At 69.2% G+C, this 56,607-nt stretch carries 48 protein-coding genes (2 of these 48 cut by a window edge); 15 read left to right on the forward strand and 33 right to left on the reverse strand.

The genetic code is table 11. From position 1 onward, the window contains the following. Positions 1-24, forward strand: the end of a protein-coding gene (locus tag ADE01S_RS14345; RefSeq protein WP_062682373.1) for a Bug family tripartite tricarboxylate transporter substrate binding protein. It extends 963 nt beyond the left edge of the window; only the last 24 of its 987 coding nucleotides appear in the window; its start codon lies off the left edge, out of view; it ends in the stop codon at positions 22-24. A 68-nt stretch (positions 25-92) separates the two neighbouring features. Here ADE01S_RS14345 and ADE01S_RS14350 read toward each other — a convergent pair whose 3' ends face one another. The 3 genes from ADE01S_RS14350 to araD are packed head-to-tail and all read right to left on the reverse strand — an operon-like array spanning position 93 to position 3,622. Beyond that, a complete protein-coding gene (locus ADE01S_RS14350; protein ID WP_062682374.1) occupies positions 93-1,082 on the reverse strand; it encodes a Bug family tripartite tricarboxylate transporter substrate binding protein in 990 nt (329 codons plus the stop codon). Between the two features lie 57 nt (positions 1,083-1,139). Further along, positions 1,140-1,850 (reverse strand): ribonuclease activity regulator RraA, encoded by a 711-nt coding sequence (locus ADE01S_RS14355; protein ID WP_062682375.1) that lies wholly within the window; start codon positions 1,848-1,850, stop codon positions 1,140-1,142. Between the two features lie 41 nt (positions 1,851-1,891). Continuing rightward, complete coding sequence (araD, locus tag ADE01S_RS14360; protein ID WP_062682376.1) at positions 1,892-3,622, reverse strand: L-arabinonate dehydratase; 1,731 nt, start codon at positions 3,620-3,622, stop codon at positions 1,892-1,894. 128 nt (positions 3,623-3,750) lie between these two features. Here araD and ADE01S_RS14365 point away from each other — a divergent pair, with 128 nt between their 5' ends. After that, entirely contained in the window at positions 3,751-4,440 is a 690-nt protein-coding gene (locus tag ADE01S_RS14365) for a GntR family transcriptional regulator (RefSeq protein ID WP_062682377.1), read from the forward strand. A gap of 122 nt (positions 4,441-4,562) precedes the next feature. After that, on the forward strand, positions 4,563-5,126 hold the full coding sequence (locus ADE01S_RS14370) for a surface-adhesin E family protein (RefSeq protein WP_062682378.1): 564 nt from the start codon (positions 4,563-4,565) through the stop codon (positions 5,124-5,126). A gap of 3 nt (positions 5,127-5,129) precedes the next feature. Here the strand turns inward: ADE01S_RS14370 and ADE01S_RS14375 are convergent, their stop codons facing one another. From ADE01S_RS14375 to ADE01S_RS14395, 5 genes are read right to left on the reverse strand one after another with little or no spacing between them, the layout of a single operon-like run. After that, positions 5,130-5,963, reverse strand: a complete 834-nt coding sequence (locus tag ADE01S_RS14375; protein WP_088448057.1) for an ABC transporter permease — start codon at positions 5,961-5,963, stop codon at positions 5,130-5,132. Further along, a complete protein-coding gene (locus ADE01S_RS14380; RefSeq protein ID WP_062682379.1) occupies positions 5,960-7,150 on the reverse strand; it encodes an ABC transporter substrate-binding protein in 1,191 nt (396 codons plus the stop codon). Before ADE01S_RS14380 ends, ADE01S_RS14375 begins: the two co-directional genes overlap by 4 nt. Positions 7,151-7,190: 40 nt before the next feature. Further along, positions 7,191-7,988 carry an ABC transporter ATP-binding protein gene (locus tag ADE01S_RS14385; RefSeq protein WP_062682380.1) on the reverse strand — a complete coding sequence of 266 codons (798 nt, stop codon included), beginning with the start codon at positions 7,986-7,988 and terminating at the stop codon, positions 7,191-7,193. Then, entirely contained in the window at positions 7,985-9,112 is a 1,128-nt protein-coding gene (locus tag ADE01S_RS14390; RefSeq protein WP_087881507.1) for an acyl-CoA dehydrogenase family protein, read from the reverse strand. Before ADE01S_RS14390 ends, ADE01S_RS14385 begins: the two co-directional genes overlap by 4 nt. After that, positions 9,109-9,666 (reverse strand): carboxymuconolactone decarboxylase family protein, encoded by a 558-nt coding sequence (locus ADE01S_RS14395; RefSeq protein WP_062682381.1) that lies wholly within the window; start codon positions 9,664-9,666, stop codon positions 9,109-9,111. The genes ADE01S_RS14390 and ADE01S_RS14395 overlap by 4 nt, the downstream gene beginning before the upstream one ends. A gap of 127 nt (positions 9,667-9,793) precedes the next feature. Between ADE01S_RS14395 and ADE01S_RS14400 the strand changes: the two genes are divergently transcribed. Continuing rightward, on the forward strand, positions 9,794-10,753 hold the full coding sequence (locus ADE01S_RS14400) for an AraC family transcriptional regulator (protein ID WP_062682382.1): 960 nt from the start codon (positions 9,794-9,796) through the stop codon (positions 10,751-10,753). Between the two features lie 12 nt (positions 10,754-10,765). Here the strand turns inward: ADE01S_RS14400 and ADE01S_RS14405 are convergent, their stop codons facing one another. Genes ADE01S_RS14405 through ADE01S_RS14415 form a run of 3 tightly spaced genes read right to left on the reverse strand, consistent with a single transcriptional unit; the run spans position 10,766 to position 14,057 of the window. Then, positions 10,766-11,584, reverse strand: coding sequence for an alpha/beta fold hydrolase (locus ADE01S_RS14405; RefSeq protein ID WP_242663495.1), 819 nt, complete (start codon positions 11,582-11,584; stop codon positions 10,766-10,768). 5 nt (positions 11,585-11,589) lie between these two features. Continuing rightward, the gene (locus ADE01S_RS14410) at positions 11,590-12,882 is read right to left on the reverse strand and encodes an O-acetylhomoserine aminocarboxypropyltransferase/cysteine synthase family protein (protein WP_062682383.1); all 1,293 of its coding nucleotides are present in this window, start codon (positions 12,880-12,882) and stop codon (positions 11,590-11,592) included. Positions 12,883-12,917: 35 nt separating this feature from the next. Further along, positions 12,918-14,057 carry an aminotransferase class V-fold PLP-dependent enzyme gene (locus ADE01S_RS14415; protein WP_062682384.1) on the reverse strand — a complete coding sequence of 380 codons (1,140 nt, stop codon included), beginning with the start codon at positions 14,055-14,057 and terminating at the stop codon, positions 12,918-12,920. A gap of 176 nt (positions 14,058-14,233) precedes the next feature. Between ADE01S_RS14415 and ADE01S_RS14420 the strand changes: the two genes are divergently transcribed. Continuing rightward, positions 14,234-15,256, forward strand: coding sequence for an amino acid ABC transporter substrate-binding protein (locus ADE01S_RS14420; RefSeq protein ID WP_062682385.1), 1,023 nt, complete (start codon positions 14,234-14,236; stop codon positions 15,254-15,256). 1 nt (position 15,257) lies between these two features. Further along, positions 15,258-17,417 (forward strand): ABC transporter permease subunit, encoded by a 2,160-nt coding sequence (locus ADE01S_RS14425; RefSeq protein WP_062682386.1) that lies wholly within the window; start codon positions 15,258-15,260, stop codon positions 17,415-17,417. A gap of 28 nt (positions 17,418-17,445) precedes the next feature. On the opposite strand, the gene ubiT is transcribed toward ADE01S_RS14425, so the two are convergent. The 15 genes from ubiT to ADE01S_RS14500 form a co-directional block, all read right to left on the reverse strand. Further along, positions 17,446-17,877: a ubiquinone anaerobic biosynthesis accessory factor UbiT gene (ubiT, locus tag ADE01S_RS14430; protein ID WP_062682387.1), complete on the reverse strand. Its 432-nt coding sequence runs from the start codon at positions 17,875-17,877 to the stop codon at positions 17,446-17,448. Next, positions 17,874-18,767: a U32 family peptidase gene (locus ADE01S_RS14435; RefSeq protein WP_062682454.1), complete on the reverse strand. Its 894-nt coding sequence runs from the start codon at positions 18,765-18,767 to the stop codon at positions 17,874-17,876. Before ADE01S_RS14435 ends, ubiT begins: the two co-directional genes overlap by 4 nt. Beyond that, positions 18,764-19,780 carry a ubiquinone anaerobic biosynthesis protein UbiU gene (gene ubiU, locus ADE01S_RS14440; protein ID WP_062682388.1) on the reverse strand — a complete coding sequence of 339 codons (1,017 nt, stop codon included), beginning with the start codon at positions 19,778-19,780 and terminating at the stop codon, positions 18,764-18,766. Before ubiU ends, ADE01S_RS14435 begins: the two co-directional genes overlap by 4 nt. Positions 19,781-19,889: 109 nt before the next feature. Then, a complete protein-coding gene (locus tag ADE01S_RS14445) occupies positions 19,890-20,552 on the reverse strand; it encodes a response regulator (RefSeq protein WP_062682389.1) in 663 nt (220 codons plus the stop codon). Between the two features lie 13 nt (positions 20,553-20,565). After that, complete coding sequence (locus ADE01S_RS14450) at positions 20,566-22,503, reverse strand: type IV pili methyl-accepting chemotaxis transducer N-terminal domain-containing protein (RefSeq protein WP_062682390.1); 1,938 nt, start codon at positions 22,501-22,503, stop codon at positions 20,566-20,568. Between the two features lie 98 nt (positions 22,504-22,601). Further along, positions 22,602-23,099: a molybdopterin-guanine dinucleotide biosynthesis protein B gene (gene mobB / locus ADE01S_RS14455; RefSeq protein WP_062682391.1), complete on the reverse strand. Its 498-nt coding sequence runs from the start codon at positions 23,097-23,099 to the stop codon at positions 22,602-22,604. Next, complete coding sequence (locus ADE01S_RS14460) at positions 23,096-23,764, reverse strand: carbonic anhydrase (RefSeq protein WP_062682392.1); 669 nt, start codon at positions 23,762-23,764, stop codon at positions 23,096-23,098. Before ADE01S_RS14460 ends, mobB begins: the two co-directional genes overlap by 4 nt. A gap of 1 nt (position 23,765) precedes the next feature. Beyond that, complete coding sequence (gene moaA / locus ADE01S_RS14465) at positions 23,766-24,764, reverse strand: GTP 3',8-cyclase MoaA (RefSeq protein WP_062682393.1); 999 nt, start codon at positions 24,762-24,764, stop codon at positions 23,766-23,768. Next, a complete protein-coding gene (locus tag ADE01S_RS14470; protein WP_062682394.1) occupies positions 24,761-25,522 on the reverse strand; it encodes a peptidylprolyl isomerase in 762 nt (253 codons plus the stop codon). Before ADE01S_RS14470 ends, moaA begins: the two co-directional genes overlap by 4 nt. Before the next feature lie 22 nt (positions 25,523-25,544). Beyond that, a complete protein-coding gene (gene narI, locus ADE01S_RS14475; protein WP_062682395.1) occupies positions 25,545-26,228 on the reverse strand; it encodes a respiratory nitrate reductase subunit gamma in 684 nt (227 codons plus the stop codon). An 18-nt stretch (positions 26,229-26,246) separates the two neighbouring features. Continuing rightward, positions 26,247-26,888: a nitrate reductase molybdenum cofactor assembly chaperone gene (gene narJ / locus ADE01S_RS14480; protein WP_062682396.1), complete on the reverse strand. Its 642-nt coding sequence runs from the start codon at positions 26,886-26,888 to the stop codon at positions 26,247-26,249. A gap of 14 nt (positions 26,889-26,902) precedes the next feature. Further along, positions 26,903-28,468, reverse strand: a complete 1,566-nt coding sequence (gene narH, locus ADE01S_RS14485) for a nitrate reductase subunit beta (protein ID WP_062682397.1) — start codon at positions 28,466-28,468, stop codon at positions 26,903-26,905. Next, positions 28,465-32,205 (reverse strand): nitrate reductase subunit alpha, encoded by a 3,741-nt coding sequence (locus ADE01S_RS14490; protein WP_062682398.1) that lies wholly within the window; start codon positions 32,203-32,205, stop codon positions 28,465-28,467. The genes narH and ADE01S_RS14490 overlap by 4 nt, the downstream gene beginning before the upstream one ends. A 156-nt stretch (positions 32,206-32,361) precedes the next feature. Beyond that, a complete protein-coding gene (locus ADE01S_RS14495; RefSeq protein ID WP_062682399.1) occupies positions 32,362-33,747 on the reverse strand; it encodes a NarK family nitrate/nitrite MFS transporter in 1,386 nt (461 codons plus the stop codon). Between the two features lie 27 nt (positions 33,748-33,774). Further along, complete coding sequence (locus ADE01S_RS14500; RefSeq protein ID WP_062682400.1) at positions 33,775-35,034, reverse strand: MFS transporter; 1,260 nt, start codon at positions 35,032-35,034, stop codon at positions 33,775-33,777. 283 nt (positions 35,035-35,317) lie between these two features. Between ADE01S_RS14500 and ADE01S_RS14505 the strand changes: the two genes are divergently transcribed. After that, the gene (locus ADE01S_RS14505; protein WP_062682401.1) at positions 35,318-36,568 is read left to right on the forward strand and encodes an NnrS family protein; all 1,251 of its coding nucleotides are present in this window, start codon (positions 35,318-35,320) and stop codon (positions 36,566-36,568) included. Between the two features lie 13 nt (positions 36,569-36,581). Here ADE01S_RS14505 and ADE01S_RS14510 read toward each other — a convergent pair whose 3' ends face one another. The 6 genes from ADE01S_RS14510 to ADE01S_RS14530 all read right to left on the reverse strand — a co-directional run bounded on the left by ADE01S_RS14510 (position 36,582) and on the right by ADE01S_RS14530 (position 44,026). Next, positions 36,582-37,415: a hypothetical protein gene (locus ADE01S_RS14510; RefSeq protein WP_062682402.1), complete on the reverse strand. Its 834-nt coding sequence runs from the start codon at positions 37,413-37,415 to the stop codon at positions 36,582-36,584. 73 nt (positions 37,416-37,488) lie between these two features. Beyond that, on the reverse strand, positions 37,489-37,698 hold the full coding sequence (locus tag ADE01S_RS31580; RefSeq protein WP_131828749.1) for a hypothetical protein: 210 nt from the start codon (positions 37,696-37,698) through the stop codon (positions 37,489-37,491). A gap of 77 nt (positions 37,699-37,775) precedes the next feature. Continuing rightward, positions 37,776-39,647 (reverse strand): PepSY-associated TM helix domain-containing protein, encoded by a 1,872-nt coding sequence (locus ADE01S_RS14515; RefSeq protein WP_075873420.1) that lies wholly within the window; start codon positions 39,645-39,647, stop codon positions 37,776-37,778. A 70-nt stretch (positions 39,648-39,717) separates the two neighbouring features. Next, a complete protein-coding gene (locus ADE01S_RS14520; RefSeq protein WP_062682404.1) occupies positions 39,718-42,189 on the reverse strand; it encodes a TonB-dependent siderophore receptor in 2,472 nt (823 codons plus the stop codon). Between the two features lie 119 nt (positions 42,190-42,308). Next, on the reverse strand, positions 42,309-43,361 hold the full coding sequence (locus tag ADE01S_RS14525) for a FecR family protein (RefSeq protein ID WP_062682405.1): 1,053 nt from the start codon (positions 43,359-43,361) through the stop codon (positions 42,309-42,311). Next, the gene (locus ADE01S_RS14530; RefSeq protein ID WP_062682406.1) at positions 43,358-44,026 is read right to left on the reverse strand and encodes an RNA polymerase sigma factor; all 669 of its coding nucleotides are present in this window, start codon (positions 44,024-44,026) and stop codon (positions 43,358-43,360) included. Before ADE01S_RS14530 ends, ADE01S_RS14525 begins: the two co-directional genes overlap by 4 nt. 216 nt (positions 44,027-44,242) lie before the next feature. Between ADE01S_RS14530 and ADE01S_RS14535 the strand changes: the two genes are divergently transcribed. The 6 genes from ADE01S_RS14535 (at position 44,243) to ADE01S_RS14560 (ending at position 53,417) form a co-directional block, all read left to right on the forward strand. Continuing rightward, a complete protein-coding gene (locus ADE01S_RS14535; protein WP_062682407.1) occupies positions 44,243-44,830 on the forward strand; it encodes a TetR/AcrR family transcriptional regulator in 588 nt (195 codons plus the stop codon). A gap of 102 nt (positions 44,831-44,932) precedes the next feature. Further along, the gene (locus ADE01S_RS14540) at positions 44,933-45,436 is read left to right on the forward strand and encodes a hypothetical protein (RefSeq protein ID WP_062682408.1); all 504 of its coding nucleotides are present in this window, start codon (positions 44,933-44,935) and stop codon (positions 45,434-45,436) included. Between the two features lie 12 nt (positions 45,437-45,448). Further along, entirely contained in the window at positions 45,449-46,039 is a 591-nt protein-coding gene (locus tag ADE01S_RS14545; RefSeq protein WP_172853127.1) for a hypothetical protein, read from the forward strand. 63 nt (positions 46,040-46,102) lie between these two features. After that, positions 46,103-47,275, forward strand: a complete 1,173-nt coding sequence (locus tag ADE01S_RS14550) for an efflux RND transporter periplasmic adaptor subunit (protein ID WP_062682410.1) — start codon at positions 46,103-46,105, stop codon at positions 47,273-47,275. After that, positions 47,272-50,352 carry a multidrug efflux RND transporter permease subunit gene (locus tag ADE01S_RS14555; protein WP_062682411.1) on the forward strand — a complete coding sequence of 1,027 codons (3,081 nt, stop codon included), beginning with the start codon at positions 47,272-47,274 and terminating at the stop codon, positions 50,350-50,352. The genes ADE01S_RS14550 and ADE01S_RS14555 overlap by 4 nt, the downstream gene beginning before the upstream one ends. Continuing rightward, positions 50,349-53,417 carry an efflux RND transporter permease subunit gene (locus tag ADE01S_RS14560; RefSeq protein WP_062682412.1) on the forward strand — a complete coding sequence of 1,023 codons (3,069 nt, stop codon included), beginning with the start codon at positions 50,349-50,351 and terminating at the stop codon, positions 53,415-53,417. The genes ADE01S_RS14555 and ADE01S_RS14560 overlap by 4 nt, the downstream gene beginning before the upstream one ends. A 24-nt stretch (positions 53,418-53,441) precedes the next feature. Here the strand turns inward: ADE01S_RS14560 and ADE01S_RS14565 are convergent, their stop codons facing one another. Continuing rightward, positions 53,442-54,356 (reverse strand): LysR family transcriptional regulator, encoded by a 915-nt coding sequence (locus tag ADE01S_RS14565; RefSeq protein WP_062682413.1) that lies wholly within the window; start codon positions 54,354-54,356, stop codon positions 53,442-53,444. 113 nt (positions 54,357-54,469) lie between these two features. Here ADE01S_RS14565 and ADE01S_RS14570 point away from each other — a divergent pair, with 113 nt between their 5' ends. Both ADE01S_RS14570 and ADE01S_RS14575 read left to right on the forward strand, forming a co-directional pair. After that, entirely contained in the window at positions 54,470-55,876 is a 1,407-nt protein-coding gene (locus ADE01S_RS14570; RefSeq protein ID WP_062682455.1) for a M20 family metallopeptidase, read from the forward strand. Between the two features lie 14 nt (positions 55,877-55,890). Continuing rightward, positions 55,891-56,607, forward strand: partial view of a Bug family tripartite tricarboxylate transporter substrate binding protein gene (locus ADE01S_RS14575; RefSeq protein ID WP_062682414.1) — the 5' portion only. It continues 264 nt past the right edge of the window; the window shows 717 of its 981 coding nt (coding positions 1-717); the start codon lies at positions 55,891-55,893; its stop codon lies off the right edge, out of view.

The following is a 56,607-nucleotide window of genomic DNA, read 5'->3' on the forward strand; positions in this document are numbered from 1 at the left end:
GAGCGCGGCATCAAGATCAACTGAGGCCCGGGCCCTCGAAACCGTTGGGCCGGCGGGCGCGGCGAGGCTGACTCGCCCGCCTCGCCCACGGGCTATTCCACCGTCGCGCCCGAGCGCTTCACCACTTCCGCCCAACGCGGAATCTCGGTCGCCATCAGGTCGCGCAGCTGCTCGGGCGTGCTGCCCACCAGTTCCATCCCCATCGTCTTGCCCAGCTTCTCCTGCACGTCGGGCTCCTTCAGGATCAGCGCGATTTCCCGCGCCAGCCTGTCCAGGATGGGTTTGGGCGTGCCCTTGGGCGCGTACACGGCCTGCCAGGACGCCATCTGGAAGCCCGCCACGCCGGCCTCCTGCATGGTGGGCACTTCCGGCGCCAGCGCGATGCGGTCCTTGGTGGTGACGGCCAGCAGCTTGAGCTTGCCGGTCTGCAACAACGGCAGCGCCGCCGTCATCTGGTCGAACATGAAGGTCACCGCGCCCGAGGACACGTCCACCATGGCGGGCGGCGTGCCCTTGTACGGCACGTGCGTGAGCGGCACGCCTATCATGCCGGCGAAGAGTTCGCCGGCCAGGTGCGTGGACGTGCCGGCGCCGGACGAGGCGAAGGTGCGCTTGGATGGATCGCGCTTGAGCAGCGCGATCAGGTCGGCCACGGAATTCACGCCCAGGTTCGGATCCACCAGCAGCACGTTGGGTAGGTAGGCGATCAGCGACACCGGCTCGAAATCCTTGACCGGGTCGTACTTCAGATTCTTGTACAGGCTGGCGTTGATGGCATGCGTGCTGATGGTGCCGCCGAACAAGGTGTAGCCGTCGGGCGGCGCCTTGGCCACGTAGGTGGCGCCGATGCCGCCGGCCGCGCCCGGCTTGTTCTCCACGATGACGTTCTGGTGCAGCCGGTCGCCCAGCTTCTGGGCCAGCACCCGGCCCACCACGTCGGTCGAACCGCCGACGGTGAACGGCACCACGTAGGAAATGGGCTTTTGCGCCGGCCAGTCGGCGGCGCGCGCGGGCAATGCCAGCGAGCCCAGCACGGCGGCGCCCAGCAGCGCGGCCAGCGCGCCGCGTCGTTGCGTATTCATGATTGTCTCCTGCCTCTCGTTATCGGTCTGGAATGCCGGCGGCGCCGGCCGCAAGGCTCAACGGCCCTGTTCTTTGCGCCACGCGGCGAATTTGTCCTTGGCGCCCGGATCGGTGGGCGGGTACAGGCCGAGGATGGACGCGCCCTGCCGCACCTGGTCGGTCACGAAATCCTCGAAGGCGGTCATTTCCACGGCCTCGGCCGCGATCTCGTCGGCCAGGCGCGCCGGGATCACCACGACGCCCTCGCGGTCGCCCACCACGATGTCGCCGGGGAACACGGCCACGTCGCCGCAACCGATGGGCGCATTGATGTCCAGCGCCTGGTGCAGGGTCAGGTTGGTCGGCGCCGACGGCCGCTGGTGGTAGGCGGCGAAGCCCAGCTCCGCGATCTCGGGCGAATCGCGAAAGCCGCCGTCCGTCACCACGCCGGCCGCGCCGCGCTTCATCAGGCGCGTGACCAGGATGGAGCCGGCCGAGGCCGCCCGCGCGTCCTTGCGGCTGTCCATGACCAGCACCGCGCCTTCGGGGCAGGTCTCGACCGCGACGCGCTGCGGATGCGAGCGGTCTTCGAACACCTTGATGGTGTTCAGGTCTTCACGCGCCGGGATGTAGCGCAGGGTGAAGGCAGGCCCCACCATATTGGGCAGCGAGGCATTCAACGGACGCACGTCCTGGATGAACTGGTTGCGCAGGCCGCGCTTGAACAAGGCGGTGCACAGGGTGGCGGTGCTGACGCCGGCCAGCCTGGCGCGGGTTTCGGGATTCATGGGGGACACGATGGCTCCGGGTATCGGGATGGAAGAAAGCGCTAGAAAATCTCGGGTTCGGGCACCGGGACGCCGAAGCCGGTTTCGAGGAAGTCGAAGTCGCAGCCGTCGTTGGCCTGGAGGATGTGCCGGGAGTACATCCAGCCATAGCCGCGCTCGTAGCGTTTGGGCGGCGGCGTCCAGGCGGCGCGGCGCTCGGCCAGTTCTTCGTCGCTGACGTTCAGGTGGATGCTGCGGGCCGGCACGTCCACGGTGATCAGGTCGCCCGTCTTCACCAGCGCCAGCGGGCCGCCGATATGGCTTTCCGGGGCCACGTGCAGGATGCAGGCGCCGTAGCTGGTGCCGCTCATGCGGGCGTCCGACAGGCGCAGCATGTCGCGCACGCCCTGCTTCACCAGCTTGGCGGGGATGGGCAGCATGCCCCATTCCGGCATGCCGGGGCCGCCCTGCGGGCCGGCGTTGCGCAGGATCATGATGTGGTCGGCGGTGACGTCGAGATCTTCGTCCTCGACCGCGGCCTTCATGCTGGGATAGTCGTCGAACACCAGCGCCGGGCCGGTATGCCGCAGGTACTGCGGCGCGCAGGCGCTGGGCTTGATGACGCAGCCGTCCGGCGCGATGTTGCCGCGCAGGACGGCGAGCGCGCCCTCGTCGTAGATGGCCGTGTCCAGCGTGCGGATCACGTCGTCGTCGTAGACCTCGGCGCCGGCGATGTTCTCGCCCAGCGTCCTGCCGGTGACCGTCATGGCGGACAGGTCCAGGTGGCCGTGCAGCCGCGACATCAGCGCCGGCAGGCCCCCGGCGTAGTAGAAATCTTCCATCAGGTAGGTGTCGCCGCTGGGCCGGATGTTGGCGATCACGGGCACCTTGCGGCTGGCGGCGTCGAAGTCGTCCAGGCCGACGGCGCGGCCCGCCCGGCGCGACATGGCGACGAGATGCACGATGGCATTGGTGGAGCACCCCATGGCCATGGCCACGTTGATGGCGTTCGTGAAGGACGCGAGGCTCAGGACGCGTTGCGGCGTCAGGTCTTCCCAGACCATCTCCACCACGCGCCGCCCGCATTCGGCCGACATGCGCATGTGGTTGACGTCCGCCGCCGGAATGGAGGAGGCGCCGGGCAGCGTCATGCCGATGGTTTCGGCGATGGCCGTCATGGTGCTGGCCGTGCCCATGGTCATGCAGGTGCCGTAGCTGCGGGCGATGCCGCCTTCGACTTCGGTCCATTGCTCCCGCGTGATCTTGCCGGCGCGGCGCTCGTCCCAGAGTTTCCAGGCGTCCGAGCCGGAACCCAGCACCCTGCCCTTCCAGTTGCCGCGCAGCATCGGGCCGGCGGGCACGTAGATACAGGGCAGCCCGGCGCTGATGGCGCCCATGATCAGGCCGGGCGTGGTTTTGTCGCAGCCGCCCATCAGGACCGCGCCATCCACCGGATGGCTGCGCAGCAGCTCCTCGGTTTCCATGGCGAGGAAGTTGCGGTAGAGCATGGTGGTGGGCTTGACGAAGGATTCCGACACCGAGATGGCCGGCAATTCCACCGGAAAGCCGCCGGCCTGGAACACGCCGCGCTTCACATCCTCGACCCGCTGCTTGAAATGGCTGTGGCAGGGATTCAGGTCCGACCAGGTATTGACGATGGCGATGACGGGGCGGCCGGCCCAGTCGTCGGGGCCGTAGCCCATTTGCATCATGCGGGAACGGTGGCCGAAGGAACGCAGGTCGTCCTTGGCCATCCAGGCGGCGCTGCGCAGGCTTTCGTAGTTACGTTTCATGGGGTCGCGGCAATCAAGAGGGAATCGACGGGGCCATTTAAACACTAATATATTAGTGCGTCAGCTAGGTGAAAACCCGCTACACTTGGGCTTCTCCGTTTTCATGGCCCTGCCCTTCGCGCCTCCTGATGCCTAGCACCAAGCTCCGACTGGACCGCTCGCGCCACGCCGCGCCCCAGGTGTTCGAACACCTGCGCGAACAAATCGTCTCCCTGGAACTCGCCCCCGGCGCGCCGCTGTCGCGCGTGACGCTGGCCGATACCTACGGCCTGAGCCAGACGCCCATCCGCGACGCCCTGATGCGCCTGGCCGAGGAAGCCCTGGTCGAGATCTATCCCCAGCACACCACAGTGGTCAGCCGCATCGACATCGCGGCCGCTCGCGAGGCGCATTTCCTGCGCCGCTCGCTCGAACTGGAAATCGTGCAGCTGCTGGCGCAGCGGCCCGACCCCGCCCTGTTCCAGCGGCTGCAGGCCAGCATCGACCTGCAGCGCGCCAGCCATGCCGCCGGCCAGTACCAGCAGTTCATCAACGCCGACCAGGCGTTCCACCGCGACATGCACGAAGCCGCCGGCGTGACCCGCCTGTGGGAACTGGAGCAGCGCTACAGCGGCCACCTGGACCGGCTGCGCCGCCTGCACCTGCCGGAAACCGGCAAGGCCGAGCGCATCCTGGACGATCACCAGCGCCTGCTGGACGCCATCGTCGCGCAGGATCCCGTCCGGGCACAGCAGGTGCTGCGCGAACACCTGTCGGGCACGCTCAGCCAAGTGGCCGAGATCTGCAAGCGCTATCCGGACTACGTATTGACAGCCTAGGGCCGGTTTCCACCGAATGAAGGCGCGCAAGCGCCGCTCCCCCCCGGTATGATCGGGGGCATCCCATGGCCGCCGGCGGTTCCTCCCGGCCGTGGCCTGCCGCCAATTGAACGGAACCTCCCATGACCGCAAGGCACGCCTTTCCCCGACTCGCCCTCGCCGCGCTCGCCGCCGCCTGGAGCGGCGCCGCGCCGGCGGCCCAGCCCGGCGCGTGCGAGACCGTCACGGCGCGCGAAGGCGATCCGGTGCCGGCCGATGCCTGCGCGGTCAACGTGGTGCCGCGGGACCCGGGCCCTGCCGGGACGCTGTTCGACGGTCCGGAATGGGTGCCGCTGGATCCCCAGGCCATGCCGGGCGTGTTCTACGACAGCGCCTCGATCAAGCCGCTGTCCGAACGCCCCGCCGTGATGGCCGTGACCGTTGCCTGGTTCTATGCCCAGCCGCGGATGTCCGAGGCCAACGGGCAGTCCTACCGGTCGGTGACCCAGCCGGTCACGATGAATTGCTCTTCCAACACCTATACCGTTACGCGGACGCTGCACTACGCCGGCGAAAACGCCACCGGCTCCATCGTGGAATCGCCGCCGACCGCCGGCATCAACAACGCGCCGATCGCGCACGACCCCGTGCAGCGCAAGCTGCGCGGGCTGGTCTGCCCCGCGGGCGGCAAGGGCGTCCGCAAGTAAGGCCTATCCCCGCCAATAGCGGTACAGCGCGCGCGCCCCGGCATCCAGCAGGAAGCCCAGCACGCCTATCATCAGCACCATCGCCATCAGCTCCGAATACGCGAGGCGGTCGCGCGTATCCAGGATGAAATAGCCCATGCCCGCCGACACGCCCAGCATCTCGCAGGGCACCAGCACGATCCACAGGATCCCGATCGCCAGGCGCACCCCCGTCAGGATATGGCCCAGCACCCCCGGCAGGATGACGCTGCGCAGGGTCTCCCAACGCGTGGCGGCCACGCTTTGGGCCAGCAGCAGCCAGCGCGTGTCCAGCTGCTGCACGCCCGCCGCCGTGTTCAGCACGATGGGCCAGACGGCCGCGAAGGCCAGCAGAAAGTAGACCGGGTCGTCGCCCACGCCGAAGACCATCACGGCTATCGGCATCCACGACAAGGGCGAAATCATCCGCAGGAACTGCATGGCCGGCGACACCGCGGCCTCCAGCCGCCGGTAGCTGCCGATGGCCAGCCCCAGCGGCACGCCGATGGCCAGCGCGAAGCCCAGGCCCACGGCGATGCGCCGCAGGCTGACCAGAATGTGCGCCGGCAGGTCGGAGCCGGTCAGCAATTCGCCCAGGCTGACGAAGGTGGCGCCCGGCGAAAACCGCCGCGCCATGCCGCCCGCGGGCGACAGCACGTCGGTGCCCAGCCACCACAGCGCCAGCAGCGCGGCCAGGCCGCCGGCGCCCAGCGCGCAGCGCGCCGCCAGGCCTTGGCCGCCGCGCTTGCGCCCGGCCGCCGGCTCCCGCGAGCCTGCCAGCCCGGCGGGCGTATCGGCGGTGGATTCCCGGGCCGTCACGCCTGCACCAACTCGGTCCGGCTGTACTGGTCGGGAAAGCCGAAACGGCTCAGGCCGCCCGCCGATTCGATGGCGCGCCTGACGTAGCGGTCGTCCACCAGTTCGGCCGCGGCGCGGGCCGGATCCAGGCTCGCCAGGAAGCCGCGGTCCGCCTCGATCAGCGTATCGCGCAGGCGGCGCACCAGTTCCTCGGTATAGCTGGGGAACGGATACGGCTGGAAATCGATGCGGCGCTCGTCCCAGCCCGCGTGCCGGATGGCGCCGCTGGCCAGGTATTGCTCGCGGTCCGCGGGCGGCGGCGCCAGCACCTTGGACAGCGCGGGCAAGGCGTGCGGCGTGTAGCGGTTGATGCCTTCCTTGGACAGCAGCCGCGCCGTCTCGGCCCGGTTTTCGCGTATCCACAACTGGGCCTGCACGATGGCGTCCACTACCTTCTGCGACCACTGCGGCCGCTGCTCCAGGTCGCGCTCGTGCATGAACACCACGCAGCAGGCGTGGTTGCGCCAGACGTCGCCCGTGAAGCGCAGCACCTTCCCCACGCCCAGGGTCTCGGCCACCGCATTGAACGGCTCGGCCACGATGTAGCCCGCGATGCGGTTCTGCGCCAGCGCGGGCGGCATGTCCGCCGGCGCCATCACGACCAGGTTCACCTCGGCCGCGCCCACCGTGCCGTCCTTGCGCGCCACCGGCGTCAGGCCGTTTTCGCGCAGCAGGTATTGCAGCACCACGTTGTGGATGGAATACCAGAACGGAATCGCGACCGTCTTGCCGCCCAGGTCCTTGACGCTATCGATCGCCGGCGCCACGGTCAGGCCCGAGCCGCCCACGTGGTTCCAGGCCACCACCTTGGCGGGCACCTGGCTGCCGAACCGCGCCCATACCGTCATGGGCGACAGCAGGTGCACCACATTCACCTGCCCCGAGATGAAGGCTTCGATCACCTGCGCCCAGCTGCGCAGCAGCGTGGGCTTTTCCGCCTTGACGCCGGCCTTCTCGAACAGGCCGTTGTTGTGCGCCACCAGCAGCGGCGCGGCGTCCGTGATGGGCAGGTAGCCGATGCGCACCGGCGCGTCGGGCTCGCTCTGCGCGCGGGCGTTGAACGCCGACAGCAACGAGGCGGCGCCGCCCGCCGTCAACAGGGCCGAAAGTTTCAACCAGTCGCGACGCGACATGTGTTCCAGGCACATCAAAAAGCTCCTAGCAAGGGCCCGCGGCTCGGGCGCCGGGTCAGGCTGGCGCGGCCACGCCGCGGGCGTCCCGCAGCGCGCCGCGCAGGCGGGTGAGGATTTCCAGGCGCAGCGCGCCCATTTCCGGCAACAGGTCGGCGCGGGGCTGCGGCAGGTCCACCCGCCACACGCCCAGGATGCGGCCGGGCGCGCCGCCCAGCAGCACGATGCGGTCGGCCAGCACCAGCGCTTCGTCGATATCGTGCGTGATCAATACGGCGGCGGTATCGAAATCCGCCACCACCTTGCGCAGCAGCGCCTGCATCTCGCCGCGCGTCACCTCGTCCAGCGCGCCGAACGGTTCGTCCAGCAGCAGCACGGACGGACGGCGCGCCAGGCAGCGGGCCAGGGCCGCGCGCTGCGCCATGCCCCCGGACAATTGCGCGGGGCGCAGCTGCCGCGCATGCGACAGGCCCACCTCGTCGATGGCCTGATCCACCCGCGCGCGGCGCTGCGCCGGCGTCAGCGCCGGCTGATGCTTGAAATCCAGGCCGAAAGCCACATTGCGTTCCAGCGACAGCCAGGGCAGCAGGCTCGGATCCTGGAACGCCACGGCCACGCGGGGATGCACGCCCGTCAGCGGCGCGCCTTCCATCAGCAGCGTGCCGGCGCTGGCGGGCTGCAAGCCGGCCAGCACCCGCAGCAGGCTCGATTTTCCCGCGCCGCTGGCGCCCAGCACGGCCACCACCTCGCCGCGCGCGAGATCCAGGTCCACGCCCTGGAACACCGCGCCGGCCGCGCCCGGGTAGCTGAGCGCCAGGCCCCGGGCTTGCAGCACGGCTTGCGGCGCCGTCGTCATGCGACGGCTCCGGCCGCCAGCCTGGCCTGCCGCTTGGCCAGCTCGGTCTTCAACTGCACCAGGCTGGGCGTGACGATGGGCAGGAAGGCCGCCTCGCGCCACCGCCGGGCAAAGCCCGCGCCGGCCGGCCGCAAGTAGGCCGCGCCGCCGCTGGCCTGCAGTTCCAGCTGCACGGCCTGGTTGGCGGCCTCGGCCAAGGCGATCCGGATCTCGAACAGGGCCCAGGGTTCGGACACGAAGCGCCCGTTGCGCACCCCCTCGATCAGGCTGTCGGACAGCGCGTCGACTTGCTCACGCAAGGCCTGCAGCGGCGCGCCCAGGATGCCGCGCGACGCTTGGCCCTGCCCCGCCTGCGCCGCGGCCAGCAAGGCGCGGCGCGCCAGGCCGATGGACAGGCCGCATTGCAGGCCCGCGAAGGCCGGCCTTGCTTGCGGCAGATACTCGCGGGCATCGGGATGGATCAGCCATTCCGGGCCGATGCGCACGCCGCGCACGTCCAGCGCGGCGGTGTTGCTCGATTGCAGCGCCAGCAAGGACAGGTCCGGGCTGCGCGCCAGCCCGGCGATATCGTGCGGCAGCGCGACCACGGCCGGCGTGCCGTCGGGCGCCGTGACCGCCGCGGCGACCAGGAAGCCCTGCACCCGCAGGTTCGTCACCCAGGGCATGCGGCCGTCCAGCACCCACTGGCCGTCCTCTTCCCGCGCGGCGATCTGCAGGGACTCGATGCCGCTCAGGAATTTCATGGCGTTGGACAGCGCCGTCGCACCCGCCTGCTCGCCGGCCAGCAGGGGCGCGAGCCACGCGCCGGCCAGCGCGGTGTTCGGGCTGCGCAGCAGGTATTCGATGAAGACGCGCTGGCCCCAGGCCACGAAGGCGCTGGCGACCGACAGCTCCGCCACCTGCGACACCGCCTCGATGGCGTCGCCGATGTCGGTGCCGGGCAGGCCGCCCTGCGCCTGGGGCACGCCCTGGCGGAACACGCCCGCCGCGGCCAGCCGGGGCAATACCGTGGCGGCGTCCAGGCTGCCGTCGTCCAGCGCGTCGGCGTGCTGCTCCAGCCACGCGCGCAGGTCTTGCGGCAGCAGGCCGCGCCCGGCGTCGACGATTGCGGATTGCGGCGTCATTGCGCGCCGCTCCAGGCGTAGTCGCTCAATTGCTCGTTAAGCGGCGTCTGCGCCAGGTTGTTGCCGAAATTGCAGATAGTGGCCAGCCCCACGCCCACGATGACTTCGAGCGCGTTGCCGTCCGTGTAGCCCGCGTCGCGCAGGGCCTGGAGGGCCTCGTCGCCGACGCGGCCGCGCGTCTGGATCACGGCTTCGGTGAAGGCGGCCAGGGCTTGCAGGCGCTCGTCCGGCAGCGTGCCCTGGGCGCGCAGCGCGTCCACCACTTCGGGCGACAGCTTGGCTTTGTTGCGCGCCAGCGCGGTGTGGCCCGCCACGCAGAAGGTGCAGCCGTGGCGCGTGCCGGCCACCAGTTGCACCACCTCGCGCTCCTGCAAGGTCAACCCGGCGCGGGCATTGATCTGCGACAGGGTCTGATAAGCCTCCAGCGCCACCGGCGCGTTGGCCAGCACGCCCAGCAGATTGGACAGGTATCCCGCGCCCCGCTCGGCGGCGGCCAGCGCCGCGCGCGTGGGTTCGGGAGCGCTTTGCGCGGTATGGACGGGCAAACGGGCCATGTGTTCTCTCCTGACGGCTAGGGTTTTGAAGCCTCATTGTGCTTGCGGCGGGCGGCAAGCGACAATGCATGAAGATCGCAACTTGATGCTAGATCTTATCGACTTTCAGCTATGCGCTTATAACCTGATGCGTTCCGAAACCTTACCTCCGAACTGCTCCGGTCCATGGACCGTATCAGCCGCCGACCAGGCCGCGGTCGACGCCCTGCTGCTGTCCAGCCTGGAGGTGCAATCCAGCCTCTACCACCTCGGGCAGTATTGCGGCAATTGGTCGGCCAGCACCAGCGGACGCGCCCGCGCCAGCTTCCACCTGATCCTGCACGGCGGTTGCCTCGTCGACGTGGGCGCGGGGCGCGAAACCCTCACCTTGGCCGCGGGCGACGGCATCTTCTTCTTGCGCGACATTCCCCATGCGCTGACGCCGCTGGGTCTGCCCGCCGCCGACGGCGGGCGATGCGCGCCGATGCAGCCGCTCCTGCCGCGGCAGGCCGACAGCACCGGCCTGGCCTGCGGCTTCTTCCAGTTCCGGCCCGGGCTCGCCGACCTGCTGGCCGACACGCTGCCCGACTACCTGGTGCTGCGCGCCGACGACGAGCGCTTCCACACCGCGCGCGGCGTGTTCGAACTGATCCTCGGCGAAACCGCGCGCGATCCCGGCGCGTCGCCGGTCGTGCTGGAACGCCTGACCGACCTGCTCATTTTCTTCATGCTGCGCCATCTGGCCATCCACGACCGCCAGGCCTACGGCCTCTTCGTGCTGGCCCGCGACCCCGCCATGGCCGGCTTGCTGCAGTCCATCCTGGCCGAGCCGGCCAAACCCTGGAGCATGCAGGACATGGCCGACCGGGTGCATATGTCGAAAGCCACTTTCCACCGCCGCTTCACGCTGCACGGCGGGACCACGCCCGCGCAGTTGCTGCAATTGCTGCGCATGCGCGTGGCGCGGCGCTACCTGAGCCAGGGCATGGGCATCCAGGACGCCGCCGAGCGCGTCGGCTACCAGTCCCAGGCGGCGTTCAGCCGCGTCTTCCAGCGCACGGAAGGGATGGCGCCGTCCGCGTTGCGCAAGCGCCCTCCCGCGCCCTAGGCGCCTGTACCGTCAGGCCAGGCCCAGCAGCAGCTCGGCGAGCAACGCCGGATGCGTGATGTGCGCTTCGTGCGGCGCCGCGATGTCGACCCAGTTCCAGCCGGATTGCGACTTCACCAGCTTGCGCGAATCGTCCAGCACCGCCAGCTCGGGCTGCGTGCAATGGATGTACGTGCGCGGCACGCCGTTGCCGATGGGATGCTTCAGGTTCAGCGGCGAGGTGTAGCTGGCCAGCGGATGCGCGGTCAGGCGGCGCTTGACCCAGTCGTGGTCGGCGGTGCCGGGCGTGAAGCCCCAGGCCGCGGGAAGCGGATCGGGGATTGGCACGGCCAGTCCGCCCGTGGCCTTGGAGGCCGCGGCGATGCGAGCGTCCGCGTCCGCCTTCGGGTAGACGGAAAACGCATTCTGGCCGCTCTCCAGCACGATGGCGTCGAAGTACACCAGGTGCGCGAGCCGGCCCGGCTTGCGGTCGGCCACGCCCGTGATGGGAATGCCGCCGAAGCTGTGGCCCACCAGGATCACGTCATTGAGTTCCTGCGTCTCGATGACCTGGACCAGGTCCTCGACGAAGGTGTCGATGGTGATGTCCTTGCTCAGCAGGTGGGCGCGATCGCCCATGCCGGTGTAGCTGGGCGCATACACTCGGTGGCCGGCCGCCTGCAGGCGGTCCGCGACCGGGCGCCAGCACCAGCCGCCGTGCCAGGAACCGTGGGCCAGGACGTAGGTCCGGGCTTTCGCGACCGGCGCGGCGGCCAGGGCCGACGCCCCCGCCGCCAGCGCGGGCAGGCCCGCGGCGAGTTTCAGCAGATTTCTGCGCGGGAGCATCGTCATGCCGCTTACGCCTTGGCCAGGGCCTGGTCGAGATCGGCCAGCAGATCGTCGACGTGCTCGATGCCGATCGACAGGCGAACCGTTTCCTCGCGCACGCCCGCCTTCTGCAACTCTTCCGGATTGAGCTGGCGATGGGTGGTGGACGCCGGGTGCGTGGCCAGCGACTTGGCGTCGCCGATGTTGACCAGGCGGGTGAAGAGCTGCAGCGCGTCCTGGAAGCGGGCGCCGGCCTCGCGGCCGCCCTTCACGCCGAACGTGAACAGGCCCGGGGCCTTGCCGCCCAGGTACTTGCGCGCCAGCGCGTGGTCGGGATGGTCCGGCAGGCCGGCGTAGTTGACCCATTCGACCTTGGGATGCTCGCGCAGGTAGCGGGCGATCTTCACCGCGTTCTCGACGATGCGGTCCACGCGCAGCGCCAGGGTCTCGATGCCTTGCAGGATCTGGAAGGAATTGAACGGCGAGATCGCCGCGCCGGTATTGCGCAGCGGCACCACGCGGGCGCGCCCGATGTAGGCGGCCGCGCCGAAGGCTTCGGTGTAGACCACGCCGTGATAGCTGACGTCCGGCTCGTTCAGGCGCTTGAAGCGGGCCTTGTGCTCGGCCCAGGGGAACTTGCCCGAGTCGATGATGGCGCCGCCCAGGCTCGTGCCGTGGCCACCCAGGTACTTGGTGAGCGACTGCACCACGATGTCGGCGCCGTGCTCGATGGGACGCAGCAGGTACGGCGAGGGCACGGTGTTGTCGACGATCAGCGGCAGGCCGTGGCGATGCGCGAGCTCGGCCAGCGCGGCGATGTCCGTGATGTTGCCCAGCGGGTTGCCCACGGACTCCGCGAAGATGGCCTTGGTGCGGTCGTCGATCTGGGCTTCGAAAGCCGCCAGGTCGCTGGGATTGGCGAAGCGCGTGGTGATGCCGTACTGCGGCAGCGTGTGGGCGAACAGGTTGTAAGTGCCGCCATACAGCGTGCTGGACGAAACGATGTTGTCCCCGGCCTCGGCGATGGTCAGGATGGCGTAGGTGACCGCGGCCTGGCCCGAGGCCAGCGCCAGCGCGGCGATGCCGCCTTCCAGGGCCGCGACGCGCTGTTCGAGCACGTCGGTCGTGGGGTTCATGATGCGCGTGTAGATATTGCCGGGAACCTTGAGGTCGAACAGGTCGGCGCCGTGCTGCGTGTCGTCGAAGGCGTAGGCGACGGTCTGGTAGATCGGCACCGCCACGGCGCGCGTGGTGGGATCGGGACGATAGCCGCCATGCACGGCAATGGTTTCCAGCCGCCAGGGCTTTTTCGTTTCGCTCATGTGTCTCTCCAGGAGATGCGTTTCAAGGGTTCTTGTCAGCTTGCGAATGCGCGCGCGGCGCGCAGGATTCGGTCGACGTCGGCATGGTTGTTATAGGCGCCGACGGACAGACGCACGTAACCATACTCCACAATGCTGGCCACCACCCCCTCGCGGGCGAGATGCGCCAGCGCCTGGGCCGGATCCGCCACCCGCAGCGCGGTGGTGGTGCTGCGCGATTCGGCGCCGGACGGCGTGGCCACCTGCGCGCCGAGCGCGCGCAAGCCCTCGCTCAAGGCCTGCGACAGCTCCAGCACCCAGGGCTCGATGCGGTCGGGCCCGGCCTCTTCGATCAGGTCCAGCGCGCCGGCCCAGCCGGCGATGCCGGGATAGTTCAGGTTGCCGGTCTCCAGCCGGCGCGCATCGCCGGGATCGGACACGCCCAGCCGCCATTGCGGCCCGGACTTGTCCAGGGTGGTCACGCCCGACGGCCCCACGTACAGCGGGTCCAGCGCGTCGAGCAATCCGGGAGAAACGTGCAGCAGGCCCACGCCCAGCGGGCCCAGCATGCCTTTGTGCGCGCCGCAGGCGAAGGCGTCCACGCGCCACTCGTCCACCCGGGCGCGCAACAGGCCCGCGCCCTGGATGCCGTCGACGACCAGCCAGATGCCGCGCTCGGCGCAGCGGCGCCCCAGTTCGGCGATGTCGGTGCGAAAGCCCGTGCCGTACTGCACCCAGGACACCGCGATCAGTCGGGTGCGCGCATCGACCAGGCGCCACAGGTCTTCCACGGAATAGCGGTGCGCCTCGGCCCGCGCGACACGCACCTCCACGCCGCGGCGGCGCAGGTTCAGCCACGGCAAGGCATTGGTCGGATGCTCCTGGTCGTCCACGACCAGGTTGTCGCCATCCTGCCAGGCCAGGCCCTGGGCGACGGTATTGAGGCCCTCGGTGGTGTTCTTGGTAAAGGCCAGGCGGCGCGCGTCGCCGCCGAGCAGGCGCGCCAGCCGCGTGCGCAGGGTATCGGCGTCGCGCAGCCATTGCGGCTTGTCGCTGCGGGCATGGGTGATGCCGTCGAAGAAATCCGCGACCGCGCCGGACACCCGCGGAGAGAGCGGGCTGGTGTAGGCGATGTTGGCGTAGGCCTTATCGCGCGTTATCGGAAACCACTGCCTGAATTCGTCCTGCCAGCTCATGCGCAACCTTCGACCTTGTTCGTGGGACTGTATGGAGATGACGGCATTCTAGGTATATGACGAGAATCTGGATAAGGCTTAGTTCTTATATTGATATGACTATATAGTCGCTCGGAATCGCGGGACCCGACCCTAGAATTCATGCCTTTCTTGGCTATGACAACTACGGGAACGGCATGCATCTGACTCAATTCCTCAAGGCCGCCGGCGCGGCCGCCGCGCTGGCCATCGCCGGCGCGTCCCATGCGGGCACGGTGGACACCATCAAGAAGCGCGGCGAACTGGTCTGCGGCGTCAGCCAGGGCTCGGCCGGCCTGTCGATCGCCGACAAGCAAGGCCGCTGGACCGGCCTGGATGCCGACCTGTGCCGCGCGCTGGCCGCCGCCGTGCTGGGCGATCCCGCCAAGACGCGCTTCGTTCCCCTCAGCTCGCAGCAGCGCTTCCCCGCGCTGCAGTCCGGCGAGGTCGACGTGCTCAACCGCAACACCACCATCACGTCCAGCCGCGACGCCGGCCTGGGCATCGTGTCCGCGGGCATCGTGTTCTACGACGGCCAGGGCTTCCTGGTGCCGCGCAAGCTGGGCGTCAAGAGCGCCACCGAACTGGACGGCGCACAGGTGTGCGTGCAGCCCGGCACGGTGAACGAACAGAACCTGGTCGACTACTTCAAGAAGCACAAGCTCAGCTATCGCCCGGTGGTCATCGAAAACCTGGTGGAGCTGGAGCAGGCCTTCTACGCCGGCCGTTGCGACGTCTACCTGTCGGACGCCTCCACCCTGGCCGCCAGCCGCGCCGCCCGCGCCAGCCAGCCCGACGATTTCGTGATCTTGCCCGAGCGCATCAACAAGTCCCCGCTCGGCCCCTTCGTTCGCCAGGACGACGCCAACTGGGCCGCCATCGTGCGCTGGACGGTGAACGCGCTGGTCGCGGCCGAGGAACTCGGCATCACCGCCGCGAACGCGGACGGCCAGTCGCAAAGCACCGACGCCCAGGTGCGCCGGCTGCTGGGCGTGGATCCCGGCATCGGCAAGAGCTTCGGCCTGGACGAAGCCTGGGCCCGCAACGCCATCAAGGCCGTGGGCAACTACGGCGAAGTCTGGGACCGCAACCTGGGCGCTTCCACCCCGCTGAAGCTGGAGCGCGGCCTGAACGCCCAATGGAACCAGGGCGGCCTGCTGTACTCGCCCCCGTTCCAGTGACATGACGACGGCGACGATCCCCTTCCCCGCTCCCGCCCCGTGGCGCCGCTGGCTGTCCACGGCGGCCTGGGTCCTGGGGCTGGGCGGCATGGCCGCCATTCTGCTGCTGCACATCGAATCGGTGCAGGCGGCGCGCGGCATCCACGGCGGCTTCGGCTTCCTGTTCCAGCCGTCGGGCTTCCGCATTTCGGAAAGCCTGCTGAACGTCACGCCCGACGATCCCTACTGGATGTCGATCGCCGCCGGCCTGGTCAACACGCTGACGGTGGCGCTGGTGGCGATCCCGCTGGCGACCGCGCTGGGCATCGGCCTGGGCCTGCTGGGCCTGTCGTCCCACCCGCTGGCCGCGCGCTGCGCCGCCCTCGTCATCGCGCCCTTGCGCAACACGCCCGTGCTGCTGCAGCTGTTCGTGTGGTACGGGCTGCTGCTGCGCCTGCCGGACTTGCGGCAGGCGTGGTCGCCCTTGCCGTCCGTGCTGCTTTCCAACCGCGGCCTCGCCCTGCCGGCCGTGCACGGCTGGCTGCCCTACGCGGCCCTGGGCTTGGCCGCGCTGGCGCTGGGCTGGCGCGCCCGGCGCCGCTGGGGCAAGCCGGCCCTGTACGGCGCCCTGGCCGTCGCGCTGCTGGGCTGGACCCTGCTGCCGCCGCTGCAGCTGGACCTGCCGGTCAAGCGCGGCCTCGGCCTGCAAGGCGGCTGGCAACCCAGCATCGAATTCGCGGCCCTGACGCTGGGGCTGGTGGTGTTCCATGCGGCCTATATCGCCGACATCGTCCGCGCCGCGGTGCGCGCCGTGCCGGTCGGCCTCGTGGAAGCCGGCCAGGCCCTGGGGCTCGCGCCCCGGCATGTGCTGCGCCTGGTGATCGCGCCCTACGCGGCGCGAGTGGCGCTGCCGCCCTACGCCAACCAATGCCTGGCCCTGGTGAAGAACAGCACGCTGGCGATCGCCATCGGCTACCAGGAGCTGATGGCCGTGATCAATACCGCCATCACCCAGACCGGGCTGGCTCTGGAAGGCATCGCGCTGGCCGTGGCGGTCTATCTGACGCTGGCCCTGGCCCTGGGCGGCGGCCTGTCGGCCTGGAACGCCCGCCATACCCGGCATGGCCCCGGCGACACGCACGGCGCCCGCCTGGGCGACCGCGCGCAGCCGTTGGCGGGCGCGGGCGAAACACAGCCCTGGCGCCGGCGGCTGGTGTCCGTCGCGTTCACGGTCGCGCTGGCCGCGGCCGGCTGGGCCCTGCTGGACTGGGCGGTGGTGCGCGCCGTCTGGCTGGGCGATCCCGCCGCCTGCGCGAACGCCGCGGGCGCATGCTGGGCCGCCGTGGGAGAGAACCTGCCCTTGCTGGTGTTCGGCACCATGGCCGAAGCCGACCGCGGCCCCGCGCTGGCCGCCTGCGCGGCGCTGCTGGCCGGCATCGCGCTGGTGCTGGGCGGCAGGCGGCTGGCGGGCGGCATCCACGCCGCGCTGCTGGCGGCCCTCTTGATCGTGGTGGTCTGCGCCCTGTCGGGCTGGCCCTGGGGCGGCGCGACCATCGGGCCGCAACGCTGGGGCGGCCTGCTGGTCACCTTGATCCTGGCCATCGCGGCGTTGGCCGCCGCCGTGCCGCTGGCCTTCGCGCTGGCCCTGCTGCGCCGCTCCGGCAGCCCGGCCGGCTCGCTGGCCGCGGCCGGCCTGATCGAAGCCGTGCGCGGCGTGCCCCTGGTGACCCAGCTGCTGTTCGCGTCCTTCGTGCTGCCCATGCTGCTGGGCGGCGGCGTGTCGAAGTTCAGCATGGCGCTGGCCGCGCTGACCCTGCATACCGCCTGCGTGCTCGCGGAAGTGCTGCGCGGCGCGCTGCAGGCCATCCCGCCCGGACAGATGATGGCGGCGCGCGCGCTGGGCATGGGCCCGGCCGCCGCCCACGCCTACGTCATCTGGCCGCAGGCGCGCCGCATCGCCGCCCCGGCCGCGCTGGGCGTGTTCGTGGGCGCGGTGAAGGATACGTCGCTGGTCAGCATCATCGGCGTGTTCGACGTGCTGGGCGCGGCCAAGGCGGTCGTCGCCGGCACCGCCTGGCGCCCCTACCACGTAGAGGTCTACCTGGCGGTGGCCATGCTGTACTTCGCGGCCAGCCTGGTACTGTCGCGCGCGGCGCGCAGGATGGAGCGGCTGGGCGCGTAGCCGGGCCGGCGCCCAGGGCCTGCCCGCCCTACCCGTCCGCCCGGCTCAGCCGTTGCAGCCAGGCGGGCCGGGGGGCCGCGTCCAGCCAGTTCTTCACGATCAGGCCCAGTTCGGTATCGCCGGAGATGCGCAGGCGGCGCTGGAAGAACAAGGTGTCGGCGTCCGTCTCCAGGCGCATCAGCGCCAGCAGGTCGGCGAACTTGGCGCCCAGCTCCAGCTCCGCCGGCGCGCCGTCCCAGACCGTGCGGAACGCGCCCTGCCTGAGGGTGAAGCAATTGCGCAATCCCAGGTCCTCGACGGTGATGGCGAAACTTCGGCCTTCCAGTTCCTCCGGCGGCGACAACCACTTCAAGCGCCGGGCCAGCTCCAGCCCGGCGACGAAATGCAGCGACACCAGCGGCGTGGGCAGGCGCCGGCCGATACGGGCGAGCACCGAAGGCAGGACGATGGCCGCGCTCATGCCGCTTCCTCCTTCAGGTCGATGCCGGGCCGGCCGTAGAAGTAGCCATTGCAGCGGGAGATCCCCGCGGGCGGCGCCACCGCCGCGGGCTTGCCGCCGCGGCGCGTGGCGTCGAGCGCGGCAATCGCCTCCAGCGTGCCCGTCGACTGCGGGCTGACGCGCAGGACCTCCGCGCCCAGCGCCGCCAGTTCGGGCGCCTGCGACAGCAGGTCCAGACAGGCCGCCGACTGCACCTGTATGCCGTTGATGGCGAGGAAGTCGCGCGATTCGCGGGTGCGCATGTCCAGGCCGTCGGGATGCTCGATGCAGCGGAATCCGCATTCGTCCTTCTTCAGGCGGAAATGCCGCGCCGTGAAACAGCGGGCGGAGAAAGCCAGCGCCATGCGGCCCCAGACCATCACTTCCGCCTCCAGGCCCACCGGCCGTTCCTGCAACAGGCGCGCCAGCGTGTTGGCGTCCATCTCCAGCGGCGCGACGAAGCGCGTGGCGCCGCGGCGGGCCAGCCATTCCAGCGTGCCCCCGTGATAGGCGTTCATGTGCGGGCCCGCGACGAAGGGTCGGCCCGCCAGATGGCGCATCGCGCCCACCTCGCCGGCCTCGACCTGGAAGTCGTCCTGCTCGCACAGTTTCTTCAGGGCGCTGGCCTCGGCGCCGGTCTCGATCAGCGTGCGGCCCGACAACACCACCGTCTTGCCGGCGGCGCGGAGATCGCGCGCCAGCGCCAACCAGTCGTCGGCGCGCAGTTCGTGCCGGCGGCTGCAGACGGTCTCGCCCACGTACAGGATGTCGGCGGGGCTGTCGGCCAGCTCCGCGTAGAACGCCAGGGTGTCGCGGCGCGGCCAGTAGTACAGCAAGGGGCCGACTGAAATCTGGTATGCGTTGGGCTTCATTTCCATGGACGCTCGAATGCGCCTTGCGTGACTTGGGAACCCTCGGCATGGCGCGCCAGCATGGCGTTCCATTCGGGGCGCGGGGAAAAGCGCGCGGCATCGGCATGCACGCTGTCGAGCGCGGCGCGCAGCGTCGCCACCACCTGGGTCACGTAGGCGGGGCTGCGCTGGCGGCCTTCGATCTTGATCGCGGACACGCCCATCTCCGCCAGGCGCGGCAACAGGCCGATGGCGTTCAGGCTGGTGGGTTCCTCCAAGGCGTGGTCGGATTGCCCATCCACGTCGAAACGCCCTTTGCACAGGGTCGGGTAGGCGGCGGGTTCGCCGGGTTCGTAGCGGTCGATCAGGATGCCGTTCAGGCGCGCGTCCATGCGGCCGTTCGTCTCTTCCCAGCGCACCGCGTGCGCGGGCGAACAGACGCCTTTGTTGTTGGGGGAATCGCCGGTGGCGTAGGACGACAACAGGCAACGGCCCTCGGCCATGACGCACAGGCTGCCGAAGCCGAACACCTCCACCTCGACGCTGACGTTGGCGCAAATGCGGGCGATCTCGGCCAGGGTCAGCACGCGCGGCAGCACCACCCGGCGGATGCCGAACTGCTCTTTCATGAGTTCGATGGCGTCGGCGTGGGTGGCCGAGCCCTGCACCGACAGATGCAGGCGCAGGTCCGGATAGCGGTCGCTGGCATAGGCCAGCAGGCCCGGGTCGGCCATGATGACCGCGTCGGCGCCCAGCCCGTGGGCCGCGTCCACGGCGGCGCGCCATTCCTGCGCGCGGCCCGCCTGCACGAAGGTGTTGATGGCGAACAGCACCTGGCGCTTGCGGCTGTGCGCCAGTTCGACGCCGGCGCGGATATCGGCTTCGGTGAAATTGAGCCCGGCGAAATTGCGGGCGTTGGTGGCGTTCTTCAGGCCGAGATACACCGTGTCGGCGCCCGCTTCGATCGCCGCCTTCAAGGCAGCCAGGCTGCCGGCGGGAGCCACGAGCTCCAGGGGAGAGGTTCGAGTTTCCATGACGGCCAGTCTAGGGGCCGGCCGCCCCGCGGGCCTTGTCGAAGATCAAACGGCGCGCGGCGCCGGCGGCGGGCGTATCGCGGCGGCGCCGCGACGCCGCCGTCGCCCGCTATTCTTCCGTGTACAGGCCGTGCTCCACGGCATAGACCGCGACCTGCACGCGGCTGGTCAGGTTGAGTTTCTTCAGCACGTTCTGCACGTGGATCTTGACCGTGCTTTCGCTCACGTCGAGCTCGCGGGCGATGACCTTGTTGCTGGCGCCGCGGGCCAGCCATTGCACGATCTGCCGTTCGCGCGCGGTGAGTCGGTTGCGGTCGCCGCCGCCGGCCGGCTGCGAGCCCGGGCCGCCCTGGCCGCGGAACTGCTCCACCAGCTTGGCCGTCATGCTCTCCGCGATCACCGGCTCGCCGCCGGCGGCGCGGCGGATGGCGGAAGTGAGCGCATCCGCGTCGATGTTCTTCACCAGGTAGCCGCGGGCCCCGTCGCGCAGCGCCTGGCCCAGCTCGTCCGCCTCTTCCGACACCGTCAGGATGATGACGGCGCAGGAAGGCAGGTCTTGGGTCAGCAGTTGCAGCGTCTCCAGCCCCGAGAGCCCCGGCAGGTTGAGGTCCAGCAGGACCACGTCGGGCTTGAGCTCCTTCGCGCGTTTCAGGCCCTCCACGCCGTCGCCGGCCTCGGCCACGACTTCGAAATCGGGCTGGCGCTGCAGCAGCAGCCGCACGCCGGAGCGGAACAGGGTGTGGTCGTCGACAAGCAGGATACGGATGGGCATGGTCTGGGAGGTCTCAAGCGGCCTGGCGTTCGCTGCCGGGCAGGGTCAGCGAAACGCGCGTGCCGGCGCCGGGCTGCGATTCCAGTTTTATCACGGCGCGCATCCGGGCGGCCCGTTCCCGCATGATGTGCAGGCCGACGTGGGACTCGCCGCGCTCGGCGACCTCGGCCGGATCGTAGCCCTGGCCGTTGTCCTTCACCGTCAGGCTGAAATCGCGGTCGTTGTCGACCGATACCTCGACGCGGTCTGCCTCCGAGTGCTTGCGCACGTTCGACAGCGCTTCCTGCAGAATGAAAAGCACCTGCAGCTGCTGCTCCGGCGGCAAGGGCGCGCCCTGCCCCTGGCCGAAGCGCAGCACGGTTTCCACGCCGGTCTGGCGGCGGAAGCGCTCCACCGTGTCCTCGATGGCGGCCTGCAGGTCGCCCTGCGACAGCTTGGTGCGGAAATTGGTGAGCAGCTCCCGCACGTCCTGGTAGCTTTCGTCCACGCCCGCGCGCAAGAGCGGCAGGATCTCCTCGATCTCCTCCGCATCGCCGCGCTGCACGGCCGCGTCCAGCATCTGCAATTGCAGGTTCAGGAAATTCAACCCTTGCGCCAGGCTGTCGTGCAGGCCCTGGGCCACCAGCCCGCGCTCCTGCACCACGGCCAGCTGGCGCGCCTGCGCGCCCAGGCGGCGGTTGTCCAGCGCCACGCCCAGGTGCCGCCCCAGCGTTTCGAGCAACTGGGACTCCGCCGGCGTCAGCCGGCGCTGCTGGCGGAAATGCAGCGAATAGGAACCCAGCACCTCGTCGCGCGTGACGATGCGGAACACGGCCACGCTGGCGAAGCCGTCCCGCTGGCAGTTCAGGTCCATGGAGGGCGGCGACTGGCGGAAGTCCTGGATGACGATGACGCCCTCCTGCCGGGTGGCGACCCCGCAATAGCAGTCCTCCACCTTCATGCAATGCTCGGATTCCACCAACTGTTCGGACAGGCCCACCGACACCATCAGGTTCAGTTTCTCGTTGGTGGGATCCAGCGCCCGGATGCTGCCGCCCTCGGCATCGAACTGCAGCATCACGCGGCGCAGGAAGCCGTCGCACAGGGCCTCGATCTCGTTGGGCTGGTTCAGGAACGCCGCCATGTCGTAGAGCGCGCCGATGTCGCGGTTCTGCGCCGCGAGCTGGGCGGTCTTTTCTTCTACCCGGCGCTCCAGGCCGGTGTACAGGTCCTGCAGCTCGTCGGCCATGCGGTTGTAGCCGCGGGCCAGCACGCCGAACTCGTCCTGGCTTTCCACGGGCAGGCGGGTGCTGAATTCGCGGGCGGCCATGCGCTGCAGGCCGTCGCGCAGGCGCAGCACCGGGGAAATGATCCACAGGTACAGCAGGTAGATCATGGCCAGCGTGCCGGCGCTGGCGATGGCCGCCAGCACGCCCTGCGACAGGCGCAGGGAGGTGGTCTTGCCCGCGTTGTCCTGCTCGATCATCCGGACCAGGGTATCGGCCCGGGACACGAACTCCGGCAGCGTCTCCAGGTAGGTCGCGGCATCCGGCTGCCCGAGCGCGCGCAGCGCCGCCGGCTTCATGATGTCCTGCCAGTATCCGGCCACGTCGTGCCACTGGACGCGGATGGCCTCGTCGTTGGGGATGAAGAGCGGCCGGGCCGGATTGCCGCGCGCCAGGCGCGCGATCGTGTCGTCCATGACCTGGATCTGCTCCTGGGTGCGGAACTCGCGCCCGGCCTGGGGCCGCATCAGTTCCACCGCGACGCGGTTGGCGCGCATGCGCAGGCTGCCGGTGTCATTGATGGCCGCGCCCGCGCCCTCCAGCTGCCAGGACAGCCACAGCGTCCAGCTGACCATGGCCAGCACCACCACCAGCGCCAGCAGCGAACTGGCGATGATGCGCGTGGACAGGCGGTGCCGGGGCGATGGCAGGCCGTCGGATTCGACGATGGGATCGGTGGACGTCATGGCGGTGGAGCGGGTCGGGGTCCCCGGGAGGGATCGGCTACCAGTGTAGCCTCCCGCTCCGGCCCTCGCCCGCCACGGCTCGTGCGCGACGCTGTCGTTCAATCCAGGTCCAGGGCGCGGCAAATGAACGCCGCGACCCGCGCCGGCTCGTTCAGGGGCAGGCAGGGCAATGCGGTCTCCAGCGGCGCGTCGGTCGCCACCGCCAGGAAGGTGGCGTCCTCGGCGTGCAGCGGCGGCTTGCCCGCGGCGGGCCGGTAGACCTCGATGCGGGGGATCGCCGCCTGCTTGAACCCCTCGACCAGCACCAGGTCGGCGGGCGCCAGGCGGGCGAGCTGCTCGTCCAGCGTGGGTTCGGGCGCGTCCCGCAGTTCGTGGACGATGGCGTAGCGAAACGGCGACGCCACCATGACCTCCTGCGCGCCGGCCGCGCGAAAGCGCGCGCTGTCCTTGCCCGGCGGCTCCATCTGGAAGTCGTGATGGCTGTGCTTGATGACGTTGACCCGCAAGCCGCGCGCGGCCAGCAGGGGCAGCATCGCCTCGATGAGGGTGGTCTTGCCGCTGCCGGAACGGCCGGCGATACCGAAGGCTGGGGTCATGCGAGCTCCGTGAACAAAGGGCATACGATGGGCAGGAACGCGTCCGCCCGCGCCGAGTATGCCAGCAAAGCGCCCGCCACCAGGTCGAAATACCAGCCGTGCAGCGTCAGGCGCCCCGCCTGGACCGCCCGCCTGACGAAGGCCAGGTCTTCCAGGTTGCGCAGCGAGATCAGGATGGAGGCCTGCTCGCAGGCGCGCCGGCGCTCCGCGGCCGTGGCCGCGGGCATCTGCTGCAGCACCCGCTGGCGCGCCGGTTCGGCGATGTCCATCCAGCGCCCCAGGTAGTCGGGCTCGCCGTCCCCGCCGCCCTGCCGCGAGCCGCGGTCCATCAGCGAACGGATGCCGCCGCAGTGCGCGTGGCCCAGCACGATGATGCGGCTGACCTGCAATTGCTCCACCGCGAACTGTATCGCGGCCAGCACGCCCTGGAGGCCCCGGTCGGTGTTGGACGGCGGCACCAGGTTGGCCACGTTGCGCACGGTGAAGATGTCGCCCGGGTCGCAGCCCAGCAGCATGGCCGGATCCACCCGGGAATCGCAGCACCCGATCAGCAGGGTGCTGGGATGCTGGCCCTCGCGCAGGCTGCGGTAGAGCGACGGCGCGTCCTCGTAATATTGCTGCTGGAAACGCTGGAAGCCGTCGACGAGGCGTTCGATGTCGCGCATGTCAGCCTCCCGTCTGCGCCATGAAGCGCACGATGCGTTCCGGGCGGGTGGTGAACTCGTGGCGCTCCGGCTTGGCGGCGATGCCCGCCAGGATCGCGCCGGTGAGTTCGGCGTCGCTGGCGCCCTCGCGCAGCAGCCGGCCCAGCGGCACCTGGTCTTCCTGCCCCAGGCACAGGTACAGCGTGCCGTCCACGCCCAGCCTGACCCGGTTGCAGCTGGCGCAGAAATGGCGCGACATGGGCGTGATCACGCCCAGCACCGGCGTGCCGCGGCCCGTCGTCCAGTAGCGGGCCGGGCCGGCTCCCTGCCCCGCCAGCGCCGGCAGCAAGCCGGCCTCGGCGGCCAGGCGCGCGCCCATGGCGTTCAGGTCGACATGGGTATGGCCCCGGCCGCATTCGCCCATGGGCATGGGCTCGATCAGGCGCAGCACGAAGCCCTGGGCCACGGCGTAGTCCAGCAGGCGCCGCACCTCCGCCTCGGGCGTGGCCGCGTGCACCACGCTGTTGAGCTTGATGGGCGCGAAGCCCGCGCGGCGGGCGGCGTCCAGGCCGGCCAGCACCGACGACAGACAGTCCCGGCCGGTGATCTGGCCGAAGGCGGCCGCGTCCAGCGTGTCCAGGCTGACGTTCAGACGGTCCACGCCCGCCGCCCGCAGGGACTGCGCATGGCGCGCGAGCTGCGTGCCATTGGTGGAAACGGACAGGTCCGCCAGCCCGGGCATGGCGGCGATGGCGCCCGCCAGCGCGGCGATGCCGCGGCGCAGCAGCGGCTCGCCGCCGGTCAGGCGGACCTTGCTGACGCCCAGCCCGACGAATAGGCCGACCAGCCGGGTCATTTCATCGTGGGTCAGCCAGTTGGCGGGCGTCTCGAAACCCTTGAAATCCTTGGGCAGGCAATAGGCGCAGCGCAGGTCGCAGCGGTCGGTGACGGAGACGCGCAGATAATCGATGCGGCGTCCGAAGCCGTCCTTGAGAGGTCCAGCAGCGGGCTCGTCCATCATGCGGCGCTTCCGCTGAATACTCGCTCGGGCTCGCCCTCCTCCAGGTCGATCCCCTCGATCCGGGCCCGCCCGACGAGCAGCTTGACGTACTGCCGCCAGGCGATGTCGCGGCTCATGGCCGACAACGCCGTGGCGATCTGCCCGGCCACGTGCTCGTAAGGCAGCAAACGCCCTTCGATGCGGCGCGTCACCCGCAGGATGTGCAGGCCGTGGCGGGTCTGCAGCAGCTGCGGCAGCAGCCCGCCGGCAGGCAGCGCGAAGACCGCGCGCTCGAATTCCGGCACGGTGTCGCCACGGCCCAGCTGGCCCAGGCTGCCGCCCACCGCGGAAGATGGGCAGTTCGACTGTTCGCGGGCCACCTCGGCAAAGCGCGAGGGGTCCTCCAGCAACTCGGCCAACACCACGTCGGCGTGGGCGCGCAGCATGTCCAGGTTCACGCTGGGCGTGACCTGGAACAGGATGTGGTCCGCCTCGACCAGCTCTCCCACCATGAAACGCTCGGGGTGCATCTGGTAGAAGCGGCGGCAGGCGGCCTCGTCGGCCTCCGGGGCGGTCGCCTCGCGGGCCAGCAGGCCGCCGATGGCGCCCTCCTCGTCCGAGGCGTCCAGCCCCTGCCGGCTGGCCTCGTCCAGCAGCACGCGGCGCAGCACCAGCGCGGTGACCGCCTCCCGCATGGGATTGCCGGCCTCCGAGTGCAGCGGCAGTTCGCGTTCCAGGTCCGCGTCGCTCAGTTCGACGCCATTGACGATGACGGGCATGTTCGGCTCCTTGAGGCGGGGTTCAGCGCGGACGGACCAGCTGCCAGGCGCGGCCCAGGTAGCCGACCGAGGCGAAACCGCTCCAGACGTGGACCAGGCGGGTGAACGGGAAGATTACGAACAGCGTGAGGCCCATGAACAGGTGCGCCTTGAACAGGAGCGGCACGTCGGCGACATGGCTGGCGGCGTCGCCCTGGAAGGTGACGATGTGCTGCGCCCAGGTCATGAGGCGCACCATCATTTCGCCGTCCATGTGGCCGGCCGACAGCACGATGCTGGACAGGCCCAGCAGCAGCGTGACCAGGATCCACAGCAACAGCAGCTTGTCGCCTGGCCGCGTGGTGGCGCGGATCCGCGGATCGCTCAGGCGGCGATGGATGAGGATCAGCAGGCCGATCAGGCACAGGCCGCCCATCACGCCGCCGGCGACCATCGCCACGGTCTGCTTCAGGGTGTGCGACACGCCCAGCGTGTCCCATACCACCACCGGCGTCAACAGGCCGGCGAGGTGGCCGAAGAACAGGCCCAGGATGCCCACGTGGAACAGGATGTTGCCCAGCCGCAGCTGGCCCTGGTGCAGCAGCTGCGAGCTGTCCGACTTCCAGGTGTACTGCTCGCGCTCGAAGCGCACCAGGCTGCCCAGCAGGAAGATCGTCAGCGCGATATAGGGATAGATGCCGAAGAAGAACTGATTCAGGGAGTTCATGTTGCGTCGTCCTGAAGGTTAATGGGCCGGGCGGGGATAGAAGCGCACGGTTTGCGCGCCGTCGCCCGAAAACGGCCGCAGCAGCGGCTCCACGCCGTCCGCGCCGGCGCCGAACGTCTCCATCGCCTCGTCCATGTCGCGCACGGGCGCCTCGGTCTGTTCGCGCGGCACGACCCGCGACTGCGCGCGCAGCACCGCGAAGATGCACGCGTAGGGGCTTTCGCTCCTGGCCAGGCGCGAGCCGATGGCGGCCAGCACGTGGATAGCGTCGTCCAACAGCTCCTGGGCCAGGTCGGGATCGACCACTCCCAGGAACTCCAGGAACAGCGGCACGTGGTCGGGCAGCTCGGACACGACCGGCTCGAAGCCATGTTCGCGGTAGGTGTCCAGCAGGTCCACCATGGCCTGGCCCCGGTCGCGGCTTTCGCCGTGCACGTGCTCGAACAGGTGCAGGGAATGCGAACGGTTGCGGTCGAACGTGGCCACGTAGTTCTCCTGCAGCGAGATCAGGTCGTGGGTGGCCAGGTACTCCATCAGCGGCTGCAGGGTTTCCTCGGCATCCGGATAGGCGGCCAGCGCGGCTTCCACCTCGCCCAGCGCGTCCAGCAGGTCGGTTTCGGGATAGCAGAGCAAGGCGGAAAGCAGGCGGTACGGACTCATGGTTTTCTCCTTTCCTAGGCCGTGGCGGCCTTCTTGCGGGATTTCGGCATCTCGATGAAGATCTCGCTGCCCTGGGGCTTGCGTCCGAACAGGGTGCCTTCCGACACGCCGCCGGAGCAGCCGTTGCCGAAGGTGAAGCCGCAGCTGCCCTTCTCGTTGAAGCTGTCCTCGACCATTTCCTTGTGGCTGCTGGGCACCACGAAGCGGTCCTCGTAGTCGGCGATGGCCATGATCTTGTACATGTCCTGCACCGTCGCCTCCGACAGGCCGACCTGGTCCAGCAGCGCCGTGTCGCGCTCGCCATGCACCGATTCCGAGCGCTTGTAGGCGCGCATGGCCAGCATGCGCTCCAGCGCCTGCACCACCGGCGCCTCCTTGCCGGCCGTAAGCAGGTTGGCCAGGTAGCGCACCGGGATGCGCAGGCTGGACACGTCCGGGATCATGGCGCTCTTGCCCACGGTGCGCCGCGGCATCTGGCCGGACTCGGCGGCCGACTGGATGGGCGACAGCGGCGGGATGTACCACACCATCGGCAGCGTGCGGTACTCCGGATGCAGCGGGAACGCGACGCGCCATTGCACCGCCATCTTGTAGACGGGCGAGTTGCGGGCGGCCTCCAGCCAGGCTTCCGGGATGCCCTGCTCGCGCGCGGCGGCGATCACCTCGGGCGAGTGCGGATCCAGGAACAGGTCCAGCTGGGATTGGTACAGGTCCTGCTCGTTGGCGGTGGCCGCCGCGGATTCGATGCGGTCGGCGTCGTACAGCAGCACGCCCAGGTAGCGGATGCGGCCCACGCAGGTTTCCGAGCAGACGGTCGGCTGGCCGGCCTCGATGCGCGGATAGCAGAAGGTGCACTTCTCGGCCTTGCCGCTGTTCCAGTTGTAGTAGATCTTCTTGTACGGGCAGCCCGAGATGCACATGCGCCAGCCGCGGCACTTGTCCTGGTCGACCAGCACGATGCCGTCGTCCTCGCGCTTGTAGATGGAGCCCGACGGGCAACTCGCGACACAGGCCGGATTCAGGCAGTGTTCGCACAGGCGCGGCAGGTACATCATGAAGGTGTTCTCGAAGGTCGAGTACATCTCTTTCTGCACGCCCTCGAACAGCGCGTCGCGGCTGCGGGAGCTGAATTCGCCGCCCAGGTCGTCTTCCCAGTTCGGGCCCCAATGGATCTTATCCATCTTCTTGCCCGTCAGCACGGACACGGGGCGGGCCGTCGGCGGCGTCTGCGACAGGGGCGCGTTCTTCAGATGCTCGTAGTCGAAAGTGAACGGCTCGTAGTAGTCGTCGATCTGCGGCAGGTTCGGGTTGGCGAACAGGTTGGCCAGGATGCGCAGCTTGCCCCCCTGGCGCGGTTCCAGCTTGCCCGCGGCCGTGCGTTGCCAGCCGCCCTTCCACTTGGCCTGGTTCTCCCATTCCTTCGGATAGCCGATGCCGGGCTTGGTCTCGACGTTGTTGAACCAGGCGTACTCGACGCCGTCGCGGCTGGTCCAGACGTTCTTGCAGGTGACCGAGCAAGTGTGGCAGCCAATGCACTTGTCCAGGTTCAGCACCATGCCGATTTGCGCGCGTATCCTCATGATTGCTTCTCTTCTTGTTGCGTTTCGACCAGCGGACCTTCGAGCCAGTCCACCTTCTTCATCTTGCGCAGCACCACGAACTCGTCGCGGTTGGCGCCCACCGTGCCGTAATAGTTGAAGCCGTAGGCCTGCTGGGCATAGCCGCCGATCATGTGCGTGGGCTTGAGCACCGTGCGCGTGACCGAGTTGTGGATGCCGCCGCGCTTGCCGCTGGTTTCGGCGCCAGGCACGTTCACGATCTTTTCCTGGGCGTGGTACATCAGGCACATGCCCACCGGAACGCGCTGGCTGACCACCACCCGGGCGGTGAGCGTGCCGTTCACGTTGAACACCTCGACCCAGTCGTTGTCGACCAGCCCGGCCTGCTTGGCCTCGGCTTCCGACACCCACACGTGGGGGCCGCCGCGGCTCAGCGTCAGCATGCGCAGGTTGTCCGAGTACGTGCTGTGGATGCCCCACTTCTGGTGCGGCGTCAGCCAGTTCAGGACCAATTCCTTCTCGCCGTTCGGATAGCGGCCCAGCATGGGCGCGACCGTCTTGGTGTCGATGGCCGGCTTGTAGACGCAGAAGCCCTCGCCGAAGTCCAGCATCCAGCGGTGATCCTGGTAGAACTGCTGGCGGCCGGTCAGCGTGCGCCATGGGATCAGCTCATGCACGTTGGTATAGCCGGCGTTGTAGCTGACCTCTTCGCTCTCCAGGCCCGACCAGGTCGGCGCGGAGATGATCTTGCGCGGCTGCGCCTGGATGTCGCGGAAGCGGATCTTGTCGTGCTCGCGGCCCACGGCCAGGTGGGTGTGGTCGCGCCCGGTGATCTTGCCTAGCGCTTCCCAGGCCTTGACGGACACGTGGCCGTTGGTTTCGGGCGCGAAGGTCAGGATCATCTCGGCCGCGTCGATCGCGGTGTCCAGGCGCGGACGGCCCTGGCTCACACCGGTGTCGGCCACGCTGTCGTTGATGCCCGCGAGCTCGCGCACTTCATGCTCGGTGTTCCAGTTGATGCCCTTGCCGCCGTTGCCCAGCTTGTCCAGCAAGGGGCCGACCGACGTGAACTTGCGGTAGATGTCGTTGTAGTCGCGCTCGACCACCGTCATGGACGGGGCGGTCTTGCCCGGCACCAGGTCGCATTCGCCCAGCTTCCAGTCGCGCGGCTCGAAGGCCTGGCCCAGTTCTCCCGGGGTGTCGTGCATCAGCGGCGTCAGCACCAGGTCGCGGCGCTTGCCCAGGTACGGGCCGCCGATCTCGCTGAAGCGCTTGGCCAGCAGCTTGTAGATCTCCCAGTCGGTCTTGCTTTCCCACAGCGGCTGCACGGCTTCGCTCAGCGGGTGGATGAACGGGTGCATGTCCGAGGTGTTGAGATCGTCCTTTTCGTACCAGGTCGCGGTGGGCAGCACGATGTCGCCGTACAGGCAGGTCGTGCTCATGCGGAAGTCCAGCACCGTCAGCAGGTCGAGCTTGCCTTCGGCCGCGTCGTCCTCGCGGGTGACTTCCGTCGGCTTGATCGCGTGGGCCTCGTCGCCGAATACGGCGTTCTGCGTGCCCAGCAGGTACTTCAGGAAGTACTCGTGGCCCTTGCCGCTGGAGCCCAGGATGTTGGAGCGCCACACGAACATATTGCGCGGGAAGTTGGCGGGGTCGTCCGGGTTCTCGCACGCCATCTGCAGTTCGCCCGACTTCATCTTCTCGACGGCGTGGGCCACCGGGTCCTTGCCGGCGGCGTCCGCCTCGGCGACCAGATCCAGCGGGTTGCCGCGCAACTGCGGCGCGGACGGCAGCCAGCCCATGCGCTCGGCGCGGGCGTTCAGGTCGATCATGCTGAGATCGCCGTACTTGCCGCGGTCGGCGGTGGGGCCCAGCACTTCCTGCACGTTCAGCTTCTCATGGCGCCACTGGCTGGTGTGGGCGTAGAAGAACGAGGTGCCGTTCATCTGCCGCGGCGGGCGCACCCAGTCGGAGGCGAAGGCCAGCGGGGCCCAGCCGAACTGCGGGCGCAGCTTTTCCTGGCCCACGTAGTGCGCCCAGCCGCCGCCGCTCTTGCCCACGCAGCCGCACATCATCAGCATATTGATGATGCCGCGGTAGATCATGTCCATGTGGTACCAGTGGTTCAGGCCGGCGCCGACGATGACCATGGACTTGCCTTCGGTATCGTGGGCGTTCTGCGCGAACTCGCGCGCCACCTGGATCACTTGCGCGCGCGGCACGCCGGTGTGCTTTTCCTGCCAGGCCGGCGTGTAGGGCACGTCGTCGTCATAGGAGGTGGCGACGTTGCCGCCGCCCAGGCCGCGGTCCAGGCCGTAGTTGGCCATCTGCAGGTCGTACACCGTGGCCACCAGGGCCTCGCTGCCGTCGGCCATCCGGATGCGCCGCGCCGGGACGTTGCGCACCTGCAGTTCGCCGTGCTCGCTGCCGAAGTACGGGAAACCCACGCCGACCACGGCGTCGGACTTGCCCACCAGCGTCAGCACGGGCTCGATCTCGCGGCCGCTGCCGCCGTCCTTGGACTCCAGGTTCCAGCGGCCCACCTTCTCGCCGCCATTGACCGCGCCTTCGCCCCAGCGGAAGCCGATGCTGCCGTTGGGCGCCACCAGGTCGCCGGTGCCGGCGTCCAGCACCAGCGTCTTCCAATCCGGGTTGTTCTGTTCGCCCAGGGCGCCGTCCAGGTGCGAGGCGCGCAGGAAATGGTCGGGCGCGTAGAAGCCGTCGCGCTCCTTCAGCAGCACCAGCATGGGCATGTCGGTGTAGCGGCGGACATAGTGGCGGAAATAGGTCGACGCGCCCGAGAGGTGGAATTCCTTCAGGATCACGTGGCCCATGGCCATCGCCAGCGCGGCGTCGGTGCCCTGCTTCGGGGCCAGCCAGATGTCGCCGAACTTCACCATTTCGCCGAAGTCGCTCGACACGGCCACGGTCTTGGTGCCCTTGTAGCGGACTTCGGTATAGAAGTGGGCGTCGGGCGTGCGGGTCTGGGGCACGTTGGAGCCCCACACCATGAGATAGGTCGAGTTGTACCAATCGGCCGATTCCGGCACGTCGGTCTGCTCGCCCCACACCTGCGGGCTGGCCGGCGGCAGGTCGCAGTACCAGTCGTAGAAGCTCAGGCAGGCGCCGCCCAGCAGGCTCAGGTAGCGGGCGCCGGCGGCGTAGCTGACCATGGACATGGCCGGGATGGGCGAAAAGCCGATCAGGCGGTCGGGGCCGAACTTCTTGATCGTGAACGCGTTGGCGGCGGCGATGATCTCGGTCGCGGTATCCCAGTCGGCGCGCACGAACCCGCCCAGGCCGCGCACGGCCTTATAGCGCTTGGCGCGGACCGGGTCCTGGCTGATCCATTCCCAGGCGGCGATCGGATCCATGGTCTTGCGGGCCTCGCGCCACATTTCCATCAGGCGGCCGCGGATCATCGGATACTTCACGCGCTGCGCCGAATACACGTACCAGCTGTAGGAGGCGCCTCGCGGACAGCCGCGGGGCTCATGGTTGGGGAGGTCGGGCCGCGTGCGCGGGTAGTCCGTCTGCTGCGTTTCCCAGGTGATCAGGCCGTTCTTCACGTACACCTTCCAGGAGCAGGAGCCCGTGCAGTTCACCCCGTGCGTCGAGCGCACCACCTTGTCGTGCTGCCAGCGGGCGCGGTAGGCGTTCTCCCACTTGCGGTCTTCGTTGACCGTTTCGCCGTGACCGTCCGCGAAGGTGGACTTCACCCGCGACATGAACTTCAACCGGTCCAGAAAATGACTCATTCTCTATTCTCCAAGAGCGCCGGCCCCGCCGGCGCGTACTGCGATCGATGCTGTTGAAACCACTTTAGGCGCGGCCCGCTTCTAGGACCATTCCCCGGTGGCATAGGCCGGGCGCGGCAGAATGACTAGACACCCCGGCCAGGCCGATCCGGCGCCTCAGCACGGCACCGGCGCATTGCGCCGCCCGTAGTACCACCAGGTGATCACCAGGCAGGTGGCGTAGAAGCCGATGAAGCAATACAGCGCGGCCTGCACGCTGCCCGTCATCTCCAGCGAGGTGCCGAAGCTGCGCGGGATGAAGAAGCCGCCGTAGGCCCCGATCGCGCCCGAGAAGCCGAGAACGGCCGCCGATTCCTTGGCGGCGTCGGCCTGCGCCTGCTTCTGCGCGGCGGCATCCTTGCCCTTGGCGGCCTGCGTGCGCTCGCGCAGGAAGATCACCGGGATCATCCGGAACGTCGAACCGTTGCCCAGGCCGGTCAAGGCGAACAGCACGATGAACATCGACAGGAAACCCGTGAAATCCCCCGGGCGGCCGCCGACCGGCAGGAAAGCGATCACGCCCAGCACGGCCGCGATCATGGCCGCGAAGGTGAACAGCGTGACCCGCGCGCCGCCCACCTTGTCCGACACCCAGCCGCCCACGGGGCGCGTCAGCGAGCCGACCAGCGGCCCCAGGAACGCGTAGGCCATGGGATCGACCTGCGGGAACAGTGTCTTGGTCAGCATGGCGAAGCCCGCCGAGAAGCCGATGAAGGAGCCGAAGGTGCCCACGTACAGCCAGCACATCAGCCAGTTGTGCTTGCGCTTGAAAATCACGGCCTGGTCGGCGAAGGACGCGCGGGCGTCGGCGATATCGTTCATGCCGAACCACGCGGCGATGGAGGCCAGCGCGATCGGCACCACCCAGACGAAGCCGGCGTTCTGCAGCCACAGGTTCTGCTGCGCCCCGTTCACGGTCACTTCCTGCGGCGCGCCGCCGGCCACGCCGAAGACGCCCACCGAGATCACCACCGGCACCACGAACTGCACCAGCGACACGCCCAGGTTGCCGATGCCCGCGTTCAGCCCCGTCGCCAGGCCTTTCTTCTCCTTGGGGAAGAAGAAGCTGATATTGGCCATGCTGGAGCTGAAGTTGCCGCCGCCCAGGCCGCACAGCAGCGCCAGGATCAGCAGCGTCGGAAAGGTGGTGGTCGGGTCGCGCAGCGCGAAACCCATGCCCAGCGCCGGGATCAGCAGCGAGGCGGTGGAGATGGCCGTCCACTTGCGTCCGCCGAAGACGGGCACCAGGAAGGAATAGAAGATCCGCAGGGTCGCGCCCGACAGCGCGGGCAGCGCCGTGAGCCAGAACATCTGGTTCTTGGACAGCATGAAGCCGGCGCGGTCCAGGTTGACCACCACCACGCTCCACAGCATCCAGATGCTGAAGGCCAGCATCAGCGCCGGGATCGAGATCCAGAGGTTGCGGTTGGCGACGCGCGCGCCGGTCTGTTTCCAGAAGCCGGGATTATCCGGCTCCCAGCGGGAAAGGACTTGAGTGGACATAGGATTCTCGCAGGAGGTACGGGTAAATCAGGCGGCTTGCTGCCGGGCAATGGCCGCGCTTTCCGGCCGGAAACTGAAGTGCATGAAAATGAGGGAGACGCAGACGGTGCCGTACAGCAGCATGAAGGCGCTGGAGCGGATGCCGGTCAGGTCCAGCAGCACGCCGAACATGATGGGCAGCACGAACCCGCCCAGGCCGCCGGCCAGGCCGACGATGCCGGAGACGGCGCCGATGTTCTCGCCGAACTCGTCAGAGATGAACTTGAAGACCGAGGCCTTGCCGATCGCCATCGCGATGCCCACGATGAACAGCAGGACGGTGAAGCTGACCGGTCCCAGCGCGATGTCGAAGCTGCGCGGGCCGCCGGCGGTCAGCACGGTGAAATGCGTCTGCGGATAGCTGAGGATGAAGAAGGCCACCCAGCACACCCACATGACCCACCAGGTCGTCTTGTAGGCGCCGTAGCGGTCGGAGATCCATCCGCCCACGGCGCGCAGCACGCCGCCGGGCAGCGAGAAGCAGGCCGCCAGCAGCGCCGCCAGCTTCATGTCGAAGCCGTACTCGCCGATGTAGTACTTGGTCATCCACAGCGCCAGGGCCACGTAGCCGCCGAACACCACCGAGTAGTACTGGCAATAGCGCCAGACGCGGGGGTCCTTCAGCATGGCGAACTGCGCCGAGAGGCTTGCGCCGCTCTTGACGCGGTGCGACGGATCGGACGCCGAAAACACCCAGAACAGGATGGCCGTGACCAACAGCGCCACCGCGTACACCTTGGGCACGATGACCCAGGAGCCGCCGGCCGCCGCGATCAGGGCCGGCGCCACGAACTTGGTGATGGCGGAGCCCGAGTTGCCGGCGCCGAACACGCCCATGGCCAGCCCCTGCTTGTTGCGCGGGAACCAGCGCGCCACGTAGGGCGTGCCCACCGAGAACGAACCGCCCGTCAGGCCCACGAACAGCGCCAGCACCAGGAACTGCCAGTATTCCGTCGCATAGGACATCAGCCAGATCGGCACGACGGCCAGCAGCATCAGGATGAAGAACACCGGGCGGCCGCCGTAGCGGTCCGTCCAGATGCCCAGCGGCACCCGCACCAGCGAACCGGTCAGCACCGGCATGGCGGCCAACAGGCCGAACTGCGTTTCGGACAGGCCCAGCTGCGTCTTGATGGGGATGCCCAGCACGGCGAAGATCATCCACACCGCGAAACAGATGGTGAAGGCGAACGTACTGGATATCAGGACCCGCATCGGCGCGCCGGCCGAGGAATGACTTGCTGCCATGGTTGCTCTCGCTTTGCTCTCGAAGACTTCTCACTTGTCGCTAGCCTAGGGACAGCGCGCCGAGGGGGCCATTCGCCGGCTGACCAGAAGCCCCATGCCGATGTGTCTAGTCACCCCGGAGTTCCGGCCGGGCTTGCGCTGGATCAATTTCCGGCGCTGGCGGGGAAGCGTCTGGCGTATTAATATGTATTTCAAATACACCTTTAAACCCGCAGGTCCCCATGAGCACGCCGGGCCGCCCCAAGGGCGAATACCGGAATGCGCAGCATGAAGGTAATCAAAAGTGAGCACGCTGCTGAACATCGACGAACCCGACCAGGCCTCGCGCCGCGCGCGCCCGCAGTGGCGCGCCTTCACCGAAATGGGGTTCCGCCCGCTGTACCTGGGCGGCTGCTTCTGGGCGCTGGCCTCCGTGCTGCTATGGGTGCACGCCCCGAGCCTGCTGACCGGCGTGCTGGGCGGCATGCCCTGGCATGCGCACGAAATGCTGTGGGGTTTCGTCGCCACCATCGCCGCGGGGTTCCTGCTGACGGCGGGCGCCAACTGGACCGGCAAGAACCCCTTGCGCGGCAACGCCCTGGCGGCGCTCTGCGCGGTGTGGATCGTGGCGCGCGTGGGCTATCTGGTTCCGGGACGGCCCGCGTTCGTCGTCGCCGCGGCGGCCGACCTGCTGTTCTTCCTGTGGGCCGCCGCCGCGCTGGGCCGCGCCGTGGCCGTCACGCGCAACCGGCGCAACTATGGGGTGCCCCTGCTGCTGCTGGCGCTGGGCGCCACCAACGCGCTCTATCTCTGGGCCACGGTGCAGGGCGACTACTTCGCGCTGATGCGCTACTTCAATGCCGGCCTGCTCAGCATGGCCGTGCTGACGCTCCTGATCGCCCGCCGCATCCTGCCCTTCTTCGCGAAGCGGGCCGTGGCCGGGCTGGACATCCCGCCGCACACGCGCAGCGGCCACTGGCAGCTGGGCGCGGGCGCGCTCGCCATCGCCTGCCTGCTGGCGGACCGGCCGCGGGTCGCCGCGCTGGCCCTGGCCGCGACCGGCCTGATCGCCCTGGCGCAATGGATATCGTGGAAGCCCTGGGCGGCGCGCCGCGTGCCGCTGCTGTGGATTCTGTACGCGGGCTATCTCGGCCTGGGCATCGGCCTGCTGGTCGGCGCGGCGCAACTGGCCGGCTACGTGCTGCGCACCGCCTGGCCCGCGCACGTAATCGGCGTGGCCGGGTTCTCGGTGCTGATCATCGGCATGGTGACGCGCACCGCGCTGGGCCACCTGGGGCGGCCGCTGCAGACGGACCGCAGCATGGTCGCCAGCTACGCGCTGGTCATCCTGGCCGCGCTGCTGCGCCTGGCCGCCCTGCTGCCCACCACCGCCATGCTCGGCCTGCTGCACGCCTCGGCCACCGCCTGGGCGCTGGCCTTCGCGCTGTACCTGTGGCGCTTCTTCCCCCTGATGATCCGGCCGCGGGCCGATGCGCCCCAGGCCGCCGCGCCCGTGATGCGCGTGGTGCCGGCGGTCCGGCGCCCCGCCGCCTGAGCGCCCGCCGCGTTCAGCCGCGCGTTTCGCGCCGGCGCGTGGCCGCCAGCTGCTGCTTCATGGCCTTGAGCCAGGCCTTGACCTGCTGCATGTCGACGAACTGCGATAGTTCGAATTCGAGTTCGCCGATGTATTCCTGGGCATCGGCGATTTCCGCATCCAGGTCTTCCATCAGGTCCGCGGGATCGATGGATTGCGCGGGGTCGAAGTGGTATTTGGCCTTGAAGCCGTCTTCCGCCGCCGCAATGGCGCCAGCCAGGATGGCAAGCTGCGCCTCCAGCGCCCGGTTGTATTGCGCGTAGCGGTCCTCGTCGATCTCGGCCTGCCGCTCGGGGCCGGCGGCCGCCAGCGCCTCGATTTCCGCGAGCGCCTCCGGATTTGGGGCGCCGTCCGCCGGTCCTGGCGGCGTCGGCGCGTTGTCCTCGTCCTCTTTGCCCTCTTCGTCCTCCAGCTCGGCGTCGTAGTCCGAGCCGCCATGCTTCAGATACAGGGCCTTCAACCTCTCCAGATCGCATTCCGCCGGCGTGCCGTCCAGCACCATGGCGTCCAGCGTCTCCTGCGCCAGCTGCGCCGCGATTTCGGACGCCAGGGCCCGTTCCGCCTTGGTCAGTTCCTTCTGCTTGCAGGCATGGTCGAAGCAGGCCACCAGCCTGGCCTTCAGCTCGACTTCGACCGTTTCCAGCGGCGCCAGCGCGTCTTCGTATTTCTTCTGGTACTCCGGCTGCACGGTCTGCCACAAGCGCAGGCGGGCGCGCTCCGTTTCCAGCGTCCGCGCGAGCGACTCGAATCTCTGGCGTTGCGGCGGCGTGGCGGATGCCGGCTGCGCGGCGGACGTGTTTGCTTGCATGGAAGGAACCTGGGCAGGCGGCGCGATGCGCGCCGCGAAATGATCGGAGCGCCATTTTAGACGCCCCGCAGGCTTATCCAGGCGCCCGACCGGACGTGTCGTCGTCGTCCTCGGCCGTCGTATCGGCGGGCTCGATGTCCTCGTCGGGCACCTCGTCGCCTTGGGCGCTGTCGCCGGCGTCGTCCGGGTTGACGGGCGGCGGACGGTGGTCGGGCGTTCCCGGCGGCGGCGTGGTCGCCATCGTTACCGGACGCGGAGCCAATTCAAAATGGATGTCGAGCATCGTTGCACCTATCGGGAATTGCGGCGAAAGCCGCCGCCGCCCCGTACCAGCAAGCGCCATGCCCGACGGCTCGCCCCCTAGGCGCGCAGACCGAGCAGCGCCAGGCCCGACACCAGGCAAGCGACCGCGATCAGCGTCCACGCCCGTCCCGCGCTACGGGCGCCGAACACGCCCACCCCGATGGCGGTGTACACCACGAAGCTCAACAGCGTTCCGGCCAGCACGCCGACTGCCTGCGAAACGCCGGCCACGGCCGGCCAGATCAGCGCCAGCGCCGACATGGCCAGGGCGGACAGCAGATAGCCGCCCGCGCCAGCCGCCATCACGCGGCTGACGATCCCCCACCGATGCGTTGCGGCGCCGTCGCCGGCGGCCCGCGCCTTCCGTGGCGGCTGCGCGGCGCCCGCCGGCGCATCCTGCCAGTGCCGCCGCAACGCGCGGACCATGCATGCCAGCAGCACTCCGGACGCAAGCGCCGTGAGTTCCACGGCCGCCGGCAGCGTCTCCCCGCTTGCGGCATAGGCCCACAAGTGGCGGCCCGTCGTTGCCCAGTTCAATATCGGCAGCCCCAGGCAGAGCACGGCGGCCGCGGCCAGTTGCTCGATCCAGGCTCGGCGGGGCGAGCGCCAGAGTGCGTGGACCAAGGTGGCCGCCCACACGGCGAAGAAGACGCGTATCTCCCAGGCGCCGCGTTCCGGCCAGGCGGCCGGAATCAGCCGGTTGCCGTAGAAGTAGGCGATGCTTGCCACAGCAATGCCCGCCAGCGCCGCGACGTTCAAGGCCTCGACGCAACGGTAGATCCTTGCCGTGGCGTCGCCGAACTCGTGCTCGCTCTTCTTGCGCCGCTTGATGGAGAACAGCAGCGTGCCGATGGCGATCATGGCGGTGCCCGTCAGGCCGCTGAAGAAGTACAGCCACTTGATGGTCCATCCCCCGAAGTCGGCCTTGTGCAGGGCTTCGATCGTCTCATGGACCTGCTTCGCCGCCACCGCTTCGTGATGCGCGGGCACAAGCTGCAAGACGGTTCCGCCATGCGCATCGAATGCCACCCGGCTACGCTCGGTGAGCAGCCGCGGCGCCGCGCCGGCCAGGGGCTTGCGGCCGGACACCAGGACGACGCTGCCCGCGCCGCCCGGGCGGTCGATGGTGATCCGCGCCGCGTCCTGTCCCGTCAGTTCGCGAGCTCGCGCCAGCAAGGGGTAGAGATCCGGGACGACGCCAACGCCCTGCCCCGCGGCGCGAGGCGCCGGCTGCGTGGGCGCAAGCTCCGCCTGATAGCGGCGATAGGCGCCGGCGTCGTCGCCATACGCCGCGCGCAGCGGCCAAGGCATGTAGCTGGTGTAGAAGAACGCCAGCCCGGTGTAGCCGATCATGAACAGGAACGGCAGCGTCAGCACCGCCGTGGCATTGTGCGCATCCAGCCAGCTGCGCAATCCCTTGCCCGCTCGAAACGTGAAGAAGTCCTTGAAGATGCGCTTGTGCACCACCACGCCGGAGACCAGCGCGACCAGCATGCACAGGGATATCCAGCCCACCAGCCAGTAGCCCGGCAGGCCGCCGTGCAGTGTGTAGTGGAAGGACATGAAATGCCGGCCGCCCTCCGTCTCGCGTATCCGGGGCGCGGGCTGCGCCGCGCCCGTCCGCGAGTCCAGCCAGACGTCGTGGCCAGTGCCATCGTCCGCGCGCCAGGACAGCTGCGCGGGCCAACCGGGCTGGGCCGGCAAGAAGATGTCCCAGGCGGCAGCCCCGGCGGCCCGGGACGACAGCTCCTGCGTCGCGCGCGCCAGCCACTGCCGCGCGTCGGCAGCCTCGGCGGCGGGACCGGGCGGTGGCCCCGCCTCCATCCAGCGCGTGATGGGCTCCCGGAAAACGCTGAGCGTGCCGGTCAGGAAGATCGCGCACAGCAGCCAGCCGCAGGTCAGGCCGCACCAGGTGTGCAGCCAGGACATGCTCTGGCGGAATCCGCCCTTCACGACTGCGTCCCCGGGCCGCCGCGAGGACCGGCCGGCGCATGGCCGGTCACAACGTGCCCCGCAAGGTCAGCATCACGTTGCGAGGCTCGCCGTAGTGGTTGCCGCGCCGGATCTGGCTGACCATGCCGTAATAGTCCTTGTCGAACGCGTTCGCCACGTTCAGGCTGGCGGACCAATGCTTGTTGATGCGATAGCCCGCGCGCAAATCCCATACCGCGCGGCCGGGCGCCCCCATGCGCACCGAAATGTCGTCGTAGGCCTTGTACGAGTAGCCGCTTTGCGCCGACACCCCGCCGCCGACGCTGAAGGCATTCCAGCGGCCCGGCAGTTGGTACGTGGTGGACAGGCGGAACAGATGGCGCGGGGTCTCCGCGCTGATGGTCTCGCCCTCGTCGTCGCGGCTGGTGACGTAGGTATAGCCCGCCATCACCTGCCAGCCCGGCGAGATTGCGCCGCTCGCTTCCAGTTCGAAGCCCTTGCTGCGCAGGGTGCCGCCGTTGCGATAGCAATTGGGCGAGGCCAGCGAACCCGGGCAGCTTCCGGCGGCCGCCACGTCCTCCACCGCGATGCCGGACTTCTTCACGGCGAACACCGCCGCGGATAGGTTCAAGCGCCCGTCGTAGAGCTCACCCTTCACCCCGGCCTCGTAATTGGCGCCGATAGAAGGGTCGAGCGGCTTGCCCGAAGCCGTCACATAGGTGCTCTGCGGCTGGTAGGTATCCGCATAGCTGGTGTAGACGGACCATTGCTCGTCCAGGTCGTAGACCAGTCCGGCGTAGGGCGTGAATTCATGCTTCTGCTCATAGTCCCGGGTCATCCGGCCCGTCAGCCCATCGTCCGACCTGTACTTCAGCCAGCTGAACTTGCCGCCCAGCAGCAAGTGCAGCGGGTCCGCCAGTTGCAGCCGCATGCTGCCGTACAGGCTGGTCTGCTCCAACCGCGACGTTTCCTTGCTGTCCCAGGCGGGACGCGCGGGCCGGGGGATGGAGGAATGGTCGGGATCGTACACGTCGATGGGGGTGTCGTCGTCCAGATTCGCCGATTTCTGGTTGACGCGCTGGCGCGACCAACTGGTGCCGAGCAGGATCTGGTGGGTGCCGCCCAACGCCTGGAAACTGCCCGTGGTGTTCAGGTCGATGCCATCGCTCTTCACGTGCGCGTTGTTGAAATAGGTGGTGTAGAAGCTCGAACCCACGCCGGTCGCCCGATCCACGCCGCCGAGCGGAATGGCCACGCGCTGGTCCAGGTCGACCTCGGTGTGGTTGAGCGACAGGCGCGCCTTCCAGTCCTGGTTGAACCGGTGCTCGGCCTCGGCAAACACTTCGTTCACCTGGCCCTTCTGCCGGTTCCAGTCCTGGAGCAGCGAGGTCGAGCGCGAAACGTCCAGCGCGCCGCCGTCGGTGTAACGCGGCAAACCGAAAATCCAGTAGCCGTCCGTGTCGGTGGCCTGGTGGCGCGCGCCGAACGTCAGCGTCGTGTCGTGGCCGACGTCGGCGTCGATCACGCCGTAGACCAGGGGCGATTTCGACTTGCTGCCGTCGTAGAAGTAGTGGCGGTCCTGGTAAGCGGTGACCAGGCGGCCTCGCACCGTGCCCGATTCGTTGATCGGGCCGCCGCCGTCGAACTCCATGCGGTAGTTGTCCCAGGAGCCGACCGTCGTGGCCCCCTCGAAATGGCCTTCGCCGCGCGGACGCTTGCGCACCATGTTGATCGCGCCGCTCGGATCCGCCGAGCCCAGCATCAGGCCGGCCGCGCCGCGCAGCACTTCCACCCGGTCGAAGACGGCGGTGTCGATGGGCAGCCAGCCGACCGGGGCATAGACCACGCCGGCCACGCCGTCGACCAGGTAGTTGTTGTCGTCTACCGTGAAACCGCGTATCGAGAACTTATGGTTGCCGAAGTTTCTTGCCGTCTTCGTTACGCCCGTCGTCTGCGCCAGGGCCTCGTCCAGCGTGGTCAGGTTCTTGTCGTCCAGCAGTTGGCGCGTGAGCACGCTGACCGACTGCGGCGTTTCCCTGACGGACTGCGTCATCTTGCTGATCGTGATGGCATCGCTCGTGTACGAGCCGGTTCCCTCGGTGGTCGGACCGCCCAAGCCGCGGCCGGTGACCGTGACCGATTGCAGCGTCACCGCGTCAGACGAGGATTGCCCCGCCACCGTCAAGGTGTACACGTTCGGCCTGGCGCTGTTGACGCGCACGTCGGTGCCGGACAGCAAGTGATCCAGCGCTTCCCGCGGCGCGTAGCGGCCGTTGACCGCCGGTGAGCGCTTGCCCGCCACCACGGCTTCATCGAACAGCACCTGATGCCGCGACTGTTCCGAAAACAGCCTCAAGGCATGTTCCAGCGGCTGAGCCGGAATGCTGAAATCCACCTGTGCCTGTTGCTGCGCATGCACCGCGGCCGGCGCCGCCAGGGAAGCAAGCGCGCTCGCCACCATCACCGGCATGGCCCTGAGCTCCATGCCCGCCGTCAACGCGCCACCAGCAAGCGCGTCTTTCAACAATCCCCGTCCCATTCCCACTCCCGTCGTTGTTGGCCGCTACCGGCCTTGCGGGAGTAAACGGATTCCAGGACCGGATTGGGAACCCGCGCAACGCGCGTAAACAAAAATAATTTTCAGCGGGATCCGAACGCTCAGCGGTCCTGGATGAGATAACCGCCGCCGGGCGCGCGCTTGACCTGCACCGGCAGCAGATCCGGCAAAGCTTCCAGAAAGGCGGCCGGCGCATTGGTCGCGGCGAAACCCGAGACCGGCAAGGACTTCAGGCCCGGGCTGGCCAAGGTCACCGGCTTGCCCAGGTATTGCGCGACCTCCTGGGCCACCTCGCCCAGCGGCGTGCGCCGGTACACCAGACGGCCATTGCGCCATCCGCCCACGCCGTCCGGCACTGCCGCCACCGCCTGGTAGGTAGCGTTTCGCGCATCCACGGTCACGCCTTGCTCGGCGCCCAGCGACAGCTCGGGCCGGGCCTTGTCGCGGTCGGGCTGCACGCGCACCCGGCCATGCGACACCTTGACGATGACTTCCTCCGGCGTGTTGCGCACATTGAAGGCCGTGCCCACCACGGTGATCCGACTCTGGCGGGCATCGACGGTAAATGGCCGGCCGGTGTCCGGCGCCACGTCGAAGAACCCTTCGCCCTGGTTCAGCACCAGTTCGCGGCGCCGCGGATAGTAGCGGACCTCCAGCGTGCTGCCGAAATTCAGCGCGACACGGGAGCCGTCGGGCAGGTCCAGCCGACGCACTTCTCCCGCCGCCGTGCTCACGCTCAGCACATAGCCGGGCGTGTTGTCCCAGCGATACCAGCCGTAGCCGCCGCCCAGGACCAGCGCGGCACAGACGGCGGCAAAAGCCTTCGAGAAACCGGGCCGCCCCAACACCGCCCCCCAGAAACCCGGCTGGACGGAGGCCTTCCGCGAGCCGCGTCGCGGCAAGCGCGGGGAGGGTCGGCTGGCGGCCTGCGCGTCGGAGGCCAAGGCGGGCCGAGGCGCCTGCGACAAATCTTCCCAGGTTCGCGCCACCCGCGAATACGCCTGCCGATGCGCGGGCCGCGCGGCCAGCCAGGCATGCAGTTCCTGCTCATCCGCGGCCGACCAGCTGGCATCCTGGCGGCGCACCAGCCACTCGGCCGCCGCTTCGTTCAAGGCAAGCGTGTCCGGCGAAGCAGAGGAAGACGAATCGGTCATGACGAGGCAGAGTCGCTATTGTTGTTATTGTCCAAGCCGGCGTCATCGTCGGCGGGCCGATGCAATTGCCGCATCTGCGCAACCGTAGCATAGTGCACCCGGACCTCGCAGTAGGCGATGGCGCGCGCCAGATGCTTGACCACCATGCGCCGCGAAATCTGCATGCGGGCGGCAACTTCGTCCTGTGTCAGCCCATCGAACCGGCTCAGCACAAAGGCCTCGCGCTGGCGCTCGGGCAGTTCCTGCATCGCCTCGGCCAAACGTTCCAAACGCTGTTGATGCGCCGCCGCGCGCATGGGGCACGAGGCCTCGTCCGTCGCCAGGGCCTGCATGCCCGCTTCGGCTTCATCGAGCGACACCGTCTGCAGGCGCCGACCCGCCCGGCGTTCGCGGAACTCATCCGCCACGCCGTTCAACACCGTCCGGCGCAGGTAGGCGCCTTGCTCATCGGCGGAGTCCAGAGCGGGATCGGCCGCCACCCATTTGACGACGCCATCGTGCAGCGCATCTTCGGCGCTGCCGATGCTGCCCTTGAAGCGGGCCAGGCCGCGCATGAGCGGCAAGCGCCAGCGCGCGTAGGCTTTGGCGATCGCGCTGGAATTCCCGCTCTTGTCGTCGGTGGACGCGGGCGTCTTGTCGGACGCCAGCAAAGGGTTGCGGCTCATGCGGCGCGGGTCGGTTGAAAAGTGGCCGGATTGTACTGAGATTTATTCTCAATCGCAAAATGGGTGGAATATTTGCCAGACTGCCCCGCCGCCCGAACTGCACGGCGCTTGACGATCAACCGACCAACTAGTAGATTGGCTTCCTGGCGAATGCGGCGCGATCATTCCGTGCCCGCGAAGCGCCCTGCCTATTCTCAGCACACAAGGTGAATACCCATGAGCGTGGAGCTCTCTCCCAGAGCCGCCGAAATCGTCGAGCAGACCCGCTTGCTGCTCGCCGCCGGGGGTTATCACGGGTTCAGCTACGCCGACATTTCCGACCGGGTCCATATCGGCAAGCCCAGCATCCATCACCATTTCCCGACCAAGGCGGATCTGGTGCTGACCGTCGTCGCCCTGCATCGCGAGCAGGCCAGACAGGGTCTGGAGGCATTGGATCGGCACGTCCAGGATCCGCAGGCGCGTCTCACCGCATACACGGACTATTGGGCAAAGTGCATACGCGAGAACACGATGCCCATGTGCATCTGCGCGATGCTGGCCGCCGAACTGCCCATGATTCCCCAAGCCATCGCCGACGAGGTGCGCGCCTATTTCCGTGAGCTGGCCGGTTGGATCGCAGCCGTGCTCCAGAGCGGCCATGCGACGGGCCAATTCCGTCTGCGCGATGCCCCCGCGGTGGAAGCGCAGGCCTTCATGTCGACCGTGCATGGCGCCATGTTGACCGCCAGGGCTTGCGGCGACGCCGAAGTGTTCGCATCCATTTCCAGGGCGGCCATTCGCCAATTGAGCGCGGCAGCCTGATTCCCCAGGCGCACCCCCACGGTGCGCTATTTTTTTCAGTATCAACCGATCAACTAGTCGGTCGCTTAATGCAATAACAGCACCGCCATTCCGGAGCCATCCATGCCCCACCCCATTTCCACCCTGGGCGCCGCCCACACCCTGATCAGCCTCGTGCCGGCCGCCGTCGGTATATACAGTTTTGCGCGATATCGCGGGATAGACGCCGCAACGCGATCCGGCAGGATCTATCTGGGCGGGCTGCTCCTGGCCGTGCTCACCTCGTTCGGGTTGTCCAGCTCCGGCGGTTTCAATGCCGGACATGCCCTCGGCATCCTCGCCCTGCTTTCCGCGGGGGGAGCCCTGCTCATCTCGCGGGGATCTTCGCTGCCCGGGGCGCAATCCTATCTGTCCCAGCTCGGGTTCTCGTTCAGTTTTTTCTTGATGTGGATCCCCGGCATCGCGGAAACACTGACTCGGCTGCCGCTGAGCCATCCGTTGGCCGACGATCCCCAATCCCCCTTGGTGCGCGGCGCGCTGGCGGCCTGGTTCGGGGTGTTCGTGCTGGGCTCCGCGGCGCAGTCGCTGTGGATCCGTTCGCGATCCCGCGCGGCCCGGCTTCGTTGACCGGGAGCCGCCATGCGTTCCAGCCTCATCGAGCCCGCAGGCCCGGCCCGGCCGCTTTACCACCCCGATCGCGTGGCGCATGCGCAAGCATCGCCGTTCGCGCCTGCGCGAGCCCTGCGCCAGCCAGCGGCGACAACGTCGGGCCCAAGCGCGGGGGTGGCGAGCCATGACGGCATGTCCGTGCACCGGCTGCGGGATCAGTACACGGCCCATTGCCTGAGAAACGCCGTCCTGGCGTACCACGCGCAGCAGGCCCGCCTGCAGGAGCGCGCCATTGCGGTCAATCGGGCCTTGCGCGACGAGCAGGCCGCGCTTCAGGCGCGCGCGGATGCCGCCAACGACCTGGGCACGATCCAAGGCCTGATGCCGCAGCAAATCCACCGTCATGCCGTGGGCGTTCCGCCCATCGTTGCGCCGCCGTTCACGGCCGCCGCCGGCGTTGGACGGACCTCGGTTGCTCCGGTATCCGACCTCGCCAAGACGCGCAGCGCGACCGAAAACGCATTGCCGCCTGCGTCGGCGCGCCGCGAGCCGAATGCCCACGGAACTGCCGCGGGCCTGATCGCGCTCCCGCCCGAAGCTGACAATTCACTGACTCAATAACGCGAATAGTTATTGTTCATATAGAATCCGGACTGTCTGTAACCTCCTAGCCTGGCAGTCCCGATGTCCCTGCCCCCTACCCCGGGCCCCCATTTCCCACGCAAACGCCTGGTCCTGACCGCCGCCGCGCTGGCGTTGGCGGCGTTGACCGCCTTGGCGTTCTGGTATGCCGGATCCAAGGGCTCTCCCGCCGCGCGTCCGCCGGAGTATGGGCAGATTCCCGTCGCCGTCGCCGTCGAGGCCGCCACCGCGGGCCCGCTGCAGCGCGACCTGCATGCCCTGGGCACCATCACGCCGCTGGCGCAGGTGACCTTGCGCAGCCAGGTCGACGGCGAACTGCTGAAGCTGCATTTCACCGAAGGCCAGGCCGTGACGCGCGGCCAGCTGCTGGCCGAGATCGACGCCCGCCCCTATCTTGCGGCGCTCGCCACGGCCGAAGGCGAACTGGCGCGGACCCAGGCGCTGTTGGGCAACGCCGAGGCGGACCTGCGGCGCTACCGCAAGCTGGCGCGGCAGGAAGCCGTGGCCGGCCAGCAGCTGGATACCGCCGAAGCCCAGGTGCGCGCCTACGCGGCCCAGCGGCAACGCAGCCAGGCCCAGGTGGCCGACGCCCGCCGGCTGCTGGACCACACGCGCATCGTCGCGCCGCACGACGGCCGCATCGGGCTGCGGCGCATCGACGCCGGCAACCACGTTCGCGCCGACGACGCCAACGGCCTGACCACGCTGGTCCAGACCCGGCCCATCTCGGCCCTCTTCAGCATTTCGGAAACGCGCCTGGACATCCTGCGCCAGGCCCAGGCGCGCAACGCCGCGCTCCGGGTCCAGGCCTGGGATGCGGACGACCGCCGCCTGCTGGCCGAGGGCACGCTGGAGGCGCTGGACAACCGCATCCAGGCCGCCAGCGGCACCGTCAAGCTGCGCGCGCGTTTTGCCAATGCCGACGAATCGCTGTTTCCGAACCAGTTCGTCAATATCCGGCTGGCGGTCGTGCAACAGGACCACGTCATCACCATTCCCACGGCCGCCATCCAATATGGCGCCGAGGGCGCCTTTGTGTTCGTCATCGGCGAAGACCGTCGCGCCAGCCGCCGCGTGCTGAACCTGGGCCCCGCCAACGCCGGCCGCATTGTCGTGCAATCCGGCCTGGCCGAGAACGAGCGCGTGGTGGTCGAAGGCGTGGACCGCCTGCATGACGGCCGCGAGGTGCAGATTGTCGAGCCGCAAGAATCATGAGCCTGTCGCGTCCCTTCATCCTGCGCCCCGTCGCCACGTCCTTCCTGATGATCGCCCTGCTGCTCTCGGGCATCCTGGCCTGGCGCATGCTGCCCGTGGCGGCCCTGCCACAGGTGGACTATCCCATCATCCAGGTGATCACCCAGTATCCCGGCGCCAGCCCGAACGTGACGGCGCGCGCCGTCACCGCCCCGCTGGAGCGGCGTTTCGGCCAGATTCCCGGCCTGAAGCAGATGTCGTCCACCAGCGGCAGCGGCATTTCCGTGATCACGCTGCAGTTCTCGCTGGACGTATCGCTGGGCGTGGCCGAGCAGGAAGTCCAGGCCGCCATCAGCGCCAGCGGCTCGCTGCTGCCGGGCGACCTGCCCACGCCGCCCGTGTACCGCAAGGTCAACCCCGCCGACGTGCCCATCCTGACCCTGGCCGTCACCTCGGAATCCCTGCCGCTGCCCAGGGTCTACGACCTGGTCGACACGCGCATGACGCAGCGCCTGTCGCAGCTGTCCGGCGTGGGCATGGTGAGCCTGGCGGGCGGCCAGCGGCCGGCCGTGCGCGTGCAGGTCAACCCGATGGCCCTGGCCGCGCGCGGGCTGCAACTGGCGGACGTGCAGGAAGCCATCGGCAAGGCCAATTCCAACCAGCCCAAGGGCAGCTTCGACGGCCCGGTGCGCTCGGTCATCATGGACGCCAACGACCAGCTGCAAAGCGCCGAGGAATACCGCGAGCTGATCGTGGCCTGGCGCAACGGGGCCCCCGTGCGGCTGGGCCAGGTCGCCAGCGTCGAAGACGGCGCCGAGGACCGCTATCTGGCGGCCTGGGTCGACGAGCAGCCCGCCGTGCTGGTGAACATCCAGCGCCAGCCGGGCGCCAACGTCATCGCGGTGGCGGATCAGGTCAAGGCGCTGCTGCCTCAGCTCACGGCCAGCCTGCCCGCCGCCGTGCAGGTGCGCGTCCTGACCGACCGCACCGAAAGCATCCGCGCGTCCGTGCGCGGCGTGCAGTGGGAACTGGCGTTCGCCGTGGGGCTGGTCGTGCTGGTCACCTTCCTGTTCCTGCGCAACCTGCCCGCCACGCTGATCCCCAGCCTGGCCGTGCCGCTGTCGCTGATCGGCACCTTCGGCTTCATGCACCTGGCGGGCTTCTCCACCAACAACCTCACGCTGATGGCGCTGACCATCGGCGCCGGCTTCGTGGTGGACGACGCCATCGTCATGCTGGAGAACATCGCGCGCTACCGCGAGCAGGGCCACAGCCCCCTGTCCGCGGCGCTCAAGGGCGCCGGCCAGATCGGCTTCACGCTGGTGTCCCTGACCCTGTCGCTGATCGCCGTGCTGATTCCGCTGCTCTTCATGGAAGACGTGGTGGGCCGCCTGTTCCGCGAATTCGCGGTGACGCTGGCGGTGGCCATCCTGATTTCGCTGGCGGTGTCGCTCACGCTCACTCCCATGATGTGCGCGCGCCTGCTGCCGGCGCATGCCGAGGCGCGCCCCGGCCTGCTGGACCGCGTCCAGGCGCGCTACGCGGTATGGCTGGACGCCACGCTGCGCCACCAGCGGCTGACCCTGGCGGCCATGCTGGCCACGGTGGCGCTCACCGGGCTGCTGTACCTCGCCGTGCCCAAGGGCTTCTTCCCGGTGCAGGACGGCGGCACGCTGCAAGGCGTGACCCAGTCGTCGCAGAGCACGTCCTTCGACGCCATGGCGCGCCGCCAGCAGGCGGTGGCCCGGAGCCTGCTGGCCGACCCCGACGTCGCCAGCCTGTCGTCCTTCATCGGCATCGACGCCATGAACGCCACGCTGAACACCGGCCGGCTCCTGGTGAACCTGAAGCCCTGGGCCGAGCGCAGCGCGCCGCTGGCGGACATCATGGCCCGCCTCGACGCGCGCGCCCGCGAGGTCCAGGGCATCTCCCTGTTCCTGCAGCCGGTGCAGGAACTCAATATCGAGGACCGCGTCAGCCGGGGCCAGTACCAGTTCACGCTGACCTCGCCGGACGCCGCGCTGCTGGCGCGCTGGAGCGGCGCGCTCACGCAACGGCTGGCGCGCTCGCCCGAGCTCGCCGACATCTCGTCCGACCTCCAGGGCGACGGCCGCCAGGCCTACCTGCAGGTCTCGCGCGACGCCGCCGCGCGCCTGGGCGTGACCATGGACGACGTGGCGCAGACGCTCTACAACGCCTTCGGCCAACGCCAGGTCGCCACCCTGTTCACCCAGTCCAACCAGTACCGCGTGGTGCTGGAAGTGGACCGCCGGCTGGCGCTGAGCCCGGACGCGCTGGAGCGCATCCACCTCCAGACCGAGGACGGCCAGGCCATCCCGCTGTCCGCGCTGGCCACCGTCAGCGAACGCGCCGTGCCCCTGGCCGTGAACCACCTGGCGCAGTTCCCGGCCGTGAACCTGTCGTTCAACCTGCCGCCCGGCGGTTCGCTGGGCGAGGCCATCGCCGCCATCGAATCGGCGCGCCAGGAAATCGGCATGCCCGAAAGCGTGGAGCTGCGGCTGCAAGGCGCGGCGTCCGCGTTCCAGGCCTCGCTGTCGAACACGCTGTGGCTGATGCTGGCGGCCGTCGTCACCATGTACCTGGTGCTGGGCATGCTGTATGAAAGCGCCATCCATCCCATCACCATCCTCTCCACCCTGCCCTCGGCGGCGGTCGGCGCCCTGCTCGCGCTGCTGCTCACCGGCCGGCCGCTGGACCTGATCGCGGTCATCGGCATCATCCTGCTGATCGGGCTGGTGAAGAAGAACGGCATCATGATGGTGGACTTCGCGCTGGAGGCCGAGCGAACGCGCGGCCTCGCGCCCAGCGCCGCCATCCGCGAAGCCGCGCTGCTGCGCCTGCGCCCCATCCTCATGACCACGCTGGCGGCGCTGTTCGGCGCGTTGCCGCTGATGCTGGCCACCGGCTCGGGCGCCGAACTGCGCCAGCCGCTGGGCTGGGTCATGGTGGGCGGGCTGCTGGTCAGCCAGGTGCTGACCCTGTTCACCACGCCCGCCGTATACCTGTTCTTCCACCGGCTGGGCCGGCGCCGCGACCTGGGCGCGGCCGCGCCCGACGCTGAAGGCCGGGCGCCGTGATCCGCGCCTTGCTGCACCGGCCCATCGCCTGCATCTTCCTGGCGGTGGCCCTGACCCTGCTGGGGGCCGTGGCCTGGCGGCTGCTGCCCGTGGCGCCGCTGCCGCAGGTCGATTTCCCCACCATCGAGGTGCGCGCCGAACTGCCGGGCGCCAGCCCCGAAAGCATGGCCAGCACCGTGGCCGCGCCGCTGGAGCGCGCGCTCGGCAGCATCGCCGGCGTCAGCGCCATGAGTTCCTCCAGCAACCAGGGCGCCACCCGCGTCCAGCTGCAGTTCGAACTGGACCGCGACGTGAACGAGGCGGCCCGCGACGTGCAGGCCGCGCTCAACGCCGCCCGCGCCGAACTGCCCGCCGGGATGCCGGGCAACCCCAGCTACCGCAAGGTCAACCCCTCGCAGGCGCCCATCATGGCGCTGGCCCTGAGCTCCCCGACCCGCCCCGCCGGCCAGCTCTACGACCTGGGCTCCACCGTGCTGGCGCAGAAACTCTCGCAGATCAGCGGCGTGGGCGAGGTGACGATGGGCGGCAGCTCGCTGCCCGCCGTGCGGGTGCAGGTCAATCCCAACGCGCTGGCCCATTACGGCGTGGCGCTGGACGAAGTGCGCCAGGCGATCGCCGACGCCGCCCCCATGGGGCCGCAGGGCCAGCTGGACTCCGCCGGCCAGCGCTGGGAAGTCGGCACGCCCGAACAGCCCCGCAGCGCCCGCGAGTACGACAGCCTGATCGTGCGCCACCGGGACGGCGCCGTCATCCGGCTGTCGCAGGTGGCGAAGGTGAGCGATTCGGTCGAGAACCGCTACAGCAGCGGCTTTCACAACCGGAACCCGGCCGTCGTCCTGACCATCAGCCGCCAGCCGGGCTCGAACATCATCGAGACCATCCGCGCCATCAACCAGGCCTTGCCCGGCCTGCGGGCGCTGATGCCGGCCGACGTGGATCTGACCGTGGCGCTGGACCGCTCGCCCGGCATCGACGCCACCCTGCGCGAGGCCCACATCACGCTCGGGCTGGCCACGGCGCTGGTGATCCTGGTGGTCTGGGCCTTCCTGGGCAACGGCCGGGCGGCGGCCATCCCGAGCGTGGCGATCCCGGTCTGCCTGATCGCCACCTTCGCGGTCATGTACCTGTGGGGCTTCTCGCTCAACAACCTGTCGCTCATGGCGCTCATCGTGGCCGCGGGCCTGGTGGTGGACGACGCCATCGTCGTGCTGGAGAACATCTCGCGCCACCTGGAACGGGGCCTGTCGCCGCGCGCGGCCGCGCTGCGCGGCGTGCGCGAAGTGGGCTTCACGCTGGTCGCCATGACGGTGGCCCTGAGCGTGGTGTTCGTCTCCATCCTGTTCATGGGCGGCCTGGTCGAGCGGCTGTTCCGCGAGTTCTCCATCACGCTGGTCGCGGCCACGGTCATTTCCCTGGTGGTGTCGGTGGCCATCATTCCCAGCTTGTGCGCGCGCTGGCTCAAGCCGGCCGCCCCGCCGGACCCCGCCGCCCGCCCCTCGCGCCTGCGCGCGGCCCACGTCCGCATCCACGACTGGTACGGCCGCAGCCTGTCGCGCGTGCTGGGCCACGCCCGCCTCACCTTGCTGCTGCTGGCCGGCGTGGTCGGGCTGAACGTCTATCTGTACGTGCAGGCGCCCAAGGGCTTCCTGCCCGTGCAGGACACCGGCCAGCTCGTGGGCTTCGTGCGCGGCGACGACGGCTTTTCGTTCCAGGTCATGCAGCCCAAGATCGACGTGTACCGCCAGCTCGTGCTCAAGCATCCCGCCGTGCAGGACGTCATCGGCTACAACGGCGGCAGCCTGGGCATCAGCAACTCGCTGTTCCTGATCCGCCTGAAACCCGCGTCCGAACGCAAGGAATCGTCGACCGAAGTGATCAACTGGCTGCGCTCGAACGCGCCGCCGGTGCCCGGCGGCATGTTCTTCCTGAACGTGGACCAGGACCTGCGCATGCCCGGCGGCTTCGGCAACTCGGGCGACCACGAGCTGGCCATCATGGCCAGCGACGTGCCGGCCCTGCGCCAGTGGTCGCGCAGGATATCCCGGGCCATGCAGGAGATCCCCGAACTGCGCGACGTGGACGCCGAGGGCGACGGCGCCACGCAGCAGGTGGTGATCGACATCGACCGCAGCGCCGCGCAGCGGCTGGGCGTGGACATGGGCACCATCAGCAGCGTGCTCAGCAACTCCTTCAGCCAGCGCCAGGTCGCCACCCTGTACGACGCCATGAACCAGTACCGCGTGGTGCTGGAGCTGGACCCGCGCTACACCGAGGACGCCGAGGTGCTGGAGCAGGTGCAGGTCGTGGCCGAGGACGGCCGGCGCGTGCCGCTGACGGCGTTCGCCACCTATGAATACGGGCTGGTCAACGACCGCGTCTACCACGACGGCCTGTTCGCCGCCGTGGGCGTGGGCTTCTCGCTCGCCGAAGGCGTGTCGCTGGAACAGGGCCTGGCCGCCATCGACGCCGCCATGGCCAGGCTGATGGTGCCCTCCTACATCCAGACCCGGCTGGGCGGCGACGCCCGCAATTTCCAGCAAAGCCTGCAAGACCAGCCCTGGCTGATCCTGGCCGTGCTGGTCGCCATCTACCTGGTGCTGGGCGTGCTGTACGAAAGCCCGCTGCACCCGCTCACCATCCTGTCCACCCTGCCCTCGGCCGGCGTGGGCGCGCTGCTGGCGCTGCGCCTGGCCGGCCTCGAATTCACCCTGATCGCGCTGCTCGGCCTTTTCCTGCTGGTGGGCATCGTGATGAAGAACGCCATCCTGATGATCGACTTCGCGCTCGGCCTGGAACGCCGCGAAGGGCTGACGCCGGAACAGGCCATCCACCGCGCCGCCATGCTGCGCCTGCGGCCCATCATGATGACCAACCTGGCGGGCCTGCTGGGCGCCCTGCCGCTGGTCCTGGGCATGGGCGAAGGCTCGGAACTGCGGCGCCCGCTGGGCATCGCCATCGTCGGCGGGCTGATGATCAGCCAGTTCCTGACGCTGTACACCACGCCCATCGTGTACTTGGCGCTGGAGCGGCTTCGCCTCAAGCGCAGGGCCGCCGCGCTCGGATGACGGCCCCGGCGCGTATCGGGGCTCTCACGCATCCCCCTCCGGCGCCTTCGGCGCCTGCGTCAACCGGGCCGCCATGAATTCCAGGAATTCCCTGGCCAGCGGCGGCAGCGTGCGGCCCTGCAGCGTCACGACCTGGATGCTCCGCTGCCGCATCTCCGGATTGCTGAACGGCACCGCCACCAGCTTGGCGTCGTCCTGCCCCATCACGGTCAGGTAGCCCGACAGCGCCACGATGTCGCTGCCCGGCAGCATGGGCAGGAAGGCGGCGGAATGGTTGGACACGTAGGCGGGCTCGATGTGCAGGCCCGCGTTGGCGCAGGCCGCGTCGAACAGCTGCCGGACGGTGGTGCCGCGGTCGCCCACCGACAGCGGCACCCTGGCCAGCTCGCGCATGCCGATGCTGCGGCGGCCGGCCAGCGGGTGGTCGCGGCACATCACCGCGTAGACCGGCGCGCGAACCAGCAATTCGGTCTTCAGCCGTTCGTCCTGCACCGTGGTGTAGCGCAGCGCCAGCTGCGACATCCCTTCCAGCACCTGGCGGCTGACCTCTTCGGGCCGCTCCACGTGCAGGTGGAAGCGCGCCTGCGGCCGGATCCGCTTGAACTCCGCCATGCTCATGGGCAGGAAGCGGTGAGCGAAGCCTTCGGTGCAGGCCAGCCGTATCGTCACGTCGCCCAGGCGGCCGCGCTGGCGGATCCCGGCGGTGACGCGCTCCGCCTCCAGCGCGGCGGCATTGGCGTAGGCGGCCAGCTGCAGGCCGGCCTCGCTCAGCGCCATGCCGCGCGCCTGGCGCTCGAACAGCGTGACGCCCAGCTCGTCCTCCAGCTTGGCGATCTGGCGGCTGACGGCCGAGGCCGCCACGTGCTGCGCGGCCGCCGCGCCGGCGATGGAGCCGCAGCGCGCGACCTCCAGGAAATACCTCAAGCCCAGCGAAATCATGGCCCGCCTCCCTTACCCATGCTTTTATAGCAACGCTTAGGTGCCAATTATCTAATTGTGGCACGCGATGAAGCGTAATAACTTTGTGCCTCCCCAGCCCTTGCAGCCTGACCGTGACCCGCGAACAAGCCATCCTCCTCTCCACCGACTCCTACGACAGCGGCGCCTTGCAGGCGGCGCTGGCGCGCCGCGTGGCCTATGCGACCGAGAGCGAGGTGCCGGAACAGGCGCCCGCCCAGCATGCCTACCTGAACGAAGACCTGGTTCCCAGGCTGGAGGAACTGGGCTTCGCCTGCCGGGTCCATCCCAATCCGGCCGGCGTCGACCTGCCCATCCTCGTGGCGCGCCGCGACGAAGGTCCCGCCCTGCCGACGGTGCTGATGTATGGCCACGGCGACGTGGTGCGCGGCAACGCCGCCAAATGGGAAGCCGGACGCGATCCGTGGCGCCTGCAGGTCGAGGGCGACCGCTGGTACGGGCGCGGCACCGCCGACAACAAGGGCCAGCACACGATCAACCTGGAAGCCCTGCGGCAAGTGATCGCCGCGCGCGGCGGCAAGCTGGGCTTCAATGCCGTCTGGCTCATCGAAACCGGCGAGGAAGCCGGTTCGCCCGGGCTGGCGGCGTTCTGCGAAGCGCAGCGCGACGCGCTGGCGGCGGACGTCTTCATCGCCAGCGACGGCCCCCGCCTGAGCGCGCAGCGCCCCACGCTGTTCATGGGCTCGCGCGGCGCGGTCAACTTCGAACTCACGCTGCGCGCGCGCGAACGCGGCTATCACTCCGGCAACTGGGGCGGCCTGCTCGCCAATCCGGCCATCGTGCTGGCGCACGCCATCGCCACGCTGGTCGACGCGCGCGGCCGCATCGCCGTGCCGGGCCTGCGCCCGCCCCCCATTCCCGAGGCGGTGGCCGCCGCGCTGGCCGAGCTGGACGTGGGCGGCGGCGAAGACGATCCGCGGATCGACGCGCACTGGGGCGAGCCCGGCCTCACCGCCGCCGAAAAGGTGTTCGGCTGGAACAGCCTGGACGTGCTGACCTTCGGCGCCGGCGACCCGGCCAAGCCGGTCAATGCCATCCCGCCGCAGGCCAGCGCCTGGTGCCAGCTGCGTTTCGTGGTGGGCACGGACTGGCGGGCGCTGCAAGCGCACGTGCAGGAACACCTGCGGGCCGCGGGTTTCGAGGACATCCAGGTGCGGGTGGGCATGCAGGCCGGCGCCACCCGCCTGTCGCCGGACAACCCCTGGGTGCGCTGGGCCGCCGCCTCGCTCGAACGCACGACCGGCAAGCGGCCCGCGCTCCTGCCCAACCTGGGCGGCTCGCTGCCCAACGATATCTTCGCGGACCTGCTGGGCCTGCCCACCCTGTGGGTGCCGCACTCCTATCCCGCCTGCGCCCAGCACGCGCCGAACGAGCACCTGCTGGGCAGCGTGGCGCGCGAGGGCCTGGCGATCATGGCCGGGCTGTACTGGGACCTGGGCGACCAGGGCCAGGCCGGCGCGCCAACTTCCACTCCCACCTGACCGGACCTTCCGTCATGACCGTCAAATTCCGTGCCGCCGCGGCGGCGCTAACCCTCGCGCTGGCCGCCTCCGCCGGCGCCGCGCAGGCCGCCTACCCCGAGCAGGCGATCAAGATCGTCGTGCCCTTCACGCCGGGCGGCGCCACCGACGCGGTGGCCCGCCTGCTGGCCAACCGGCTGTCGGGCAAGCTGGGCCAGGCCGTCATCGTGGAAAACCGGCCCGGCGCCTCCACCGTGATCGGCGCGGAAGCCGCGGCGCGCGCCCAACCCGACGGCTATACCCTGATGCTGTCGGGCAGCACCACCTACACCGTGCTGCCGGCGCTCAAGCCCGGCCTGCCCTACGACCCCCGGCGCAGCTACGAACATATCGCCATCGTCGCCATGGCGCCGGTGGTGCTGCTGGGCAAGAACGCGCTGCCGGCGACGACCGCGCAGGAAGCCGCCGCGCTGGCGCGCCAGCGCAGCGCCAAGGGCGAACTGATGTACGGCACGTTCGGCGCCGGCTCCGCGCCGCACCTGGCCGGCGAGATGTTCGCCGAAGCCGCGGGCGCCAAGATGGTGCCCGTGCCCTACAAGGGCAGCGCGCAGCTGGTCACGGCCATGATAGGCGGCGAGGTCGACCTGGGCGTGGATACGGTCTCGTCGGCCGCGCCGCAGGTCCGCGCCGGCAAGGTGCGCGCGCTGGCCGTCACGGGCGAGCGCCGCATGCCGCAATTGCCCGACGTGCCC

The sequence above is a fragment of the Achromobacter denitrificans NBRC 15125 genome, from assembly GCF_001571365.1.
GTDB classification, from domain to species: domain Bacteria; phylum Pseudomonadota; class Gammaproteobacteria; order Burkholderiales; family Burkholderiaceae_B; genus Achromobacter; species Achromobacter denitrificans.

Excerpts from the sequence above, each read along its gene's own strand:
- ADE01S_RS14350 (WP_062682374.1), bottom strand. The coding sequence starts at position 1,082 with ATGAATACGCAACGACGCGGCGCGCTGGCCGCGCTGCTGGGCGCCGCC.
- ADE01S_RS14355 (WP_062682375.1), bottom strand. The coding sequence starts at position 1,850 with ATGAATCCCGAAACCCGCGCCAGGCTGGCCGGCGTCAGCACCGCCACC.
- araD (WP_062682376.1), bottom strand. The coding sequence starts at position 3,622 with ATGAAACGTAACTACGAAAGCCTGCGCAGCGCCGCCTGGATGGCCAAG.
- ADE01S_RS14365 (WP_062682377.1), top strand. The coding sequence starts at position 3,751 with ATGCCTAGCACCAAGCTCCGACTGGACCGCTCGCGCCACGCCGCGCCC.
- ADE01S_RS14370 (WP_062682378.1), top strand. The coding sequence starts at position 4,563 with ATGACCGCAAGGCACGCCTTTCCCCGACTCGCCCTCGCCGCGCTCGCC.
- ADE01S_RS14380 (WP_062682379.1), bottom strand. The coding sequence starts at position 7,150 with ATGTGCCTGGAACACATGTCGCGTCGCGACTGGTTGAAACTTTCGGCC.
- ADE01S_RS14385 (WP_062682380.1), bottom strand. The coding sequence starts at position 7,988 with ATGACGACGGCGCCGCAAGCCGTGCTGCAAGCCCGGGGCCTGGCGCTC.
- ADE01S_RS14390 (WP_087881507.1), bottom strand. The coding sequence starts at position 9,112 with ATGACGCCGCAATCCGCAATCGTCGACGCCGGGCGCGGCCTGCTGCCG.
- ADE01S_RS14395 (WP_062682381.1), bottom strand. The coding sequence starts at position 9,666 with ATGGCCCGTTTGCCCGTCCATACCGCGCAAAGCGCTCCCGAACCCACG.
- ADE01S_RS14400 (WP_062682382.1), top strand. The coding sequence starts at position 9,794 with ATGCGTTCCGAAACCTTACCTCCGAACTGCTCCGGTCCATGGACCGTA.
- ADE01S_RS14405 (WP_242663495.1), bottom strand. The coding sequence starts at position 11,584 with ATGACGATGCTCCCGCGCAGAAATCTGCTGAAACTCGCCGCGGGCCTG.
- ADE01S_RS14410 (WP_062682383.1), bottom strand. The coding sequence starts at position 12,882 with ATGAGCGAAACGAAAAAGCCCTGGCGGCTGGAAACCATTGCCGTGCAT.
- ADE01S_RS14415 (WP_062682384.1), bottom strand. The coding sequence starts at position 14,057 with ATGAGCTGGCAGGACGAATTCAGGCAGTGGTTTCCGATAACGCGCGAT.
- ADE01S_RS14420 (WP_062682385.1), top strand. The coding sequence starts at position 14,234 with ATGCATCTGACTCAATTCCTCAAGGCCGCCGGCGCGGCCGCCGCGCTG.
- ADE01S_RS14425 (WP_062682386.1), top strand. The coding sequence starts at position 15,258 with ATGACGACGGCGACGATCCCCTTCCCCGCTCCCGCCCCGTGGCGCCGC.
- ubiT (WP_062682387.1), bottom strand. The coding sequence starts at position 17,877 with ATGAGCGCGGCCATCGTCCTGCCTTCGGTGCTCGCCCGTATCGGCCGG.
- ADE01S_RS14435 (WP_062682454.1), bottom strand. The coding sequence starts at position 18,767 with ATGAAGCCCAACGCATACCAGATTTCAGTCGGCCCCTTGCTGTACTAC.
- ubiU (WP_062682388.1), bottom strand. The coding sequence starts at position 19,780 with ATGGAAACTCGAACCTCTCCCCTGGAGCTCGTGGCTCCCGCCGGCAGC.
- ADE01S_RS14445 (WP_062682389.1), bottom strand. The coding sequence starts at position 20,552 with ATGCCCATCCGTATCCTGCTTGTCGACGACCACACCCTGTTCCGCTCC.
- ADE01S_RS14450 (WP_062682390.1), bottom strand. The coding sequence starts at position 22,503 with ATGACGTCCACCGATCCCATCGTCGAATCCGACGGCCTGCCATCGCCC.
- mobB (WP_062682391.1), bottom strand. The coding sequence starts at position 23,099 with ATGACCCCAGCCTTCGGTATCGCCGGCCGTTCCGGCAGCGGCAAGACC.
- ADE01S_RS14460 (WP_062682392.1), bottom strand. The coding sequence starts at position 23,764 with ATGCGCGACATCGAACGCCTCGTCGACGGCTTCCAGCGTTTCCAGCAG.
- moaA (WP_062682393.1), bottom strand. The coding sequence starts at position 24,764 with ATGATGGACGAGCCCGCTGCTGGACCTCTCAAGGACGGCTTCGGACGC.
- ADE01S_RS14470 (WP_062682394.1), bottom strand. The coding sequence starts at position 25,522 with ATGCCCGTCATCGTCAATGGCGTCGAACTGAGCGACGCGGACCTGGAA.
- narI (WP_062682395.1), bottom strand. The coding sequence starts at position 26,228 with ATGAACTCCCTGAATCAGTTCTTCTTCGGCATCTATCCCTATATCGCG.
- narJ (WP_062682396.1), bottom strand. The coding sequence starts at position 26,888 with ATGAGTCCGTACCGCCTGCTTTCCGCCTTGCTCTGCTATCCCGAAACC.
- narH (WP_062682397.1), bottom strand. The coding sequence starts at position 28,468 with ATGAGGATACGCGCGCAAATCGGCATGGTGCTGAACCTGGACAAGTGC.
- ADE01S_RS14490 (WP_062682398.1), bottom strand. The coding sequence starts at position 32,205 with ATGAGTCATTTTCTGGACCGGTTGAAGTTCATGTCGCGGGTGAAGTCC.
- ADE01S_RS14495 (WP_062682399.1), bottom strand. The coding sequence starts at position 33,747 with ATGTCCACTCAAGTCCTTTCCCGCTGGGAGCCGGATAATCCCGGCTTC.
- ADE01S_RS14500 (WP_062682400.1), bottom strand. The coding sequence starts at position 35,034 with ATGGCAGCAAGTCATTCCTCGGCCGGCGCGCCGATGCGGGTCCTGATA.
- ADE01S_RS14510 (WP_062682402.1), bottom strand. The coding sequence starts at position 37,415 with ATGCAAGCAAACACGTCCGCCGCGCAGCCGGCATCCGCCACGCCGCCG.
- ADE01S_RS31580 (WP_131828749.1), bottom strand. The coding sequence starts at position 37,698 with ATGCTCGACATCCATTTTGAATTGGCTCCGCGTCCGGTAACGATGGCG.
- ADE01S_RS14515 (WP_075873420.1), bottom strand. The coding sequence starts at position 39,647 with ATGTCCTGGCTGCACACCTGGTGCGGCCTGACCTGCGGCTGGCTGCTG.
- ADE01S_RS14520 (WP_062682404.1), bottom strand. The coding sequence starts at position 42,189 with ATGGGACGGGGATTGTTGAAAGACGCGCTTGCTGGTGGCGCGTTGACG.
- ADE01S_RS14525 (WP_062682405.1), bottom strand. The coding sequence starts at position 43,361 with ATGACCGATTCGTCTTCCTCTGCTTCGCCGGACACGCTTGCCTTGAAC.
- ADE01S_RS14530 (WP_062682406.1), bottom strand. The coding sequence starts at position 44,026 with ATGAGCCGCAACCCTTTGCTGGCGTCCGACAAGACGCCCGCGTCCACC.
- ADE01S_RS14535 (WP_062682407.1), top strand. The coding sequence starts at position 44,243 with ATGAGCGTGGAGCTCTCTCCCAGAGCCGCCGAAATCGTCGAGCAGACC.
- ADE01S_RS14540 (WP_062682408.1), top strand. The coding sequence starts at position 44,933 with ATGCCCCACCCCATTTCCACCCTGGGCGCCGCCCACACCCTGATCAGC.
- ADE01S_RS14545 (WP_172853127.1), top strand. The coding sequence starts at position 45,449 with ATGCGTTCCAGCCTCATCGAGCCCGCAGGCCCGGCCCGGCCGCTTTAC.
- ADE01S_RS14550 (WP_062682410.1), top strand. The coding sequence starts at position 46,103 with ATGTCCCTGCCCCCTACCCCGGGCCCCCATTTCCCACGCAAACGCCTG.
- ADE01S_RS14555 (WP_062682411.1), top strand. The coding sequence starts at position 47,272 with ATGAGCCTGTCGCGTCCCTTCATCCTGCGCCCCGTCGCCACGTCCTTC.
- ADE01S_RS14565 (WP_062682413.1), bottom strand. The coding sequence starts at position 54,356 with ATGATTTCGCTGGGCTTGAGGTATTTCCTGGAGGTCGCGCGCTGCGGC.